The following is a 54217-nucleotide window of genomic DNA, read 5'->3' as shown; positions in this document are numbered from 1 at the left end:
GGCCGACCGAGCCGGGGTGGGTCAGCCACTCCTCGCTGGTGATCCGGCAGACGGTGCCGATCTCGCTGCCGCCGTAGCTCTCCACCAGCACCGGGCCGAACCAGTCGATCATCGCCCGCTTGACGTCGGCGGGGCAGGCGGAACCGGTGTGCGCGACGTTGCGCAGGCTGGTGACGTCGTAGCGGCGGCGCGCGTCGTCCGGCAGCGCCAGCAGCCGGGAGAAGTGGGTCGGCACCATCACCGACGACGTCACGCGGTACCGCTCGACCAGCTGCAGCACCCGCTCGGCGTCGAACCTCCCGAGCACCACGACCGGCTGCCCCGAGAGCAGGTGGCGCACCGACGTCAGCGGGCCGTTGTGCTGCAGCGGGCCGACGACGAGGTGCGGGCCGGCCGGGAAGCCGGACCGGCCGGCGAGCAGTGCGGCGTACTCGGCCGCGGCGGTGACCGTCGACGGCGCCCAGCGCACCGGTGTGCCGCGGGCCTTGCCGGTGGTGCCCGAGGTGTAGACCAGCGGCGGCCGCGCCGGGCGGTCCGTCGAGTCCGGCAGGGTGCGCGGGCCGGTCGCCCACGCCGTCCACGGCGTCGTGCCCGCCGGCGCCGCGTCGGTGCCGTGGACGACGACGGCGCGCACCCCGGCCTCCCGCGCGGCCTCGAGGGTGGCGGCCAGCCCGGCCGGGCCGGTGACGGCGGCGACCACGCCGGCATCGCGGAACTGGGCGGCCATCTCGGCCGCGGTGAGCTGCCGGGAGACCGCGACGGTGCCCACGCCGGCCAGGATGCCGGCCGCGTGGGCGACGAGGGTCGGGGCGGCGTTCTCGCCGATCACGGCCACCCGGTCGTCGGGCCCGGGCGCGACGGCGAGCAGCTCCCCGCCGACCGCGTCCACCTGCCGGGCGACCTCGGCCCAGGTCAGCTCGACCGCGTCGTCGGCGAGGGCGAGGCCGCCGGGGTCGTCCCCGGCGCGCGCCCCGATGCCTGCGAGCCGCTGCACGGGCCACCCCCTTCCGCGAGTGCGTTAAGGTTCGCCGCAACTGTAGTCAACGTCAAGAAACCTGGGCGGTCGCCATGGTCTCGACGCAGCACTCCTTCCGCTTCGCCGTCCAGGCCTACCGCCCCGAGTCCGGCGCCGCGTGGCGCGAGCTGGCCCGCCGGGTGGAGGGGCTGGGCTACTCGGCGCTGCACACCTCCGACCACTACCTCGGGCCGGGCCGCGTCTCCGACGAGACCGGGCACCGGCCGGTGACCCTGGCGCCGATCCCGGCGATGGCCGTCGCCGCCGAGGTGACCAGCACGCTGCGGATCGGCTGCCGGATGTTCTGCGTCGGCTACCACCACGCGTACGTGCTGGCCAAGGAGATCGCCACGCTCGCCGAGCTGTCCGAGGGCCGCACCGAGGTCGGGCTCGGCGCCGGGTGGCTGGAGGCCGAGTACGAGGCGATGGGCATCCCCTTCCCGCCGGCCGGTGAGCGCATCCGGCACCTGGCCGAGTTCGTGGCGCTGCTCAAGGACTTCACCGCCGGCCGGCCCGCCGACACCCGCGGCGAGCACGTGCGCGTGACCGGCATGGGGCCGCTGCCCCTGCTGCCCACGCCGCCGCCGATCACCATCGGCGGCGGGGCGCCGCGGGTGCTGCGGCTGGCCGGGGCGCAGGCCGACGTGGTCAGCATCAACTTCAACAACCGCTCCGGCGTCATCGGCGCCGACAGCGTGGCCACGTCCGGGCACGAGGAGACCGTGCAGAAGCTCGGCTGGGTCCGCGAGGGCGCCGGCGAGCGCTTCGCGCAGCTGGAGCTGGAGACCGCCGCGTACTTCCTGGCCGTCGAGGGCGGCGCCACCACCGAGGAGCAGCTGGCCGCCCAGACCGGCCTCTCGGGGGAGGAGCTGCGCCGGTTCCCGCACGCCCTGGTCGGCTCGGTCGAGGAGATCTGCGAGGAGCTCGAGCGCCGGCGCGAGGTCTACGGGTTCTCCTACGTCACCGTCGGCGACCGCTCGATCGACGCCTTCGCCCCCGTCGTGGAGCGCCTCACCGGGAAGTGAGCTCAGGGGAGCCGTTCACCAGAGGTCGCCGTCGCGCCAGTCGCAGGTCAGCTCGGCGGCGAGGTCGAGGTCGGCCCGGAGCGGCAGCACGTGCACCGCGCCGTCCTCGTCCGGCGTCCGCAGGGGACCGGACGGCGCGAGCACGGAGGCGGGACCCGACCACACCCTCCATCCGCGCGAGCGGTAGAGGGGCGCGCCGTCGTCGGTGGCGCTGAGCGCGCCGAAGTCGTAGGCGCCGCGGATGACCTGCTCCAGCGCGGCCATCACCGCCGCGCCGTGGCCGCGGCGCCGGGCACGGGCGGCGACCGCGACCGCCTCCACGTAGCCGACCCGCCACGACCGGCCGGCGTGCAGGAACCTGCGCTGGACCACCGAGCCGTGCCCGACGAGCTCCCCCCGCTCGTGCACCAGGGCGTGCATGCCGCCCAGGGCGTGGTCCCAGTCCTCGTCGGTGAAGCTTCCCTGCACCGAGCCCGCGCGGTCCTGCACGAAGGCGGCCTGGACCATCAGCCGGGCGGACTCCAGCACCGCGGGCTCGAGCTGCGCGGTGTGCGCGACGGTGAGGTGCGCCATCGCGCCATCCTGGCGGACGGTCCCCGCGGAGCGGTGCCCGCGCTCAGGCCTCCGCGGGGACCCGCGCGTCGATCGGGGTGGGACGGCTGCGGGCCCACTCGTGCGCCGGCGGCGAGGCGACCCAGTCGACCGCGTTGCCGATCAGCCGGCGGTACCCGGGCAGGCCGAACGTCGCCGCGCTGTCGCCGGGCTGGACGTAGACCACCGGGCTGACCGCCGCCGTCGTCGCCCAGGCGACCAGGTCGCTGGCCGGCGGGTGGCCGGTGCAGTCCGGTGCGGCGTCCTCGCCGACCAGCACGTGCTCGTACGTGCGGACGTACCGGGCCGGGTCGACGTCGGCGTCGTGCCGCAGGAGGGGGACGACGCGGTCGGTGAACACGGGGCAGCAGTACGGCTCGTCGGTGAGCGCGAAGTCCGCGAGGCCCGCGCAGACCGGGTGCTCGGGCGCGACCACCCGGGCGGTGTACCCGGTGATCCGGGTCCCGGACGACGGCCACTCCTCCCCGTGCAGGACCCCCGGTGCGTAGAAGAACCGCCCGCCCAGCGCGTCCGCCCACCCGTCCCACGCCGGCCAGCCGGCCAGCGCGTGGTGGGTGGCGACGACGCCGACGCCCCGCTCCAGCAGGCCGGTGACCGCGCGGGCGACCTCCGGCGCCGGCCCGCGCGGCTCCGGGGGCTCGCCGCGGCGCAGGTGCAGGCCGGGCAGGTCGTGCAGCAGGAGGGCGTCCCACGCGCCGGCGTGCTCGGGCGCCAGCCAGTCCTGCGCCGACGGCTGCACGGCGTGCGCCCACACCCAGCCGCGCTCGCCCGCGAGGGCGGCCACCATGCCCAGCAGCGCGTCGAGGTCCACCCGGTGGCCACCGGTCACCACCAGCACCCGCACCGCCATCGGCGCTCCTCGTCGGGGGGCTTCCACTTCGGCATGGTTACTGTAGCCTCTCACCAGTAACACGGGTGATCTGGCCCACACGGGCCGACCGGGAGGCGGGCACATGGACCAGGCCGGGGGTACGGCGACCGTGACCGGCGACGCGCCGTCCGTCGAGGGTTACGGCCCCGAGGAGCTGCTCGACCTGCACCGGCGGATGGTGCGCATCCGCGTCTTCGAGACCGAGGCCGGCCGGCTGATGGAGAACGGGCTGCTGCCCGGGTTCCTGCACCTCTACGTCGGCCAGGAGGCGGTCGCCGCCGGCGCCATGGCCACGCTCACCGACGCCGACCAGATCACCTCCACCCACCGCGGTCACGGGCACGCCGTGGCCAAGGGTGCGCAGTTCCGCCCCATGTTCGCCGAGCTGTTCGGGCGGGTGGACGGCTACTGCCACGGCCGCGGCGGCAGCATGCACATCAACGACCTGTCGATCGGCATGCTCGGCGCCAACGGCATCGTCGGCGCCGGCCTGCCGATCGCCGTCGGCGCGGCCTTCGCCGGCCGCTACCGCGACGACGGCACGATCGCGATGACGTTCTTCGGCGACGGGGCGAGCAACATCGGGGCGTTCCACGAGGCGGCGAACATGGCCGCCGTCCTCAAGCTGCCGGTGGTCTTCGTCTGCGAGAACAACGGCTACGCCGAGTTCACCGCCCAGGCGCGGCACATGCTGCTCACCGACGTCGCCGACCGCGCGGCCGCCTACGGCATGCCCAGCGAGGTCTGCGACGGCATGGACGCCGTCGCCGTCCGGCAGGCCTGCCAGCGCGCGGTCGACCGGGCCCGCGCCGGGGAGGGGCCGTCGCTGGTCGAGGCCAAGACCTACCGCTACTACGACCACCAGGGCGTCAAGGGCCTGCGCAAGCCGTACCGCACGCAGGAGGAGATCGACGCCTGGAAGAAGCGCGACGCCATCGAGCTGCTCGAGGCGCGCGCCGCCGCCGACGGCGTCGTCGACGCCGCGTCGTTCGCCCGCGTGTGGGAGGAGACCCGCGCGGACGCCGCCGACGCCATCGAGTTCGCCCAGGCCAGCCCGCAGCCCGACCCGGCGACGCTCACGAAGAACGTCTACACCGTCTGACCCGAGAGGACCCTGCATGGCCGTGCGCGAGCTGACCTACGTCAAGGCCTACAACGAGGCCCTGCACCAGGTCATGCGCGAGGACGACGACGTCTTCGTCGTCGGCGAGGACGTCGCCGGCTACGGCGGGGTCTTCCACATGTACGACGGCCTGCTCGCCGAGTTCGGCGAGCGGCGCATGATCGACACCCCCATCTCGGAGATGGCGATCGTCGGCCTGGGCGTGGGCGCCGCCTCGCGCGGCCTGCGCCCGGTCGTCGACATCATGTTCATGGACTTCCTCGCCGTCTGCCTCGACCAGGTGGTCAACCAGGCGGCGAAGATGAAGTTCATGTTCGGCGGCGAGGTCCGCGTGCCGATGGTGCTCACCGTCGCCGCCGGGGCCGGGCTCTCCGCCGGTGCGCAGCACAGCCAGAGCCTCGAGGCGTGGCTGGCGCACACGCCGGGGCTGAAGGTGGCGATGCCGTCGTCGGCCTACGACGCCAAGGGCCTGATGGTCACCGCGGTCCGCGACGACAACCCGGTGATCATGATGCTCAACAAGAAGCTGCTCGGCGCCAAGGGCGACGTGCCCGAGGAGCTCTACGGGCTGCCGTTCGGGCAGGCGCACGTGCTGCGCGAGGGCACCGACGTCACCGTGGTCGCGCTCGGCCGGATGGCGGTCGAGGCAGCGGCCGCCGCCGAGGCGCTGGCCGCCGAGGGCATCTCGGCCGAGGTGATCGACCCGCGCACGGTGCAGCCGCTGGACACCGCCACCATCACCGACTCGGTGCGCCGCACCAACCGCGTCGTCGTCGTCCACGAGGCGGTCACCTTCGGCGGGCTCGGCGCCGAGATCGCCGCGCAGGTCCAGGACGTCGCCTTCGACCACCTCGACGCCCCCGTGATGCGGGTCGGCGCCCCGTTCGCCCCCGTGCCCTTCAGCCCGGTGCTCGAGAACGTCTACGTGCCCGACCGCGGCAGCATCGCCGACGCCTGCCGGCGCATCCTGAAGCGGAGCTGAGCCGTGGCCCAGGAGGTGCTGCTGCCCAAGCTCGGGCTGACGATGGAGGAGGGCACCATCGTCGAGTGGGTGGCCAAGGCCGGCGACGTCGTCAAGAACGGCGACGTCCTCCTGCGGCTGGCCACCGACAAGGTCGACGCCGAGGTGGAGGCCGAGGGCGAGGGCCGGTTCCAGCCCGTCGTCGACGAGGGGACGACACTGCCGCCCGGCGCGCTGATCGCCTGGCTGCTGGAGGGCGACGAGCAGCCCCCGGCCGCGCCGTCGCCCGCCAAGGTCGCCGCCCAGGAGTCCCCGGCCGCGGGTGACGTCGGCGAGCTCCAGCTCACCGGTCCCGCGTCGGCCGCCGCCGTCCCCGCCGGGCGGCTGCTGGCCTCGCCCAACGCCAAGCGGGTCGCCGCCGAGCACGGCGTCGACCTGACCACGCTGCGCGGCACCGGCCCGGGCGGCCGGATCGTGTCCGAGGACGTCGAGGACGCGCTCGCCGCGGCCCGCGCCGCCGCGCCACCCCCGGTGCCACCCCCGGCCGCCCCGGCCGGCGGGGTCGTCTCCCCGCTGGTGCGGCGGCACGCCCAGGCCTCGGGCGTCGACCTCAGCCAGGTGCGCGGCTCCGGGCTGGGCGGCCGGATCCGCCGCGCCGACGTCACCGCCGCGGCCGCCGTCGCTCCGCCGCAGCCCGCGCCGGCCGCCGCCGGCCCGCGGGCCGGCACGGTCGTCCCGCTGACCGGCATGCGCGGGGCGATCGCCCGCAACATGCACGCCAGCCTGCAGGAGATGGCCCAGCTGACCCACGGCTACGAGGCCGAGGTCGGCGACCTGCTGGCGCTGCGCGAGCACCTCAAGCGGGAGTGGGCCGGCACCGGCCTCCGGGTGCCGACGATCAACGACTTCGTCGTCCGCGCCGCCGCGCACGCGCTGCTCGAGCACCCGGTGCTCAACGCGACGGTCAGGGACGACGGCATCCACCTGCTCGAGGAGGTGCACGTCGGTGTCGCCGTCGCCGTCCCCGACGGGCTGCTCGTGCCGGTCGTGCGCGACGCCGACAGGCGCGGGCTGGTCGACATCGCCGAGCAGACCCAGGCGCTGGCCACCGCCGCCCGCGAGGGCCGGCTCACCCTGCCGCAGCTGGAGGGGGCGACCTTCGTCGTCACCTCGCTCGGGTCCTACGGCGTCGACTTCTTCACGCCGGTGGTCAACCCCGGCAACACCGGGATCCTCGGCGTCGGCCGGGTGCGCGACGGCGTCCGGTGGGAGGGGGAGGTCCCGCACCGGACGTCGGTGCTGACGCTGAGCCTCTCCTTCGACCACCGGGCCGTCGACGGCGCGCCCGCCGCCGAGTTCCTGCGCACGGTCAGCGGCCTGCTGGCCCGGCCCCACCTGCTGCTCGCCGGCTGACCCTCCCGGAGGACCCGTGGCCCCCACCCCGGTCGACGCGACGCTGTTCGCCTCCCTCGACCCGCCGCGGCTGGCCGGCAGCCGGTGCCCCGACTGCGGCACGGTCACCTTCCCGGCGTCGACGTCCTGCCCGCGCTGCATGGGGCGGGCGATGGCGCCGCACGCGCTGCCCGACCGCGGCACGGTGTGGACCTGGACGGTGCAGGGGTTCGCGCCCAAGCCGCCCTACGTCCCGCCGGCCGGCGGGTTCCGCCCGTTCCCGGTCGGCTACGTCGACCTGGGCGAGGTGCTGGTCGAGGCGCACCTGACCGCCGACCCCGCGCGGCTGGCGATCGGCACGCCGGTGCGGCTGGTGCTGCAGCCGGCGTTCGAGGCCGACGGCGGCCCCGTCGTCACCTACGCCTTCGCACCCGTGGAGGAGGACGCATGAGGTCCGACGACGTCTTCGTGGTCGGCGGCGGCCTGCACCCCTTCGGCCGGCACGACGGGGTCAGCGGCCTGGACATGGCCGAGACCGCGCTGCGGGACGCCCTGGACGACGCCGGCGTGGGCTGGGCCGACGTCGACCTCGCCGTCGGCGGCAGCAACGTCTCGGGCAAGCCCGACTCGCTGGTCGCCCGTCTCGGGCTGACCGGGGTGCCGTTCACCACCGTGAAGAACGGCTGCGCCACCGGCGGGGTCGCGCTGGCCACCGCGGTGAGCGCGTTGCAGGCGCGGCGGGCCGACCTGGTGGCCGTGGTCGGCTTCGACAAGCACGAGCGGGGCGCGTTCGCCGCCGACCCGGCGGCCTACGGGCTCGGCAGCTGGTACGCGCAGACCGGGATGATGGTCACCACCCAGTACTTCGCGATGAAGACCCGGCGCTACCAGCACGAGCACGGGCTCTCCGACCTGGCGCTGGCGCGGATCGCCGCGCGGGCCTTCCGCAACGGCGCGGCCCACCCGCTGGCCTGGCGGCGGCACCCGTGGACCGAGGAGGAGGTGCTGGCCGCGGCGCCGGTCAACGACCCGCTGACCCAGTACATGTTCTGCCAGCCCAGCCAGGGCGCCGTGGCGCTGGTGCTGGCCCGCGGCGACCGGGCCGGCGACCTCTGCGACCGCCCGGTGCGGCTGGCCGCGGTCACCCAGCGCACCCGCCGGTTCGGCTCGTTCGAGGTGTTCTCGCCGTGGCTGGCGCCCGATCCGTGGCACAGCCCCAGCGTCGACGCCGCCGCGGCCGCCTTCGCCGAGGCCGGCATCTCCCCGGCGGAGGTGCAGGTGGCGCAGGTGCAGGACACCGACAGCGGCTCGGAGCTGATCCACCTGGCCGAGACCGGGCTGTGCAAGCACGGCGAGCAGGAGCAGCTGCTCGCCGACGGCGCCACCGACGTCGACGGCTCGCTGCCGGTCAACACCGACGGCGGCTGCCTGGCCAACGGCGAACCGGTCGGCGCCTCCGGACTGCGCCAGGTGCACGAGGTGGTGCGGCAGCTGCAGGGCCGCGCCGCCGGCGCCCAGGTGCCCGGCGGCCCGCGGGTCGGCTTCACCCACGTCTACGGCGCGCCCGGCCTGTCGGCCTGCGCCGTCCTGACCGTGGACGTCGCATGAGCGCCCCCGACCTCGACACCTGGCGGGCCGGCGTGCGCAGCTGGCTGTCGTCGACGCTGCCGCCGCGCGACCCCCACGCCGACGAGGGCCCGCCCGACCTCGCGGTGTTCCGCAACATCCCCGACGAGGAGGAGCGGCGGCTGCTCGACGCGGTCCGCGCCTACCGCCGCGCCCGCTACGACGCCGGCTACGGCGCGCTGACCCTGCCGGAGGAGCAGGGCGGCGCGGGGCTGCCCGCGTCGTTCGCGATGGTGATGGCGCAGGAGGAGGCGGCGTTCGCCGTGCCGCCGTCCACCGAGCTGATCAGCGTCACCACCGGCCTGGTGGGGCCCGCGGTGGCGATGTTCGGCACCCCGGAGCAGCGGCGCACCTACGCCGAGCCGTTCCTGCGCACCGACCTGCTGGCCTGCCAGCTGTTCAGCGAGCCGGGCGCCGGCTCGGACCTCGCCGCGCTCGGCTGCCGCGCCGTCCGCGACGGCGAGGAGTGGGTGGTCGACGGGCAGAAGGTGTGGACGTCGGGGGCCCGGCACGCCGACTACGGGCTGCTGCTCGCCCGCACCGACCCCGACGTGCCCAAGCACAAGGGGATCACCGCCTTCCTGCTGCCGATGGACACCCCCGGCGTCGAGATCCGGCCGATCCGGCAGATGAGCGGCGGCGCGTCGTTCAACGAGGTGTTCCTCTCCGCCGTCCGCGTCCCCGACGACCTGCGCATCGGCGGGGTGGGGGAGGGCTGGCGGGTGGCCACGGCGACGCTGTCGTTCGAGCGGACGGCGTCGGGCTCGGGCACCCGGCGCAAGGGCGGCACGTTCGCCGACGTCCTGGCGGTCGCCCGCTCCCGCGGCCGGACGGGCGACCCGGTCGTCCGGCAGGCGCTGGCCGACCTCTACGTGCGGACGGCGCTGCGGGCGGCGACCGCCGAGCGGGTGGCCCGCGCCGCGGCCGCCGGCGTCTCGCCCGGGCCGGGCGCGTCGATCGGCAAGCTGCTGGCCTCGGACCTGCTGGTGCGCACCGGGGAGACCGCCGCCGAGCTGCTCGGCCCGCGGATCACCGCCGACACCGGCGTCCCCGGGACCTACGCCTGGACCGAGCACGTGCTGGGCGCGCCCGGCTACCGGCTCGCCGGCGGCACCGACCAGATCCAGCGCAACATCATCGCCGAGCGGGTGCTCGGCCTGCCGCCCGAGCCGCGGGTGGACAAGGACGTCCCCTGGTCCGGCCTCGGCCGCAGCTGACGGGCTCGCCCGGGGTGGCGCGGCCACGTGCCCGCCGCGGCTGCGGGTGCTACCAGGCCAGCAGCTGGGCCAGGCGCTCGCGGTGGTGGGCCGCGCCGCCGAGCAGGACGGCGTCGGCGCGGGCCCGCCGGAAGTACAGGTGGGCGTCGTGCTCCCAGGTGAAGCCGATGCCCCCGTGCAGCTGCACCGTCTCGGCGGTGACCGCGCGGAAGGCGTCCGAGCACCACGCCTGCGCCACCGCCGCGGCCTCGGCCAGCGCCACGGGCGAACCCTCGGCGTCGAGCGCGCGGGTCACGGCCGAGCGGCAGGTCTCGACCAGCACCAGGAGATCGGCGCAGGCGTGCTTGACCGCCTGGAAGCTGCCGATCGGCCGGCCGAACTGGCGGCGCTCCTTGACGTAGCCGACGGTCGCCTCCAGGCAGGCCTCGGCGCCGCCGAGCTGCTCGGCGGCGAGCGCGACCGCGGCGACGTCCAGGGCCGCCGGGACGACGGCGCCGGCCGAGCCGCCGGTGGTCAGCCGGGTCGCCGGGGCGTCGGTGAATGTGACGACGGCGGAGGGCCGCGCCAGGTCGAGGCTGTCGAGCGCCACCGCGGCCACCCCCGGACCGGCCTCGACGGCGAACAGGTCGACGCCGTCGGCGGCGCGCGCGGCCACGACGTGCAGCTCGGCGCCCGCGGCCCCCGGCACCGCGGGCAGGACGCCGTCGACGGTGCCGGCGTCGGCGGTGAGCTCCACCGCGGCCGGGTCCCACACGCCGTCCGGGCCGGTCACGCCGAGGGCGGCCACCGCACCGGCGGCCACCCGCGCGAGGACGTCGTCCGCTCCCGCCGCGGCCAGCACCTGCCCGGCCAGCACCGTGGAGGTCAGGAACGGCACGGGCAGCAGCGCGCGGCCGAGCTCCTCGCAGACCGCGGCGACCTCGGCCAGGCCGCCGGCGCCGTCCACGCGCTCGGGCAGCCCGAGCCCGGCCAGGCCGATGTCCCGCCCGACGACGTCCCACAGCCCGGCGTCGAAGCCCGGTCCGCCGGGGTCGAGCCGGCGCACCGCCTCCGGCCCGCCTGCGTCGCGGCACACCTCCCGGACGGCGGCCCGCAGGTCCTGCAGGTCCGACTCGCGCTCGGCGTCCAGCACCGTCATGCGTCGTCCTTCCCGGCCGCGTGCGCCGCGGCGAGCCGGGCGATCGGCACGCGCTGCGGCGAGCAGGAGACGTAGTCCAGGCCGAGCGGGGCCAGCCGCAGGATCGAGACGGCGTCCCCGCCGTGCTCGCCGCAGATCCCGAGCTTGATGCCGGGCTTCACCGATCGGGCCTTCTCGACGGCGATGGCCACCAGCGCGCCCACGCCGTCCGGGTCGAACTCGGCGAACGGGCTGGCCGAGAGCAGGCCCTCGCCGATGTAGTGCGCCAGCAGCCGGCTCTCGACGTCGTCCCGGGAGAACCCGAAGGTCATCTGGGTGAGGTCGTTGGTGCCGAAGGAGAGGAAGTCGGCGTGGACGGCGAGCTGGTCGGCCATCAGCGCCGCCCGTGGCGTCTCCACCATGCTGCCGACCAGGTAGGGCACCCGGACGCCGGTCTGCCGCTCCACCCGGTCGGCGGCCCGGTGCACCTGGCCGATGGCCAGCTCCAGCTCCTGCGGGATCGACACCAGCGGCACCATCACCTCGAGCGACGGCGTGATCCCCTCGCCGGTGACGGCGACCCAGGCGGAGAACAGCGCCTCCGCCTGCGCGGTGTAGAGCTCCTCGTTGAGCAGCGCCAGCCGCACCCCGCGCAGCCCGAGCATCGGGTTGACCTCGCGCAGCTCCACCGCCCGGCGGGCGTGCGCGGGGTCGTCGTACTCCTCGTCGTGCGGCAGGAACTCGTGCAGCGGTGCGTCGAGCAGCCGCACCGTGACCGGGCGGTCGCCGACCGCCCGCAGCAGGGCCGTGAAGTCCTCGCGCTGGGCGTCGGTCAGGGCCCGCAGCGCCTGGCGGTGCGCGTCGTCGTCCTCGGCGAGCAGGAAGCTGCGGACGACGGGCAGCCGCTCGCCGAGGAACTGGTGCTCGGTGCGGCACAGCCCGATGCCCTCGGCGCCCAGCCGCATCGCCACCTCGGTCTCGCGGGCGGTGTCGGCGTTGGTGCGCACCCCCAGCTGCCGCTCGGTGTCGGCCCAGCCGAGCAGGCAGTCGAGCTCGGCCGGCGGCTCGGCGGGGCGGATGTCGATGGCGCCGAGGTAGACCGTGCCGCTGCGCCCGTCGACGGTGACCCGGTCGCCCTCCCGGACCGTGTGCCCGCGGGCGCTCACCGTGCCCTGCACCCGGTCGATGGACAGCTCGGTCACGCCGCAGACGGCCGGCTTGCCGGCGCCGCGGGCGACCACGGCCGCGTGCGAGGCCAGCCCGCCCGCGGTGGTCACCACCGCCGCCGACGCGACGAGGGCGGGCACGTCGCCGGGGGTCGTCTCGGTCGACACCAGGACGGCGGGCACCCCGCCGGCGGCCAGCTCCAGGGCCCGCTGCGCGCTGAGGGCGACCAGGCCCGACGCGGCCCCGGGGGAGGCGGCGAGGCCCTCGGCCAGCTGCTGCTCCGTCCCGGTCAGGCGCAGCTGGGCGTGCAGCAGCTCCTGCACCACCGGCGGGCGCACCGAGCGCACCGCGGCCGACCGCTCGATCGTGCCGGCGTTGGCGAGGTCGACGGCGAGCCGCAGTCCGGCGCGCGGGCTGGGGTGGTCGAGCGCGGCGGCGGACAGCAGCGCCAGCTTGCCGTCGCGCAGCTCGAAGGTGACCGAGGCGACCGCGCGGAAGTGGTGCTCGAGCGTGGCGAGGGTGTGCCGGAGCAGGTCGGTGCCCTCGGGCAGCGCCGACAGCGGCTCCCCGGCACCGGCGGCCACCTTGCGGCTCACCCCGCGGTGGAAGGTGCCGTGCGGCTGCAGCGCGCCGGTCTCGGGGTCGCGGCTGCTCGCGGTGCCGTGCCCCGACCGCTCCCACGGCCCGACGTGCAGCGCCTGCACGTGCAGCGCCAGCCCGAGCTGGTCGGGCAGCTTCTGCGCCCGCCGGGCCCGCCGGCCCCGGGGTGAGTCCCACCGCTTGAGCAGCGCCCGCGCGGCCAGGGCGAGCTGCTCGGCCGGGTCGTCGGGGAACGGCGCGGTGCCCTCCTTCTCGATCAGCTCGAGCAGGGCGAGGACGCCGGCGGTGCCCTCGGCGGAGGCGAGCGCGTCGTCGACGTCGTCCGGGTCGACGTCGAGGGCGTCGACGGCGATCAGCGTGAGCACGCCGGTCCAGACCTCGTGCAGCTGCTGCTCGCGGCCGATGAGGTCGGCGATCGCGTCGGCGTTGCCCCGGTTCACCCCCAGCGCCGGCACGTCCGGGGGGAGGCCGGTCGCCGGCACCGGGGTGCTCGGCACCAGGCGGAGCAGCAGCGGGCGGTCGGTGGACCCGACGACGCGGCCGGTGAGCTCCTCGACGAGGTCGACCGCCTCGCGGGCGACGGCGACGTCGGTGAGCTCCCGCGACCGGCTGACCGGCACGGTCACCCCGGTGACGGTGGGCAGGCCGAGCGCGACCAGCCGGTCCATCTGGTCGCCGTGGACGCCGAGCTCCTCGGGGCCGAGGCCCCGGACCCGGCCCTGCCCGTAGGGGACGAGGTTCGCGACGCGCACGGGCGGGGTCGGCATCAGACCTTCTGACCGCGGACGAGCTCCGCCTCCAGCCGCTCGTCCTCCGCGCGGCTGATGCCGAGGAGCAGCAGCAGCTCCTGGTGCAGGTGCATCCACACGGTGTGGTACGAGTGCGACAGCGGCGAGGTCAGCGCGCCGGGGTCGCCGTCGTCGAGCTTCTCGAGCGCCGCGGTCAGGTCCGCGCGGTAGTGGCCGAGCCGCGGCTGGACGTCGGACATCCGCCGCAGGATCCGCCCGATCGCGTCGTCGACGTCGTCGAGGCGGTCGCGGACGCTGGCGTCGTACGCCGCGTCGGCGTGGTCGTTGGCCGAGCCGTCGGGCTTGAGCTGCCAGGCCGAGCAGACCTCGCGCAGCTCGTGGTTGACCGGCAGGAACTTCTCGAACAGGGGCCGCAGCGCGCGCTCCTCGTCACCGCCGGCGGGGAGCCGCGTGGCCTGCTGCGCGGCGGTGATGCCGTCGGCGGTCGGCATGATGAGCGGCCCCTTGGCCATGGCCAGCCCCAGGTCCACGAGCTGCTGCTGGGCGGACGAGAGCGCCCCGCGGTGCATCCCCTGCACCACCAGCGCGACCAGCGCCTCGCGCGTCGTCTCGTCGAGGGAACGGGGGGCGGGGGCGTCGGTCATGCCTGCGGTTCCTGTCGTTCTCGGGGGAGCCGCCGCGCGTCGGTGGACAGCGGTCGTCCGGCGGCGTGTGACACACGACATAGTCACAGTTAGAGGAGACGAGGTCAAGAAACCACCGGCCCGCCCTTGCCCGGCGACGTGGCCGACTTTATGGTCACGCCACCAAGAAACATGCCGGACGCCGGAGGTTGCCGTGACCGTCGCTGGACTGCGTGCCGTGGAGGAGATCTCGGGCCGCTACGCGGAGGTCGTGGCGAGCCTGACGCCGGAGGAGTGGGCGCGACCGAGCCGCTGCGCCGGCTGGTCGGTGCAGGACCTCGTCGCGCACACCGGGTCGAACTTCAAGGTGCTGGCCGAGCCGCCCGACCCGGCGGCCCCGGCGCCGCAGGTGGAGACCGCGGAGGAGCTGCAGGAGCTGCTCGTCCAGCAGCGGCGGGGGTGGTCCGCTGAGCAGGTGGCCGCCGAGTTCCGCGACTTCGTCGGGCCCGCGCTCGGCGCCCTGAAGGCGGTGCAGGACGAGCCCGTGGCCTCGGCGCCGCTCACGCTGACCGACCTGGGCACCTACCCGATGCACGCGCTGGCCGACGCGTTCGCCTTCGACCTGTGGTGCCACTTCACCGTCGACCTGCTGGCGCCGGGCGGTCCGGTCGAGCGGCCGCGCCCCGAGCCCACCGACGACCTCCTCGGCCCGGGCATCGGGTGGATGCTCACCGGCCTGCCGCAGATGTGCCGGCCGGTCTCGCAGGTGCTCGACCGGCCGCTGGGGCTGCGGCTGACCGGACCCGGGGGAGGGGAGTGGACCCTCGTCCCGGGCGACCCGCTGACGGTCCAGGAGGGGCTGCGCGACCCGGTCGCGACGGCGACGTCGTCCGCCACCGACTTCGTGCTGTGGGGGACGACGCGGACCCCGTGGCGGGAGTCGGTGCAGCTCGAGGGCGACCGGGCCTACGCCGAGCGGGTGCTGGACCGGGTCGACGTCGTCTGACCGTCCGGCACCCGGTCGCGGACGTAGGAGCCCGGCGCGTCCTCGAGGGCCGGGTGGGCGGCCGAGCCGAGCTCGGCCGGCGCCGGGACCTCCTCGCCGGAGCGGGCCAGCACCCACTCCGCCCACGCCTCCCACCAGCTCCCGGTGTGCCGCTCGGCCGTGTCGAGCCAGGCGTGCGGGCTCGATCCGGGCGGTCCGCCGGTCCAGTAGCTGGCCTTGGGGTTGCCGGGCGGGTTGACCAGGCTCTGGATGTGGCCGGCGTTGCTGAGCACGAAGGTGCTCGGCCCGGAGAGCAGCTGCGTCGTCCGGTAGCAGCCGTCCCACGGGGTGAGGTGGTCGGTCACCGCGCCGGTGACGAACGTCGGCACGGTGATCCGGCTCAGGTGCACCGGCGTCCCGAGCACCTTGAGCGCGCCGGAGCGGACCAGCCCGTTGTCCTTGAAGATCTCGAGGAACTGCTCGTGCAGCCGGGCGGGCAGGTTCGTGCCGTCGGCGTTCCAGGCGAGGATGTCGAACGCCGGCGGGTCCTCGCCCAGCAGCCACTGGTTGACCAGGTAGTTGAAGACCAGGTCGTCGGGGCGCATCCAGGTGAAGACCGCGCCCATCTGGCGGGCGGTGATCACCCCGGCCCGCCGCGAGTTGCGCCGGGCGACGTCGAGCAGCCGGGGGGCGGAGAAGGCGCCGATCGGGGCGCGGCTGTGGAAGTCGTGCAGGGTGACGGCGTAGCCGGCGCTGTGCACGCGCTCGTCCCCGGCCGCGGCGAGGTGGTTGAGCGCCGTCGTCGCGAGGATGCCGCCGGCGCAGAAGCCGAGCGTGTTGACGTCGGGTGAGCCGGTCACCTCGCGGGCGACGTCGACCGCCTCGAGGACCTCGCCGGCGTAGGTGTCGAGGTCCCAGTCGGCCTGTTCCTTCGACGGGTTGCGCCAGCTGACCAGGAACACCTGCAGCCCGCGGCTGACCGCGTACTCGACGAAGCTGCGACCCGGGCGCAGGTCGAGGAAGTAGAAGCGGCCGATCGGCGGCGGCACGATCAGCAGCGGGCGCTGCCGGACGTCGGGCGTCGACGGGCTGTACTGGATCACCTCGGCGACCGGGCTGCGGTGCACCACGGCGCCCGGGGTGAGCGCCAGGTCGGTGCCGACGGTGAACGCGGAACGGTCCACCTGGGACGGCAGGCCGCCGTTGTGGCGCAGGTCGGTGAGCACGTTGCCCAAGCCGCGGCGCAGGCTGGCGCCGCCGGTGTCGAACGCGCGCTTGAGGGCGGCGGGGTTGCCCAGGAGCGTGTTGGTCGGGGCCATCGCGCTGGTCAGCGCGTTGACCACGAACCGGACCTGCTCCACCTCGCGCCAGTCGGCACCGCCCGTCTCGAACTCGTCGACCAGGCGGCCGAGCGACCCGGTGACGGCCAGGTACTCCTGGAGCAGCCGCCGGTACGCCGGGTTCGCCGTCCAGGCCGGGTCGGCGAAGCGCCGGTCCTTGGGCGCGGGCGCGAAGTCGTCGGTGCCGCGGAGGATGCGCACCGTGTCCCGGCCGAGGCGGACGGTCTCCCGGGCGAGCGGCCGGGGCTGGGCGAGGGCGGCGAGCAGGCCGCGGGCGAGGCCGCGCGGGGAGGGGAGGCCGACGGGTTCGGCCCCTTCCACGGAGGCCAGCGCCTCCGCCTCGCTCTGCGGGACCTGGTCCGACTGCCGCTGCTCGGTGGTCGTCATGCCGGCTCCCTCGCTGTGAGCTGCATCACTTCTGCCCCGACCCTAGGGGGTGCACGGCCGGGTGGCACGGGGAGAGGCCTGGTGTGCGGCACGGGGCCCGACCACCATGGGGCGATGCCCTTCGACGTCGACCGGCTGCTGCGCCTGTGGACCGTGCCGATCCCCGACGACGACGCCGCCGAGGCCGCGTTCCGCGAGCTCTACTTCGACCCGGTCTCCGTCAACGGCGAGCCCGTGGGGACGCTCGAGCTGCTGGCGCGGGCGCGAGGGCTGCAGGCGGCGCTGGAGTGGCCGACGATCCGGGTGCTGTCGGTGGTCGACGGGGGCCGGCAGGTGACCGTGGTGTTCCGGCTGCGGGGCCGGCAGGTGGGCACGCTGCAGACCTCGGTCGGGCCGGTGCCGCCCACCGGTGGCGTCGTGGAGCTGCGCACCATCGACGTCCTCACCGTCGACCGCGGCCGGATCCGGGAGGTCTGGACGGTCGCCAACGAGCTGGGCGCGCTCGCGGCCGTCGACGCCGTCTGGCTCCCCGGCGGGCACCAGTCGAACGGGGTGCCGGCCGACTACAAGCCGTGGGAGCACGCCGAGAGCGAGGGCCTGCACCACCACTGAGCCGGTCGGCGTCGACGCCCTCGTGCGCACCGGTGCGGTGTCCGGGGCGCGGGAAGCCGCACCCGTGCGTTCGAGTGCGCTACGAGCGCGTCAGCCGGTCGACCGGCGGCCCGGAGTGCCGGGCGGCGAAGACGGCCAGCTCCACCGCGCTCAGGTGGCAGCCGCCTGGGCAGTCGCACTCGACGGGCCGCCTCCCGAGCCAGCCGACGGCCGCCGGCCGCCGGCAGTTCGGGCAGTCCTCCCAGGTGACCCGCTCGCTCGGTTCCATCGCTTCAGCTCCCGATCCCGCGCGCCGAGCGCGGAGACGGGAGGGGACCCGGCCGTGCTTTTCCAACCAGGACCCCTCGGACCGGGCGTCCTTAGCCCGGGGGGCCCGTCGGAAACGCTGCGTCGGAGAACGGCTTGTTCCGGCTCGCCCGCGCACCGGATCCGCGGCCCGTCCGGAGGGTGAGAAACCTAGGCGCCGGCGAGCCGCTCCAGGCCGTCGAGGACCAGATCGAGGCCGAAGGCGAACTCCTCGGCGTAGTCGTAGCCGGGCTGCATGACGTGCTCGACGGTGAACTCGTGCAGGTGCGGGAACTCGTCGACCGGGAACCGGGCGAGCATCACCTGCGCCAGCTCGGCGGTCTGCTCCGGGGTGTCGAAGGGCAGCTGCCGCTCCTGCAGGCAGAAGCCGTAGACGTAGCTGTCGATCGCCGAGTAGGCGTGCCCGGCAAGGGCGACGGAGAAGCCGGCGCCGCGCAGCACGCCCAGGACGGCGTCGTGCGCGCGCAGCGTGGCCGCGCCCGGGCGGATCCGCGACTCCATGAGCCCGTTGGCCCACCGGTGCCGGGTCAGCGCCGCGCGGACGGAGAACGCCCGCTGCCGCACCGCCGTCCGCCAGTCGACGCCGGTGGGCAGCTCCACCTCGCCGAACACCACGTCGACCATGCCGTCGAGCAGGTCCTCCTTGTTGCGCACGTGGTGGTACAGCGACATCGCCTCCACCCCGAGCGCCTGTCCGAGCCTGCGCATGGACAGCGACTCCAGCCCGCTCTCGTCGGCGAGGGCGACGGCGGTGCGCAGCACGGCATCTCGGGTCAGGGGCACGTTGACAACCTTACGACGTAAGTATCAGACTTACGCCGTAAGTCACTCGACGACGGGAGAGCGCGATGACCGCCATGCTGGGCACGACGATGACCGCGGTGGTGCAGAGCCGGTACGGAGCGGACCCGGACGCGGTGCTGGGGCTCGGCGAGGTCGCCGTCCCGTCGCCCGGGGACGGCGAGGTGCTGGTGCGGGTGCACGCCTCGAGCGTCGACCGCGGCACCTGGCACGTGATGGCCGGCGAGCCCTACGCGATCCGGCTGGCCGGGTTCGGGGTGCGCCGGCCGAAGCACGCCAACCCCGGCCGGAACCTGGCCGGCACGGTCGTCGCCGTCGGGTCGGGGGTCTCGGGGTTCACGCCGGGTGACGAGGTCTGGGGCACCGGTACGGCGACCTTCGCCGAGTACGCGCTGGCCCGGCCGGGGCGGCTGGCCCGCAGGCCGGCGGGCCTCTCGTCCGCCGAGGCCGCCGCCGTCCCCGTGTCGGGCGCGACCGCGCTGCAGGCGGTGCGCGACCACGGCCGCGTGCAGGCGGGGGAGCGGGTCCTCGTCGTCGGTGCGTCGGGCGGGGTGGGCAGCTTCGCCGTCCAGATCGCCGCGGCCGCCGGTGCGGAGGTGACCGGGACGGCGCGGACGGCGAAGCTCGACCTGGTGCGCTCGCTCGGCGCGGCGCACGTCGTCGACCACACCCGCGAGGGGTTGGGCGAGGGCTACGACGTCGTCCTGGACACCGGTGGCAACCGCCCGCTGGCCGAGCTGCGCCGGCTGCTCACCCCGCGGGGCCGGCTGGTCGTCGTGGGCGGGGAGGACGCCGGCCGGTGGCTCGGCGTCCGCCGGCAGCTGCGGGCGACGGCGCTGAGCCCGTTCGTGGGCCAGCGGATGGGCACGTTCGTCGCCTCGGAGAACGCCGCCGACCTCGACGCCCTGCGCGAGCTGGTCGAGTCGGGCGCCGTCCGGCCCGCGATCGACCGCAGCTACCCGCTGGCGGAGACGGCGGCCGCGGTCCGCCGGCTGCTGGACGGGAAGGTCGCGGGCAAGGTCGTCGTCACGATCGGGTGAGCCCGCTGCCGTCCGCGACCGGCCTACCATGCGCGGCGTGCGTCCGTTCCTGCTGCTCGCGACGCGCGCCGAGGACGAGGCCGCGGATGACGAGTACGCCGCCTTCCTGCGGTTCTCCGGCCTGCCGCCCGAGCAGCTGCACCGGGTCCGCCTGGAGGCCGCGCCCCTGCCCGACCTCGACCTCGACGACTACGCCGGGATCATGCTGGGCGGCAGCCCGTTCAACACCACCGACCCGGCCGAGCGGAAGTCGGCGGTGCAGCGGCGGGTGGAGGCGGAGCTGCAGGGGCTGCTCGACGAGGTCGTCGCCCGCGACTTCCCGTTCCTCGGCGCCTGCTACGGCGTCGGGACGATCGGCGCGCACCAGGGCGGCGTGGTCGACCGCACGTACTCCGAGCCGCTGTCCTGCGTCTCGATCGAGCTGACCGCCGAGGGCCAGGCCGACCCGCTGCTCGCCGGGGTGCCGGAGCGCTTCGACGCCTTCGTCGGGCACAAGGAGGCGTGCTCGGTGCTGCCGCCGTCGGCGGTGCTGCTGGCCACGTCGGCCGCCTGCCCGGTGCAGCTGTTCCGGGTCGGCGCGAACGTGTACGCCACCCAGTTCCACCCCGAGCTCGACGCCCCCGGCATCTGCAGGCGGGCGCGGGTCTACCAGCACTACGGCTACTTCCCGCCCGACGAGCTCGAGCAGCTCGTCGACCGCCTCTCGCTCGGCGTGGTCACCGAGCCCGGCCGCCTGCTGAAGAACTTCGTCGCCCGCTACGCCTGACGAAGGCCGGGGAGGCGCCGAACCGTCAGCCGACCTCGAGCGGTGCGGCGACCTCGACCTCGAGGTGCAGGGTGTGGGTGAGTCGCTGGGACGGCGGGATCGCCGACCGGACCCACAGCGATCCGCTCGGCCGCCAGCTGGCGCTGCAGGAGGAGTGGCGGCTGGCACTGCGCCAGGAGCCGCAGCTGCCGGTCGAGCTGCTGCCCCAGCCGTGGCCGGCCGAGCGCGCCCAGGAGCTGCTCCACCGGCTGCACGCCCAGGTCGAGGTCCGGGCCCGCGCCGCGGCGGCCGAGGTCCTCGACACCATCCCGGCCACCGAGGGCGCGGAGAGCGGCGCGCCGACGGTCTAGCCGGCGGCCGGCGGTGAAGGTCCGGCTGCCGGGCCGGCGGAGCAGTGTGCGTTCATGGCGGGTTCCGCGCCCGGAAGCCGCCACGGACGCACATCGCCGACCGGGTGCGGGCGTGGTTCAGCCGAGGACGCGGAAGACCGGCTCGGCGATGCAGACCGGCTTGTCGCCGCCCTCGCGCTCGATCACGGCGGCGACGGTGAGCTGGTAGCCGCCCTTGATCTCCTCGACGTCGGTGAGGGTGGCGGTCAGCCGGACCTTCGAGCCGACCGGCACGGGCGCGGGGAAGCGCACCTTGTTGAGGCCGTAGTTCACGGCCATCGTCGTGTCGGTCACGGTGAGCACCTGCGACCACATCGGGATGAGCAGCGACAGGGTCAGGTAGCCGTGCGCGATCGGCCCGCCGAACGGGCTCTCGCGGTTGGCGCGCTCGACGTCGACGTGGATCCACTGGTGGTCGCTGGTGGCATCGGCGAAGAGGTTCACCGACTCCTGGGTCACCTCGAACCAGTCGCTGGTGCCGACCTCCCGCCCCTGGTACGAGGGCAGCTCGGCGAGGGTGGTCGTGGTCGTCGTCATGCGGGGGTCTCCTCCAGGTACTGCGAGCGCAGGTCGGGTTTGCGGATCTTGCCGGTGGCGGTCTTGGGCAGCTCGTCGGCGAACTCGACCAGCCGGGGCACCTTGAAGCCGGCCAGCCGCTCGCGCAGCGCCGCCCGGACCGCCTCGGGGTCGCGGTCGACGTCGGGACCGACGACGAGGACGGCGAGGCCGACCTCGCCCCACTTCTCGTCGGGGACGCCGATCACCGCCGCCTCGACGACGCCGGGCAGCTCGAGCAGCGCGGACTCGACCTCGGCCGGGTAGATGTTCTCCCCGCCCGAGATGATCATGTCCTTGTACCGGTCGCGGATGTAGAGGAAGCCCTCGTCGTCGAACGAGCCGGCGTCGCCGGTGCGGTACCAGCCGTCGACGAGCACCTCGGCGGTCCGCTCGGGGTCCTCCCAGTAGCCCGCCATGACGTTCGGGCCCTGCACGACCACCTCGCCGACCTCGTCGACGTCGACGTCCGTGCCGTCGGGCCGGACCACCCGGACGTCGGTGAAGAACACCGGCTTGCCGGCCGAGCCGACCTTGCGCACGGCGTCGGCCGAGTCGAGCACCGTGCAGCCCGGCGCGGCCTCGGTCATCCCGTACGCCTGCTGCATGGTCACCCCGCGGTCGAGCCAGGTGCGCAGCGTGGGCAGCGGGAGCGGGGCGCCGGCGGCGCCGATGGTGCGCAGCTGCGAGAGGTCGCGGGTGCGGAACTCCGGCAGCCGCGCCATCGCGTCGAGCATCGTGGGGACGGCGAAGAACGAGTTGACCCGCTGCTCCTCGATGACCCGCAGCGTCTCGGACGGGTCGAACCGGCGCACGACCACCGCGCAGCCGCCGCGCAGCAGCGTCGGGTTGACCGTGCCGTTGAGCCCGCCGATGTGGAACAGCGGCGCCAGCGCCAGGGTGCGCTCGGTCTGCGTGAAGTCGAAGCCGAGCAGCTGGTTCGTGGCGTTCCAGGTCATGTTGCCGTGGGTGAGCACCGCGCCCTTGGGCCGGCCGGTGGTGCCCGACGTGTACATGACCAGGCAGGGGTCGTCGAGCGAGACCTGCTCGTCGCGCGGCTCCGGGTCGGCCGCGGCGAGCAGCTCCTCGTAGTGCAGCGACGCCGTCCCGCCCTCGGCCGGCGGCTCGGCCGCGACCCAGGTGGGGACGACGTCGCGCAGCGCGTCGGCCAGCCGCCCGTGGTCGCGACCGTGGACGACGACCGACGCGCCGGAGTGCTCGAGCACGTAGCGGGCCTCGGGCGCGGTGAGCCGGGCGTTGACCGGCACCCAGATCGCGCCGAGCTGACCGCAGGCGTACAGCGTCTCCAGCGCCGACGGGTGGTTGCCGCCGGTCCACCCGACGCGGTCACCCCGGCGCACGCCCAGGCCGGCCAGCGCGCCGGCGGTGCGCCGGACCCGCTCGGCGAACCCGGCGTGCGACGTCGTCCGCCCCTCGAACCAGACGGCGTCCCGTTCCGGCGAGATCCGCAGCCGCCGCTCCGGCCAGGAGCCCAGTCCGGCGTTACGCACCGCGCAGTCCGAGGGCCCGGATGGCGTTCTCCTTCATGATCAGCGGCTTGACCTCGTCGCGGATCTCGAGCCCCTCGAAGTCCTTGATCCACCGCTCGGGCCGCAGCAGCGGGTAGTCGCTGCCGAACAGCACCTTGGTCCTGAGCATCGTGTTCGCGGCGCGGACCAGCTGCGGCGGGAAGTACTTCGGCGACCAGCCCGAGAGGTCGATGTAGACGTTGGCCTTGTGCTGGGCCACGGCGATCGCGCTGTCCTGCCACGGCACCGACGGGTGGGCCATGATGATCGTCAGGCCGGGGAAGTCGGCGGCGACGTCGTCCAGCAGCATCGGGTCGGAGTAGCGCAGCTTGATGCCGCGCCCGCCGGGCAGGCCCGAGCCGATGCCGGTCTGGCCCGTGTGGAACAGCGCCGGGACGCCCAGCGACTGCAGCTCCTCGTACAGCGGGTAGTGCCGCCGGTCGTTGGGCTCGAACGCCTGGATCGACGGGTGGAACTTGAACCCGCGGACGCCGTGCTCCTCGACCAGCCGCCGGGCCGCGCGCACGCCTGAGGCGCCGCGGGCCGGGTCGACGGACCCGAAGGGGATGAGCACGTCGGGGTGCTGCGCGGCGGCCTCGGCGATCTCCTCGTTGGACAGCGTCGGGTGCCCGATGGCCAGCTCGCTGTCGACGGTGAAGACCACCGCGGCCATGTTCTGCGCGCGGTAGTCCTCGGCGATCTGCGGCACGGTCGGGTGGTACGGGTCGCCCTTGAAGTACTTGGAGGCGGCGGCCAGCAGCTCGTCGTCCAGGGACAGATGGCCGTGCGCGTCCTGCTCGACGTGCACGTGCACGTCGATGGCGACGACCTTGTCGAGGTCGATCGTCACTGCGTCCATGGCTCGGCTCCGGACTCGCTCCGCTCCTCGGTCGCTGGCGCTCCCTGCGATGCTCACTCGCCCGTCGCCTTCGCGGACGGGGGCTCCGGCACCTGCTGGCCGACGGTCTGCTGCGAGGCGGCGAACCTCTCGGGCCAGACGCCGGCGATCGCGTCGGCCGACCAGCCGGTGCCGTCGGCGAGCTCGACGACGACCTCGGCCGGGTGGCTCCACAGCGCGAGCCGGTCGCCGCCGATGCCCACGGCCTGGCCGGTGACGTCCTTGGCCGCGTCGGAGGCGAGGAAGGCGACCAGGCCGGCGGCGTCCTCCGGCGTGCCGAACCCGAGCTGCTGGCGCGCGAACGGCGGCAGCGGCTCACCCGCCTGCAGCGCGTCGACGTAGGGCTTGAGGAAGGGCACGGTCTCGGTCATCGCGGTGGCGGCCACCGGCACGATCGCGTTGACGGTGATGCCGGCGCGGGCCAGCTCCATCGCCCAGGTGCGGACCATGCCGACGATGCCGGCCTTGGCGGCGGCGTAGTTGGTCTGGCCGAAGTTGCCGACCTGGCCGGTGGGGGAGCCGACGCAGATGACCCGGCCCCCCTCGCCCTGCTCGCGCATGCGGATGGCGGCGGCGCGGGTGCAGGTGAACGTGCCGCGCAGGTGGGTGGTGATGACCGCGTCGAACTGCTCGTCGGTCATCTTCCACAGCGTGGTGTCGCGCAGGATGCCGGCGTTGTTGACCAGGACGTCGAGCCGGCCGAATTCCGTCACGGCGCGGTCGACGAGGGCCTGCGCGGCCTCGCTGGTGCCGACCGGCACGACCTCGGCGACGGCGGTGCCGCCGGCGTCGGTGATCGACTTCACCGCCGCCTCGGCGACCAACTCGTCGACGTCGTTGACGACGACCGCGGCGCCGGAACGGGCGAGCTCGGTGGCGTAGGCGAGGCCGAGGCCCCGTCCGCTGCCGGTGACGATGGCGACCTTGCCGGTCAGGTCCACGGGCGCTCCTCGGGGAACCACAGGGGGATGCCCGCACCGGGCATCGTTGCCAGCTCGGACGCTAGGCCGATATCGTGGAGGTTGTCAACGATTGAGGAGTTCACCGATATGACGGCGCTGACCGACGACGTCGGCTTCCTGCTGACGCGGGCGAGCGGGCTCGCCGTCCGGGCCACCAACGCCGCGCTGGCCGACGTCGGCCTGCGGGTGCGCCAGTACTCCGTGCTGGTGCTGGCCGACGACGCGCCGGACGGGATCTCCCAGCGCGACCTCGCCGAGGTGCTCGGTCTCGACCCCAGCCAGGTGGTGGCGCTGGTCGACGAGCTGGCCGCCGCCGAGCTGGTCGAGCGCCGGCCGTCGCCGACCGACCGCCGGCAGCGGCTGGTCGCGGCCACGGCGCAGGGCGTGCGGCTGCGGCGCCGGGCGGAGCAGCGGGCGGCCGCCGGGCTGCAGGAGCAGCTGGGCGGCCTGTCGCCCGCCGAGCAGGAGACGCTGCGCGGCCTCCTGAAACGGGTCGTGAGCACGGACACCGGTGAGGACGCGCGCCGGGCGGGGTAGTCCCCTGGGCATGCAGCACGATCCACGACCGGGCGAGGACGACGTCGCCCGCGACGACGAGCAGGCGCTGTCGCGCGCCGAGGGCGGCGGGCCGAGCGACGAGCCGGACTCCGGCACGACCACGGGCACCGGCGAGTCCGGCACCTTCGTCGGTCGGGTCGCCGGTCAGGACGTCGGGTACGCGGGGGAGACGGGGGCCGAGCGTCGCGCGGCCGAGCAGTCGGGATGAAGGTCGGCCTCGTCCTCGGCGGGGGCGGCGTGGTCGGGCAGGCGTACCACTCCGGCGTCCTCGCCGTCCTGCAGCACGACTTCGGCTTCGACGCCCGGCGGGCGGACCTGATCGTCGGCACCTCGGCCGGCTCGATCACCGGCACCCTGCTGCGCCTCGGCGTCTCCCCGGAGGACCTCGCCGCCTGGACGGTCAAGGCGCCGCTGTCCAAGGACGGCGACGTCCTCGAGCAGCTGGCCGGCACCGAGCCCCCCGAGCTGGCGCCGTTCCGGCCGCTCGACGTGATCCGGCGGCCGGCCCGGCTGCCCGGCTGGGAGATGGTCCACCGGGCGGTGACCCGGCCGTGGCGCTTCCGCCCGATGGCCGCGGGGCTGGCCCTCCTGGCCCCCGGGCGGCACGACATCGCCGAGCAGCTGGCCGCGCTGCGGGAGCTCGAGGACGGCGGGTGGCCCGACTCGCTGTGGATCACCGCGGTGCGCCGGCGCGACGGCCGGCGCGTGGTCTTCGGCCGGCCGGGCTCGCCCCCGGCGCCGCTGCACCTGGCCGTGGCCGCCTCGTGCGCCGTCCCCGGCTACTTCGCGCCGGTCACCGTCGCCGGGCACGCCTACGTCGACGGGGGAGTGCACTCGCCGACCAACGCGGCGCTGCTGCGGCACTGCGGGCTCGACCTGGTGATCGTGGTGTCGCCGATGAGCGGGCCGCCGGGGCTGCGCCCGGACTTCTACGCGGCCACGCGGCGGTACTCGGCCCGCCTGCTGCGGCGCGAGGTGCACGCGCTGGAGAAGGCCGGTGTGCAGACGGTCGTGTTCACCCCCGGTCAGCCGGAGCAGGCGGCCATGGGCGACGACATGATGTCCCGCGCGCGGCTGCACGAGGTGCTGCAGCAGTCCTTCTTCGCCGCCGGCGCCCGGGCGGCCGCCGAGGACGCCCACGAGCTGCTGCGCCGCGCCGCCGGCTGATCAGGACGACCCGCGCGGTGTGGTCGCCACCCGCGCGGCAGACCGCGGGGGGCGCGACCACGCGGCGCCGGTGAGCGGCCGCCGCGCGCCTCAGTCGGGGCGGCGGCGGCCGATCTTGGAGCCGAGCCAGGTCAGCGGGTCGAACCTGCGGTCCACCACGCGCTCCTTGAGCGGGATGATCCCGTTGTCGGTGAGGTGGATGCCCTCGGGGCACACCTCGGTGCAGCACTTGGTGATGTTGCAGTAGCCGAGCCCGTGCACCTCCTGGGCGGCGTCGCGGCGGTCCTCGGTGTCCAGCGGGTGCATGTCCAGCTCGGCCAGCCGGATGAGGAAGCGCGGGCCGGAGAAGGCCTTCTTGTTCTCCTCGTGGTCGCGGATGACGTGGCAGGTGTTCTGGCAGAGCCAGCACTCGATGCACTTGCGGAACTCCTGCGAGCGCTCGACGTCGACCTGCGCCATCCGGTGGTTGCCGTCGGCGTCGCGCGGCTGCGGGGAGAACGCCGGCACCTGGGCGGCCTTGGCGTAGTTGTAGGAGACGTCGGTGACCAGGTCGCGGATCACGGGGAACGTGCGCAGCGGCGTGACGGTGATCGTCTCGTCCTCGGCGAAGGTGCTCATCCGGGTCAGGCACATCAGCCGCGGCCGGCCGTTGACCTCGGCGCTGCACGAGCCGCACTTGCCGGCCTTGCAGTTCCACCGGACGGCGAGGTCACCGGCCTGGGTGGCCTGCAGGCGGTGGATGATGTCGAGGACGACCTCGCCCTCGTTGACCTGCACCGTGTAGTCGCGCAGCTCGCCGCCGCCGGCGTCCCCCCGCCACACCCGGAAGCGGGCGTCGTAGCTCATGGCTGCTCCTCGAAGATCTCGCTCAGGTCGGACGGCATCCGGGGGAGCGGCTGCCGGGTCACGACGACCCCGCCGCCGGGCGGGCGGGTGCAGACGAGGTTGGTCTTCGCCCACTCGGCGTCGGCGGCCGGGAAGTCGTCGCGGGTGTGCCCGCCGCGGCTCTCCTGCCGCTCCAGCGCCGCCTTGGCGATGCACTCGCTGACCACGAGCATGTGCGGCAGGTCCAGCGCGAGGTGCCAGCCGGGGTTGTACTGCCGGTGCCCCTCGACCGACAGCCGGGCGATGCGCTCCTCGAGCGAGCGGATCCGCTCGAGCGCCTCCTTCATCTCCGGCTCGGTGCGGATGATGCCCACCAGGTCGTGCATCGTCTGCTGCAGGTCGTGCTGGACGGCGTACGGGTTCTCGCCGCCCTCCCGCTCGAACGGCGCCAGCGCGGCCCGGGCGGCGTCGGCCAGCGCCTCGTCCGGGATGGCCCGCGCCTGCCGCGACCGCGCCTGCTCGGCCGCCGCCACCCCGGCCCGCCGGCCGAACACCAGCAGGTCCGACAGCGAGTTGCCGCCCAGCCGGTTAGAGCCGTGCATCCCGCCGGCCACCTCACCGGCCGCGAACAGCCCCGGCACCCGCGACTGCGCGGTGTCCGGGTCGACCTCCACCCCGCCCATCACGTAGTGGCAGGTGGGCCCGACCTCCATCGGCTCCTTGGTGATGTCGACGTCGGCCAGCTCCTTGAACTGGTGGTACATCGACGGCAGCCGCTTGCGGACGTAGTCGGCCGACCGGCGGGAGGCGATGTCGAGGAACACCCCGCCGTGCGGCGAGCCGCGGCCGGCCTTGACCTCGCTGTTGATCGCCCGGGCGACCTCGTCACGCGGCAGCAGCTCGGGGGGCCGCCGGTTGTTCTTCTTGTCGGTGTACCAGCGGTCGGCCTCCTCCTCGGTCTCCGCCGTCTCCTTGCGGAAGAAGTCCGGGATGTAGTCGAACATGAACCGGTTGCCGGCCGAGTTGCGCAGCACGCCGCCGTCGCCCCGGACGCTCTCGGTGACCAGGATCCCGCGCACCGACGGCGGCCAGACCATGCCGGTCGGGTGGAACTGGACGAACTCCATGTTGACCAGCCCGGCGCCGGCCCGCAGCGCCAGCGAGTGGCCGTCGCCCGTGTACTCCCACGAGTTCGAGGTGACCTTGTAGGCCTTGCCGATGCCGCCGGTCGCCAGCACCACCGACGGCGCCTGCCAGGCGACGAACCGGCCGGACTCGCGCCAGTACCCGAACGCGCCGGTGATCCCGTCGGTGTCCTGCAGCAGCCACGTGACGGTGCACTCCATGAACACGTCGATGCCGAGCGCCACCGTGCGCTGCTGCAGGGTGCGGATCAGCTCGAGACCGGTGCGGTCACCGACGTGCGCCAGACGGGCGTAGCGGTGCCCGCCGAAGTCGCGCTGGCTGATCAGCCCGTCGTCGGTGCGGTCGAACAGCGCGCCCCAGTCCTCGAGCTCGCGGACCCGGTCGGGCGCCTCCTGCGCGTGCAGCTGGGCCATCCGCCAGTGGTTGAGCATCTTGCCGCCGCGCATGGTGTCGCGGAAGTGCACCCGCCAGTTGTCCTCGGGGTAGAGGTTGCCCATGGCCGCGGCGATGCCGCCCTCGGCCATGACCGTGTGCGCCTTGCCCAGCAGCGACTTGCAGACCACCGCCGTCCGGGCGCCGGCCTCGTGCGCCGCGATCGCCGCGCGCAGCCCGGCGCCGCCGGCGCCGACCACGACGACGTCGTAGGCGTGCTCCTCGAGCTCCATCAGAAGAACCTCACGTCCGAGATCACGTCGGCGGCCAGCAGGAAGACGTAGAGGTCGGCGAGCGCGACGCTGAACATCGACACCCAGGCGTACTGCATGTGCCGGGCGTTGAGCTTCGACACGAACCCCCAGAACCGGTACCGCACCGGGTGCCGGGAGAAGTGGTTGAGCCGCCCGCCGACGATGTGCCGGCAGGAGTGGCAGGACAGCGAGTACAGGAACAGCAGGACCGCGTTGACCAGCAGCACCAGCGTGCCGAGGCCCATGTGCCCCCACTCGCCGGTCTCGTCGCGGAAGGCGAGGACCGCGTCGTAGAACAGGATCACGTTGATGACCAGCGCCGCGTAGAGGAAGTAGCGGTGCACGTTCTGGAAGACCAGCGGGAACCGCGTCTCGCCCGTGTACTTCCCGTGCGGCTCGGCCACCGCGCACGCCGGCGGGGAGAGCCAGAACGCCCGGTAGTACGCCTTGCGGTAGTAGTAGCAGGTCAGCCGGATGCCCAGCGGGAAGATCAGGATGTAGATCGCCGGTGAGATCCACGTCGGCCCGGTGAAGAACTCCGGGAACGTGTCGCCCTCGCACCGGGTCGACAGGCACGGCGAGTAGAACGGCGAGATGTAGGGCTCGGCGAAGTAGTACGCGTTCTGGAACGCCCGGAACGTCGCGTACACGACGAAGGCGAGCAGGACGGCGACGGTGATCGCCGGCTGCACCCACCAGCGGTCGGTGCGCAGCGTGCGCGCCGTGATCGCGGCGCGGGCGGTGGCCGCCGACCAGATGGGGCGCCGGGCGGTGCCGCGGCGGGGCACGCGCAGCGGCGCCTGGGCGGGCGGGGCGCCGTTCCGGCGGCGCCGGCCGAGCAGCCCGGCGAGCCCCGCGACCGACGCGGCCGCCAGCCACGGACCCAGCCGGCGGCGCCGGCCGTCCTCGGTGTCCGGTCTCGTCCCCCGGGGCGCGGTGGTGGTCATGGCGCGAGGCGGTCGTCGCCGACCGCGGGCCGATCGGGATCCGCGTCCTGCTCCAGCGCCATCGCTGCCCCCCGGTGTGAGGCCGACCACAGTGCGACGAGGCGCAGTCGATCACGAACGGCCCGTTCTGGAAAGAGGGGCGCGCGATCGGGGGATCAGCGGGCGCGGGGCAGCTCCCGCGCGGCACCGACCAGCGACGACGGAGCGACGTCGGCGGGGTCGGCGCACCGCACGTCGGCGACGACGGCGGTGACGTTGTCCTCGGTGCCGGCGGCCAGCGCGGCGTCGAGCAGCCGCCGCACGGCGACGGCCGGGGTGGCCGAGTCGGCGAGCAGCGCGCGCAGCTCTTCGGGCGGGACGGTGCCGGAGAGGCCGTCGGAGCACAGCAGGAGCCGGTCGCCGGGCTCGGCCGGCAGGGCGCTGACCACGACCGAGGCGGGCTCGCCCGGGCGGCCGTGCAGCGCGGCGAGGACGACGTGGCGCAGCGGGTGCCGCCGGGCCTGCTCCTCGGTGATCGTGCCGGCGTCGAGCAGGCTCTGGACCAGGGTCTGGTCGACGGTGAGCCGCAGCAGCTCGCCCCGGCGCAGCAGGTGCGCCCGCCCGTCGCCGACGTGCGCGACGACGAGCCGGCCCTGCGGCGTCAGGGCCGCGGCGGTGAGCGTGGTCGCCATGCCGGTCAGCGACGGCTGCCGGGCGACGGCGGCCGCGAGGTCGTCGTTGGCGGCGTCGACCGCGCCCACCAGGTCGGGGGCGGCGGGACCGGCGAGCTCGGCCACGCGGCGCAGCCGGTCGACGACCAGGGCCGCGGCTGTGGCGCCGCCGACCGAGCCGCCGACGCCGTCGGCCACCGCGACCAGCCGCGGACCGGCCAGGCCGGCGTCCTGGTTGTCCGGGCGCGGGCCGGCGGTCGAGCCGGCCGCCGTGTCCAGGGCGAGCCCGGCCACCGCGGAGAGCAGCAGCGGCTGGGTCCCGGACACGCCTCCAGTGTGGCGCGGATTCCTCTGCGCTTCCCGGACGTCGGTCGCGGGCCCGCCGGGCAGATCGGACGGTGGCCGCCGGGGCCGGTGTGGTGCCGGGGCCGCCGGCGTCGCGGCGACCGTCGCGGTCGGCGTCGGCCGACAGCGCTGAAGAGGCGCCGAAGCCGCCTCAGAGGCCGTGCTCGGCGAGCACGGCGGCGAGGGGGAGCGCCTCGCCGCGGGCGCTGGCCGCGGCGAACTCGTCCGGGTGCAGCCGCGGCCGCACCAGCCGGTCGCGCAGCAGGACGTGGTGGAAGAAGCCGGCGGTGTCGGAGAACAGCGCACCGCCGGCGGCCGCCACGAGCTCCGCCGCGGTGGTCCAGTCGTCGCGGCAGGCGGCGGCGTAGCCGAGGGCCAGGACGACGTCGGGGTCGGCCTGCCGGCCCTCCCGCTCGGCCCGCTGCCGGGCCTGCTGCAGCGGGGCCAGGTAGGGCTCGCCCGCGGCGATCCGCGACAGCGCCTCGGAGTAGGTGGTCAGCCAGTTCTCGTCCAGGCCGCTGACCCGCAGGTGCGCGTGCTGCGCGTCGATCAGCCGGCGCAGCCGGGCGGCGTCCCGGTCGACGAGCGCCACCAGCCAGGCGGCCCAGATGGCCAGGTAGGTGTCGTAGTCGGCGCCGCCGGCCGCGAGCAGCTGCGCGGCCTCGCCGGCCAGCCCGTCGGTGTCGCCGAGCAGCAGCCGGACGACGACCCGGTAGGCGTCGTCGAGCCGCACGAGGCCCGGCTCGTCCGCCGCGACGGCCTGCGCGCGGGCCTCGGCCAGCCGCGCCAGCGCCACCTGCGGCCGGACGGCCTGGGTGATCGCCGCGTAGTGCGCCGCGACCGCCGCGCCCCCGGGGTCGCCGGCCGCCTCGACGACCTCCGCCGCCGCGCCGGCGGCCGCGGCCAGGCGCCGGGGGTCGCCGGCGCCGACGCCCACGTCGGCCTGCAGCACGAGGGCCCACAGCCGGTCGGCCGGCGCCAGGTCGCGGCCGAGGAGCTGGTCGACCCAGCGGCGGCCCTCCGCGTAGGAGACGGCGTTGCGCCACAGCGTGGCCAGCCCCAGGGCGACGTCGACCGCCGCGGGGGTGTCACCGGCGGCCAGGCTCGCCGCGAAGGCCAGCCGCACCGTCTCGAGGTCGTCGCGGCTGCGGGCCGCCGTCGCCGCCGACAGCCAGCGCCGGGGCCGCGGCAGCTCGCGCGCCCGGTCCACGACGAAGGCGCGCAGCCGCTCGGTCACCTCCGGCCGCAGGCCGGCCTCGTCCAGCCGCTGCGCGGCGAACAGCCGCAGCGTCTCCAGCAGCCGGTAGCGGCGGGTGGCGGGGTCGTGGACGACGAGGCTCTTGGCCACCAGGTCGCCGAGCAGCCGCGTCGCCGTGGCGGCGTGGACGTCGCCGGCGACCGCGGGGACGGCGGCGAGCGGGAAGTCGGCGGGGAACACGCCGAGCCGGGCGAACAGGTCCTGCGCCTCCGGCGCGAGCAGCTGGTGGCTCCACTCCACGGTGGCCGCCAGCGCCGAGTGGCGCTCGCCGGCGCGCGGGCGGGCCCCGGCGAGCAGGGTGAGCCGGTCGTCGAGTCGCTCGAGCAGCTCGTCGATGCCCAGCGCGGTCAGCTGGGCGGCGGCCAGCTCGATGGCCAGCGGCAGGCCGTCCAGGCGCCGGCACAGCTCGGCGACGCGCGGGTCGGCGACGTCGGCGCTGCCCGGGCCGGCCGCGGCCGCGGCCCGCTCGGCGAACAGCTTGGCGGCCTCGCTGCCGAGCGGGCCCAGCCGGTGCACGACCTCGCCGTCGACCCGCAGCGCCTCCCGGCTGGTGGCGAGCACCCGCACGCGGGGCCCGGCGTCGAGGACGGCGTCGACCAGCTCGGCGCTCTCGTCGACCAGGTGCTCGCAGTTGTCCAGGAGCAGCAGCGCCGGCCGGCCGCCGAGCAGCGCCGCGAGCCGCGCCGGCTCGACCGCGCCCGCGCCCTGGACGCCGGCCGCCTCGGCCACCGCCCGCACCAGCCCCGCCCCGTCGCGCACCGGAGCCAGCTCGGCGAGCACGACGTCGGTGTCGGCGGCCACCCGGCGGGCCACCGCCAGCGCGAGCGTGGACTTCCCGGCGCCGCCCGGCCCGGTCAGCGTCACGAGGCGCGACGAGCGCAGCCGCGCCCCGACCGCGGCCAGGTCGCCGTCCCGCCCGATGAGCCGGGTCCGGGCGGGCGGGAGGCGCAGCCGGGTGGCCCGCTCGGGCGGCGCCGCCTCGACGGCGCGGCGCAGCGCGGCCGCCGCCGGCCCCGGCTCGGCGCCCAGCTCCGCGCGGAAGACCGCGGCCATCCGGTCGAGCGCCCGCAGCGCGTCTGACCGCCGTCCCTCGCGGAGGAGGCCGCGGGCCAGCGCCAGGTGCGCCTCCTCGTCCAGCGGGTCGGCCTCGACCAGCTCGGCGAACCGGCCGGCCGTCCGCAGCAGGTCCAGCCGGCGCTGCCGCAAGCGCTCGCGGGGTTCCTCGGTCCACGGCTCGTAGAGGTCGTCGGGGAGGAGGTCACCGGCATACCGGTCGGGGTCGCCGGCACGGTCGAACTCCTCGGCGTCGACGGTGACCTGCGCGTCGGGGAAGAGCGCGACCGTCCCCGCGGACAGCACGATGCCGTCCTTGCTGCCCAGCGCCGCGCGGGCGTAGTGGGCCGCGGTGTGCAGGCGGGGGGCGGCCTCGTCGAGCAGCAGGTCGGGCCACAGCGCGTCGACCACGCGGTCGCGCAGCAGGCGGTGGCCGGGCTGCAGCGCGAGCAGCTTCACCAGCGCCGACGCCGAGCGCCGGGACCAGGCCTGCTCGGGCACCGGCCGGCCGTCGACCTCGACGCCGAACCCGCCCAGCAGCCGGACCTGCACGCGCATCGTGGGCCTCCGGGGTTGCGACCGGCGGAGTCTAGGGCGGTCCGGGCCGGAGCGGGAACGGAACGGGGTGTCGGGCACCGCGGATCCGGGAAGACCAGAGGGCGGTCGACGGAGCAGACGTCCACCCGAGCGTGCACGGGGCCCGGAACGACGGACGGACAGCGATGGCCGGGAGCACTGCACCGCAGGGGTCGTCGACGGTAGGCCTCTACGGCAGCCGGGTGGGGGAGCGGCTGCCCCGCGCCGCGTTCACCGAGTTCCTGGGGACCGCGGTGCTGGTCTTCGTCGGCACCAGCGTGGCGGTCGCGAACGCGGTGACCGGGCAGGCGGTCTACGACCTGCTCGCGGTGGTGCTCGCGTTCGGCGTCGTCCTGGTCGCGCTCGTGGCAGCGCTCGGGCACGTCTCCGGGTGCCACCTCAACCCGGCGGTCACCCTCGGGCTGGCCGTGACCGGGCGCTTCCCGTGGTCCGCCGCGGGGGCGTACGTCGCCGCCCAGCTGGCCGGTGGTCTGGCCGGAGCCGCGCTGACCTGGGCGGTCGGTGGGAGCCGGGCCCGCGACGAGGGCCGGCTCGGCGCCACGGTGCCGGCCGACGACGTCTCCGCGGTGCGGGCGTTCCTCGTCGAGACCCTCGTGACGTTCGTGCTCGTGCTCGTCGTGGTCTCGGTCGCCACCGACGAGCGCGCCCAGGGTGCGGCCGCACCTGTCGCCGTCGGGCTGGCACTGGCGGCCGGCATCTTCGTCGCCGGCCCACTGACCGGCGGTGCCGTGAACCCCGCCCGCGCGTTCGGGCCGGACGTCCTCGCCGGCGAGTTCGCCCCCCTCTGGATCTACCTCCTCGCGCCGACCCTCGGCGGCGTGCTGGCCGCGGTCGTCTACGACCGGGTGCTGGCACCCACCGAACCGCCGGGAGCGACGTAGCGGGGCCTCCCACGGCCGTCGGTCCCCCTGGCCGGGTGCCATGATGGCCGTGCCCCGTCCCCCGCACCTCCCGACGGTGGCCGACACCGGCGAGAAGGGACGAGGCCCTGAGCGGAGTGCTCTCCGACCTGCCCGCGACCAGGGTGCGCGCGGCGATGCTGGCCACCTACGCGGCGTTCATCGGCAGCGGGTTCGCCTTCGCCAACTGGGCGGCGCGCATCCCGCAGGTCCGCGACTCGCTCGAGCTCAGCTCCGCCGAGCTGGGCCTGGTGCTGCTCGCCATCGCGGCCGGGTCGGTGGTGGCCCTGCCGGTCGCCGGGCCGCTGGTCACCCGTTTCGGGTCGGGCCGCACGGTGGCGGCGATGGCGGTGCTGATGTCCGCCGCCCTGGCGCTGGCCGCCGTCGGGCACCTCGCCGGGGTGGTGCCGCTCGTCGCCGGCCTGTTCCTCTTCGGCCTGGGCAACGGCGCCTGGGACGTCGCGATGAACGTGCAGGGCGCGCGGGTGGAGACGGAGCTGGGGCGGTCGATCATGTCCCGCTTCCACGCCGGCTGGAGCCTCGGCACGGTCGCCGGCGCGCTGGTCGGCGCGGGCGCGGTGCTGCTCGACGTCCCGGTGGCCGTGCACCTGGTCGTCGTCGCCGTGCTGGTCGGCGTCGCCGTCCCGCTGGCCGCCCGACGCTTCCTGCCCGACACCGGTCACGCGGAGCACGAGGAGCGACCGGCGGGCGGGGCCCGCGCCGCCCTGGCCGCCTGGCGCGAGGGCCGCACCCTGCTGATCGGGCTGTGCGTGCTGGCCTTCGCCTTCGCCGAGGGCGCCGCCAACGACTGGATCAGCGTCGCGCTCATCGACGGCTACGACGCGCACGCGGCCACGGGCGCGCTCGGCTTCGCCGTCTTCCTCTCGGCCATGACCCTCGCGCGCTGGTTCGGCCCCGCGCTGCTCGACCGCTACGGCCGGGTGCCCGTGGTCCGGGCGATCGCGGCGGTGGCGACGGTCGGTCTGCTGCTCTTCGTCTTCGCGCCGGGCGTGCCGCTGGCGCTCGTCGGCGCCCTGCTGTGGGGGATCGGCACGTCGCTGGGCTTCCCGGTGGGCATGAGCGCCGCGGCCGACGACCCGGTGCGCGCGGCGGCCCGGGTCAGCGTCGTCGCCTCGATCGGCTACTGCGCCTTCCTCGGCGGCCCGCCGCTGATCGGCTTCCTCGGCGAGGGCGGAACGGTGCTCCGGGCGCTCACCGTCGTCGCCGTCCTGCTGGGGCTGTCGGCGCTGGTCGCCTCGGCGCTGCGGCCGCTGCCGGCGGCCGACCGCCCGCCAGAGGCCCCCGATCACGCGGACCAGGGGCCTCCCGGACGTCAGAAGTAGTGTCTCCGGCCGCCGACCGCCCGGCCGGTGGACCCCAGCAGGAGCAGGACCAGCCCCACGACGACCACGATGATGCCGATCGTCCAGAGGATCGAGATCTTCAGGAGCAGTCCGAGCAACAGCAGGATGAGACCGAGGATGATCACGTTCCGCCCTCCCTAGTGAGCGCATGCGTCGACCCGTGGGCGGAGCCGGGATGTCCCGTGATCACCTCCGCCATGCACGGTGTCACCCGTCCGGGTGTCGAGGGCCGGTGCCGGACTCCGCCGCGTGGCCGGGGGCAGCAGCGGTGAGTCGGTGCTCACCCGCGCCGTGCGGATCCCGACGCGGCGGCACCAGCACAACACCCTGCGGGCCTGGGACAGCATCCCGGTCCGGGTGCGGCCCGCCTGACGCGGGGCCCCACGGCGCGGAAACCGCGGTCGTGGGACTCCGGATCACTCGTCGGGGAAGAGCGCGGCCAGGCCGAGGCGGGTGGGCCGGCGGAACGGCTGCCACGCATCGGCCGGCTGGGCCAGCCGGTCGGCGACGACCCACAGCACGGCCGGGTCCAGCCCCATCCCGAGGTGGCCGGCGCGGACGGCGACGTTCTCGCTGAGCGGCCCGGTCTGCTGCAGGCAGGCCCGCCAGTCGACGACGCCGTCCCAGCGCGAGTAGACCGACGTGCTCGGCACCGGCAGCGGCCGGCGCAGCCCCCCGCCCGACCTGCCGGCCAGGGCGAACGGCGAACCGAGGGTGACGACCTGGCGCACCTGCTCCGGCGCGCGCAGCGCCAGCCGGCGGGCGTAGATGCCGCCGAGGCTCTGCCCGACGATGCTCACCGGTGACCCGTGCTCGGCGTGCAGGCGGGCCAGCAGCCGGGGCAGCTCGTCGACGACCTCCTGCGTGGGTCCGCGGTTGCGCCCGAGCGCCCAGCCGACGACCGGGTGGCCGAGCCCGCGCAGCCAGCGGCGCAGCGCGCCGGTGGACAGGTCCGACGCCCCGAGCCCGGGCAGCACGAGCACCGGGTGCGCGTCGCCGCGCGGCGCGACCGCGAGCAGGGGCAGGGACGCGGCCAGCGCGCCGGCGCTGGCCGCCGCCCGCACCGGTTCGGTGGCGGCCAGCAGGCCGCGTCGCCGTCCGGCCGCGGTCACTCGGCCATCGGCGGGAGCAGCCGCGGCTGGAACACCTCGTCGATCGGCCGCGGCCCCACGTACTGCCGGCAGGTGCACGGCACCCAGGTGTGCCCGGCCCACCGGCCGCGCTTGTCGTAGCTGTCGCGGCGCAGCTCGGCGTAGCAGGTCGAGGTCTCGGTGTCGTGCTGGCTGAGCGGGTGGCCGCAGCCGCACACCGGCGTCATCGGCTTGGGCGGAGGAGCGGGCCGCCGGCCGAGCCGGCCGACGACGAACCCCACCGCCAGCAGGGCGCCGCCCACCACCAGGCTGATCGGATCCACCGTCACTCCTCCCGTCGCGTGCCCTCCCGACGGTAGCGCGCGGCGCGCGTGGTCAGCCGGTCGTCTTGCCCCGCCCGCTCACGGCATCGCGCAGGTGGTCGAGGAGACTGGCGACCGGCCCGGCCACGGTGCGCACGACGCCCTCGTTCGGCGTCAGCGGGTGCGCGCGGGTGGGCGCCATCTTCTTGACCGCCTCCACCTTCCCGGCCATCTGCACCAGCTCCGCCTGGCTGAAGGTGGAGCGCAGCTCGGCGAACATCCGGCTCTCCTCGTGCTCGACGTGGTGCCGGATCTCGCGGATCAGCGTCTGCACCTCGGCGTCGAACTGCGGGTCGTCGGGGTCCATCCGCTCCAGCCGCTTCATCGTCTCCTCGGCCTCGGCGTGCTCGTGCTTGGAGTGCTCGGCCTCCTCCTCGTCGACCTGCTTCTCCACGGCCGGGTAGACCTGCGTCTCCTCGGCGACGGAGTGCTTGACCAGGCCGATCGTGACCTCGTCGACGAGCTCGCGCTTGCGCCGGAGGTCGTCCTCCCCGGTCCGGCCCACCAGCCCTTCGAGCTGGGTGAAGATGCGGTCGAACTCGCGGTGGTCGGCGGTGAGCAGGTCGACCACGTCGCGCTGCGTCGTGTCTGTCATGGCGGTTCCCTCGGGGGCCGGGGCGGTGCGGCGGTCTCGCGCGAGGGCTGCATTCCCTCGGTCGGGACCGGTCACACCACCGCCGGGTCGATCGTGCAGCCGGTAGGACCGCGAGAACCCGACATCGTCGACGGGCAGCACCTCGGCCGCCGCGAATCCCGCGGCGCGCGTAGCTCCGCACGATGCCGGGCCGGATCACGGTGCCGGTGGCAGCCGAGGGCGTGTGCGAGCGGGCATCGGCTCCCCGGCGGACTCACCCATGACGACCACCGCACCGTCGTCGTAGCCCTCATCCTCGGCCGCTGGGTAGGCGCGGGCCAAGGCGATCGAGGACCACCCCTTACCGCACCCGACGTCGGCGATCCGGGCACCGGGGCGGTCGAGCAGCCGGTGCACCTCCGGCACGCCGGCCAGAGCGCCGGGCCAGAGCCCGCTCGAACCAGGGACGGTTCACGTCGGCCTGGCCGGTGCGGGCGTCCGCCCCGAACTGCGCCCAGCCCAGGCCGCCGCCGTCCCGGTAGGCCGCGCCGAGCTCGGGCAGGCGGGGGGTCCGCGGCGAGGACGAAGCCGCTCGCCGCCTGCATCTCCAGCCACTCCCGCGCGTAGCGCTCGTCCGTCCTGGTGCCGACCGCGAGGTCCGCAGGGGACAGCGGTCCGGCGCCGGTCAGCGCCCGGTACCAGCCGACCCGCTCGCCCAGGTGCACGGCCCGCCTCTCGAAGGCCCCCAGCGCGGCGGAAACACCCGGTCGGCCACCTCGTCGACGGTGGCGGCGGGTTCCTGCCGAGTGGTCATCACCCCTCCTCAGCGCCGGCCGGCGGGCACGCCGAGGACTGAGACGACGAAGTCGGCGACGGTGTCGTGGACCTGCGCGCGGTCGGACTCGTTGAGCACGTCGTGCAGATCGCCCGGGAAGGCGGCCACCCGCGCGTCCGGCAGCTGGGCGGCGCTGGCCCGGGCGTCGGTGATCGGGATGACGGGGTCGGCCTCGCCGTGCACGAAGAGGACCGGGATGTCCGGCCGCCCGGCCTCGAGGCCGGCCAGCGACTCCGGCCAGGCGGCGGCGATGGCCTGCAGGGTCTCCCGCCGGAACCCGCCGTGGTAGGTGAGCGGGTCGTGCAGCAGGGCGTGCACGTAGGCGGGGTGGGTGCTGAACATCTGCCCCGGGTCGGTGGGCGCGGGTTCGGCGGAGTCGTCGGCCTCGAGCGCCTCCCACAGCCACGGCTGCGGGCGCAGCGGCGCGCCCGAGGCGACCAGGGCCCGGGCGATGCCGGGGGAGCGCAGCGTCAGCAGGTAGGCGGCCAGCGCTCCGGCGGAGTGCCCGGCGAGCAGGAGCGGTCGGCCGGCGTGCACCTCCTGGGCCAGCCGGACCAGGTGACGCGCGTCGTCCACCCAGCCGCTCAGCGAGGGGACGACGCCGCGCTCGCCGTCGCTGCGCCCGTGGCCGGCGGCGTCCATCGCGTGCACGGCGAACCCGTCGGCGGTGAGCCGGCGGGCGAAGACGTCGTACAGCCCGATGTGCTCCCCGTAGCCGTGCAGGAAGACCAGGACGCCGGAGACGTCGCCGTCGGGGAGCCAGGCGGAGTGGTGGATGCGGCCGAAGGAGCCGGGAAAGGAGGGCACGGTCGGTTTCCTCTGCGTCCGGTGGAGACGCCGGGCGGTCGCCCGGCGCTGCCGAACGCTGGGGGAGGGCGGTGTCGCGGCGGTGTCGGCGCGGTGTCGCCGGCGGCACCACGCACCCGGGCGACCGTGCCAGACTGCCGCGGTCGTCCCGCAGAGGGGGGCCGCCGGCATGTTCCGCGTCCTAGGCCCGCTCGAGGTCGAGGTCGGCTCCGAGCGGCTGGTCATCCAGGGTGCCCGGGGGCGTGGGCTGTTGGTCGCCCTCCTGCTGCAGCGCGACGCCGTGGTGCCCTCCGGCCGCCTGGTCGAGCTGTTGTGGGACGAGCCGCCGGAGGACCCGGCCAACGCCTTGGCGCAGGTGGTGCGGCGGCTGCGCGCGCAGCTCGGCGCGGCTGCCGACCGGCTGCGGACACGGCCACCGGGCTACGTCCTGCGCGCCGCTCCGGAGGAGCTGGACGCCGAACGCTTCGAGCGGGCTCTCCGCGAGGCGCGCGCCCTGCGGCAGGTGGACCCGTTCACCGCGCTGCATCTGCTGGACGAGGCGCTGGACCTGTGGCGCGGACCGGCCTTCGGCGAGTTCGCCGACACCTTCGCGCGGGCGCCCGCCGCCCGGCTGGAGGAGCTGCGCCTGGTCGCGCGGGAGGAGCGGGCGCTGCTGCTCCTGGACGTGGGCTCGGTCGCCGAGGCGGTCGCAGCCGCCGGTGAGCTGGTGGCCGTGCACCCGTTCCGGCCAGGTGCGGTGGAGGGGCTCGTGCGGGCGCTCGCCGCCGACGGCCGCGCGGCCGAGGCGCTCGAGGCGTACCGCCGCCACCGGGAGTCGCTCGCCGACGAGCTCGGGATCGACCCGGCACCTGTCCTGCAGGAGCTGCAGGGCCAGGTCCTGCGCGGCGCCCTCCCGACCCCGCGCCGTCCCGTCCGGGGACCGCAGGCCGCGCGGGTACGGCCGATCCCCCGGTTGCCCTGGCGACCGGGCCCGCTGCTCGGGCGTGAGGAGGACCTGCGGTTGCTGCTGGGGTGTCTCCGGGGCCGCCGGCTCCTGTCGCTCGTCGGCCCGGGTGGGGTGGGCAAGACCCGGCTGGCCCTGGAGGCGTCGCACGCGCTGGCCGACGGGGGTGGCCGTGTCTGGTGGGCCGATCTGTCCGCCACAGCCGGCGGGCGGCTGGTCGACGTGGTCGCGGAGGCGCTCGGTGCCGACCTGCCCATCGGTGCCGACCGCCTCACCGCGCTGGAGGCCGCCGCGGTGGAGCTGCGCGGGCTGCTGGTGCTGGACAACGCGGAGACCGTCCTGGCGCCGTTGGCCGAGCTGGCCGAGCGGCTGCTCGCCGCGGCCCCCGCGCTCACCCTGCTGGCCACGAGTCGTGAACGGCTGGACGCGGCGGGGGAGCACGTGCACGTCCTCGCTCCGCTGCCGGTCCCCGCCGGTGCCGGCCGGGACAACCCCGCCGTCCGTCTGTTCCTGGACCGCGCCCCCGGACTGGAGGTCGATCACGTCTCCGATGCCGAGGTGGACCTGGTCGCGGCCACCTGCCGTCGGCTCGACGGCCTCCCGCTGGCCATCGAGCTGGGTGCGGCGCGCGCGCCGTCGTTCGGCTTGGCGGAGTTCGCCTCCCGGCTGGACCGGGGGCTGGACCTGCTCGCCGGGGGACGGCGGACCTCCCCGTCGCGGCACCGGTCGCTGCGCGCCGTCATCGACTGGTCCTACCGCTTGCTGGCCGAGGAGGAGGCGCGCCTGTTCCGGCGCCTGGCGGTGTTCCCCGCCGCCTTCACCCCGGACCGGGCGGAGGCGGTGTGCGGGGACGAGGTCCTGCCCGCCGCGGCGGTGGCCCCGGTGCTGGCCCGGCTCTGCGAGCAGTCGCTCGTCCAGTTCGGGGACGGCCGGTTCTGGTTGCTGCAGACGCTGCGCGACTTCGCGCGGGACCAGTGGGCGGCCGACGAAGGGCACTCCCTGCGCGCCCGGCACGCCGCCGACACCGCCGGGCGGGCGGCGACCTGGCGCCGGCTGCTCTGGACGGCCCGGGAGCCCGCGGCGGTCGCGGCACTCGCTGCGCTGACCGATGACCTCCATGCCGCCTGGGCGTTCGCGCGGGAGCACGACCGCCCGCTCGCCGTCCGGCTGGCCGCCGACCTCCACGACCACGCGTACTGGCGGCAGCGGCTGGACCTGCTCGCCTGGGGGCTGGTCGTGGCCGAGTGGGACGACGACCTCCCGCGCACCGGCGACGCGCTCGCCGCCGCGGCGTCGGCCGCGTGGGCGGCCGGCCGGCTGGACCAGGCGGAGACGCTGGCCCGGCGCGGGGTGGCCGCGGCCGGCGCACCGGACGCGCCGGCGGCCGCCGCCGCGGTGGAGAAGCTGGCCGATCTGGCGATGTTCACGGGACGCACCGCGGAGTCCGTGACGCTGTACCGCCGCGCCGGAGAACTGTGGCGCCGCGCCGGGGAGCCGCTGATCCGCCTGATGTGCGAGATCGCGGTGTGCCAGGTGCTCGCCTACGGCGGCCGGGACGACGAGGCGCTGGCCCGGCTGGCGGAACTGCGGGCGACCACCCGGGCGAGCGAGGTCCCCACGGTGCTGGGGTGGTGGCACTACGTGCGCGGGGAGGCGCTCGCGGCCGCCGACCCCGCCGGGGCGCTCGCCGAGTACGGCGCCGCGATCACGCACGCCGGGGCCGCGGACAACCGGCTGGTCGTCATGATCGCCCGCAGCGCCGCGGTCACCACGCTGGCCGGTGCCCGGTCGCCGTCCGCGGCGTTCGAGGAGTTCGGCCGGGTGCTCGACTCCTGGGACGACCTCGGGAACGAGGCGTTGCAGTGGTGGGTGCTGCTGCACCTGGCCGTGCGGCTCGTCGACGCCGGCCGGGACCGCGACGCGGCGCTGATCGCCGGGGCGGTGCTCGCCCACCAGGATCACCACCCCGTGGTCGTCCGGGACCGGAGCCGGCTCGACGGCGCCGTGGACGCGCTGCTGGAGCGGGGCGGGAACCGGGAGGTGGACGCGCTGCTCGCCCAGGGCGCCCGGCTGTCGATCTCGGCGGCTCTCGCGGTCGGCCGCGCGGCGATCGAGGCGGTGGTGCGGGACCCGGTCGGGGATCCAGCGGGACGGTCCGACGTCGTCCGAAATCGCCCGCTCGGGGCGGTTGACCACCCCTGACGCAGGTTACTCCACGAGCGTGGAGACCTACGCCGTCGGCTTCGCCCGACCCGACCGCTGGTCCCGGGAGAGACCGGCGGAGGAAGCCCGTCCCTGGCACGCCGTGGAGGCCCACCGGCCGCCGGCCGAGCTGGACGGGGAGGTGGAGCTCGCCGTCTGCGGGGCCATCGTGCAGGTGTGGGGCTCGCAGAAGTGGGAGCGGGTGGGGGCCGGGCGCACCGCCTGCCCCGAGTGCGCCCGGGTCACCGCGGCCAGCCGGCCGCTGACCCGCACCGGCTGACCGGCGCGGGCGCGGCGGTCAGCGGCGGTCGGGACGCCGGCCGCTGATCGCCGACAGGCCGGTGATCTCCCGGCCGACGATGAGGGCCTGCACCGAGTCGGTGCCCTCGAACGTGAACACCGCCTCCATGTCGGCGTGGTGCCGGGCGACGTGGTGGTCGAGCAGGATCCCGTCGCCACCGAGGATGTCGCGGGCGTCGGCGACGATCGCCCGCGCCTTGGCGGCGTGGTTCATCTTCGCCAGCGACGCCATCGCCGCGGTCATCCGGCCCTCGTCGGCGAGCTTCGACAGCCGCCAGCACATGAGCTGCATCGCGGTGATCTCGGCCAGCATCCGGGCCAGTTTGTCCTGCACCAGCTGGTAGCCGGCGATCGGCTGCCCGAACTGCTCCCGCTGCAGCGCGTGCGCCAGCGCCAGCTCGTAGGACGCCGTCGCCAGGCCGAGCGCCCGCCAGGCCACGGTGTACCGGGTGCGGTCGAGCACCTGCGAGACGTCCTTGAAGCTGCGGCAGCCGGCCAGCCTGTTCTCCGCCGGCACCCGGACGCCGTCCAGCGCGATCTCCGCCTGCCAGACCGCGCGCAGCGCCGTCTTCCCGGTCATCACCCGCGCCGAGAAGCCCGGGGTCCCCTTCTCGACGACGTAGCCGCCGACGGCGCCCTCCTCGTCGCGGGCCCAGATCAGCACGAGGTCGGCGATCGAGCCGTTGCCGATCCACTTCTTGTGCCCGTCGAGGACGTAGGCGTCGCCGTCGCGGCGGGCGGAGGTCTCCAGCGCGACGGCGTCGGAGCCGTGCCGCGGCTCGGTGAGGCCGAAGGCGCCGATCTTCTCCAGCCGCGCCATCTCGGGCAGCCAGCGCTGCCGCTGCTCCTCGTCGCCGAGCAGGGCGATCGACTGCATCGCCAGGAAGCTGTGCACGCCGTTGAACGTGCCGACGCTGCCGTCGGCCCGGGCCAGCTCGGCGGCCACCAGCCCGGCGGAGACGGCGCTCATGCCGGGGCAGCCGTAGCCCTCGATGGTGCCGCCCGCGATCCCCAGCTCGGCGATCCCGGGCACCAGCTCGAACGGGAAGTCGGCGCGCTCCCAGTAGTCGTTGATCCGCGGCAGCACCTCCGTGTCGCAGAAGGCGCGCACCCGGTCGCGGATCTCGATCTCGTCGGGCGCGAGCAGGTCCTCGAAGGCGTAGAAGTCGGGGCTCGGCGCGGTCACGACGTCGGACGCTATTGCGTCCGACCGGATCGCGCGCGACGTCAGGCGCCGCGGTAGGTGCCCACCGTCCAGAGGTTGCCGTCGGCGTCGCGGACGCCGAACTGGTGCGAGCCGTAGCCGGTGTCGTGCAGCGCCTCGAGCACCTCCACGCCGGGCAGCGCGCGGACCCGCTCCCACGCGGCGTCGACGGTGGCCGGCTCGGCGGCCACCACGTAGACGCCCTGGGGGCCGAGGGCGCCCCAGTCGCCGGGCTTGCCACGGCTGCCGAACATCACGCCGCCGCCGTCGGGCCAGCGGGCCTCGGCGTGCTCGACGGTGCCGTCGGCCCCGCGGTGGCAGGCGGTGACGGTGAAGCCGAGCCCGTCGGTGAGGAAGGCGGTGCCGGCGTCGACGTCGGCGAAGCCGACGCTGGGCCAGACGGTGGGCGCGGGGGCGGTGGACAGCTCGGGGGAGGAGGTCATGCCGGGGAGGCTGCCTGCTCCGCCCGGTCGTCGTCTTGCAGGAATGGGAGCTCCTCGCGCAGCCAGGTGCCGATGCTGCAGCCGGCCAGCGACCGCCACTCCCGCTGCAGGTGCGGCTGGTCGGCGTAACCGCAGCGCACCGCGATCTCGGCGAGCGACGGGCGGCCGGGCCCCAGCAGCAGACGGCGGGCGGCCTCAAACCGGGCGATCCGCGCCGCCTGCTTCGGACCGATGCCGGTGGCCAGCCGGAACTGCTCGGAGAGGTGCCGCCGGCTCCATCCGACGGCCGCGGCCACCTCCTCGACCCGCCGGCGTCCGTCGCCGGTGACGGTCAGCCGCCAGGCCTCGCCGACCTCCGGCGGCACCGCTCCCGGCGACCCGGCCAGCCGGGCGAGCAGGGCGGCGTCGAGCCGCGCCAACCGCTCGGCCCACGTGCCCGCCTCGGCCAGCTGCTCGACCAGCCGGTCGGCGGCCCGGCCGAGGACGGCGGCCAGGTCGACGACGCGCTCGCCGAGCTCGGCTGCGGGCAGGCCGAACAGCGCCCGGGCGGCGACGGGGGTGAGCCCGTACTGCAGGCCGTCCTGCGGGCGGGTGGCGTCGATCAGCGCCGGGCGGGTGTGCAGGCCGCCGAGCACCGCGTGCGCGGCGACGTCCTCGCCGAGCCCGGCCACCCGCAGCGGCGCGGCCAGCTCGACGACGAGGGTGAGGTGCCGGGAGGGCAGCCCGCGGTGGACGCCGGACGGGTTCGCGGCGACGCGGTAGCCGTGCGCCACGGCGACGAACGGCCGCAGCGGGCCCGGCACCCGGTGCGCCACGAACTCCACGCCGGCAGATCCTGCCCGCTCAGCCCGCGTCGAGCAGCCCCCGGACGTACGCGGCCTGGCCGACGTGCTGCAGGTCGTCGGAGAGCACGCTCACCAGCCGGACGCCGAGGGTGACCGGCGGGTCCCAGCGGCGGTCGACGACGCGGTCGAGGTCGTCGTCGTCCAGGCCTCGCAGGAACTCCGCGGTCCGGGCGGAGACGGCGTCGGCGTACTCGAGCAGGAGGCCGGGGGAGTCGACCCGGACGGCGGCGACGTCGTCGGGGCCGAATCCGTAGCCGGTGGCGGAGTCGTCGAGGGGCAGGCCGAACCGGCCGGCGAAGCCCTCCGCCGTCCACACCTGCTCCCGGCCGGCGACCTCGGCGACGTGGTCGTCCTGGACGCGCAGCAGGTGCCAGGCCAGCCAGGCGATGGTGTTGGCCTCCGGACCGACGCGCGCGGTGAGCTGCTCGGCGGTCAGCCCGTCGAGCGCGCGGCGCAGGGTCTCGCCGATCTGTCCGTAGGCGTGCAGCAGCAGGTCACGGCTCCGCATGGCTCACCCTAGGCCGAGCACGCGCACGACCAGCCAGACCACCCCGGCGAGGGCGGCCAGCGTGAGCACCAGGGCGGTCACCACGGGGACGACCACCCACCGGCGCTTGAACCGCCGACGGCGCCGGGGTGCGGCGGGCGGCCGGCCGCTGAGCGGGGCGCTGCCCGGCCGCCGCCGCGCGGTCAGCGCGTCGCGTGCCATCGAGCCCAGCACCGCCCGCGAGGCGAGGGCCAGCTCGCGCAGGTCGGCCGGGTCGAAGCGGTGCACCGAGCCCTCGGCGCGGACCGGCGGCGGTGGAGGGGCGGGCGCGGGGACCGGCGCCGGGGGCTCCGCCCCGGCCAGCACGGCCTGCAGCCCCTGGCGCGCCTGCGCGGCGGTGCTGCGCTGCGCGGGGTCCTTGGTCAGCAGCCCCCGCAGCACCGGCTCGAGGGGGCCGGCGCGGACCGTCGGGGCCGGGTGCTCGGAGACGACGGACATCGCCGTCGCCATGGCCTCGCCCCGGGCGAACGGCGGCCGGCCCTCGACCGCCGCGTAGAGGGTGGCCCCGAGCGACCACAGGTCCACCCCCGGGTGCGGCTCGTCGCCGTGGATGCGCTCGGGCGCCATGTAGGACGGCGAGCCGATCAGCGCGCCGTTCGTGGTGAGGCTGTCGTCGCCGGTGGTCGTCGCGATGCCGAAGTCGGTGAGCCGGGCGTGCCCGTCGCGCTCGACCAGCACGTTCCCCGGCTTGACGTCGCGGTGCACGATCCCGGCGGCGTGCGCGGCCTCCAGTGCGGCGAGGAGGTCGAGGCCGATCCGGGCCGTGGCGTGCGGGGACAGCGGCCCGGCGTGCTCGAGGACGGCCTGCAGGCTGTCGGCCTCGACCCGCTCCATGACCAGCCAGGGCTTGCCGTCCTCCTCGACGACGTCGTAGACGGTCGTGACGCACGGGTGGTCCAGGCGGGCGGCGGCCCGTGCCTCGCGCAGCGTGCGCTCGCGCAGCACGCGGCGCTCCTCCTCGGTCAGCCCGACCGAGAAGGTGAGCTCCTTGATCGCGACCTCGCGGTGCAGCATGCGGTCGGTCGCCCGCCAGACCACGCCCATGCCGCCGCGGCCGAGGACGTCGGTGAGCACGTAGCGACCGGCCAGCAGCCGCTCGCCCGGCACCGCCCCCGTGTCCGGCCGAGGAGCGCTCATGCGCGGACCGTACGCCCGCGACCGGCCTACTGCTGGTCCGTCGTCCCCTCCTCGGGGCTGCTCTGCGCCTCCATCTCGGCGGCCTGCTCCGGCGTCTCCATCTCCAGGGCGATGTCGCGGGGCTCGGGCAGGCTCGGGTCGGCGGTGCCGGTGTCCGGCTCGGGTGTCGTCATGCCCGCAACCTGCCCGGATGCGCCCCGACCTACACTCCCGCGGATGCCGATCACCCGGCTCCTCGTGGCCAACCGGGGCGAGGTCGCCGTCCGGGTACTGCGGACGGCGACCGCCCTCGGGCTGCGCACCGTCGCGGTCGCGCCGGCCGACGACGCCGGCTCGCTGCACGTGCGCCGGGCCGACGACGCCGTCCGCCTGCCCGGCTCGGGCCCGGCCGCGTACCTCGACGCCGCGGCGGTCGTCGGGGCCGCGGTCTCCGCCGGCGCGGACGCCGTCCACCCCGGGTACGGCTTCCTCGCCGAGAGCCCCGAGCTGGCCCGGCGCTGCGCGGACGCCGGGCTGGTGTTCGTCGGCCCCGACCCCGCCGTGCTGGAGCTGTTCGGCGACAAGGTGCGCGCGCGGGCACGCGCGGCGCAGCTCGGCATCCCGGTGCTGGCCGCCACCGGCGCGACCGACGCCGACGGCGCCCGGGCGTTCCTCCGCGGGGTCGGCGGGCCGGTGATGGTCAAGGCGCTGGCCGGCGGGGGTGGCCGGGGGCAGCAGCCGGTGGCCGCCGAGGACGAGCTGGCCGCGGCGCTGGAGCGCTGCCGGTCCGAGGCCCAGGCAGCGTTCGGCGTCGGCGACGTCTACGTCGAGCGGCTGCTGACCGGCGCCCGGCACGTGGAGGTGCAGCTCGCGGGCGACGGCACCGCGGTCGCCGCGCTCGGCGACCGCGACTGCAGCCTCCAGCGCCGCCGGCAGAAGCTGGTGGAGATCGCACCCGCCCCGGCGCTCGACGACCGGCTGCGGACCGCGCTGGCCGGTGCCGCGGTGGCTCTGGGGAGCGACGTCGGCCTCCGCGGCCTGGCCACCGTCGAGTTCCTCGTGTGCGCGGACGAGTTCGTCTTCCTCGAGGTGAACCCGCGGCTGCAGGTCGAGCACACCGTCACCGAGGAGGTGACCGGCCTCGACCTGGTCGAGGTGGCGCTGCGGCTGGCCGAGGGCGCCGCGCTCGCCGACCTCGCGCTGGACGTGCCGGTCGTGCCCCGCGGCGCGGCCGTGCAGGCCCGGGTGAACGCCGAGACGCTGCGGCCCGACGGCGCCGTGCTGCCCTCCGCCGGTCACCTCGAGCGGTTCGGACCGCCCACCGGGCGCGGGGTCCGGGTCGACACCGCCGCCGTCCCCGGCGCCGAGGTCGACCCGCGCTTCGACCCGCTGCTCGCGAAGGTGGTGGTGCGCGAGCGGGACCTGCCGCGCGCCCTCGCCGGGACGGCGCGTGCGCTGGCCGAGTGCGACGTCGCCGGCCCGGCGACCAACCTCGGCCTGCTCGCCGCCCTCGTCGCCCGTCCCGAGGTGGCCGAGGGCCGGACGACGACGACGTTCGTCGACGAGCACCTCGCCGAGCTGGTGCCGCCGGTGGAGGAGACGCGTCCGGTCGCCGGCGCGGACGGCGGGGTGGCCGTCGCGGCGCCGCTGCAGGGCGTCGTCGTGGCGGTCGAGGCGGGGGAGGGCCGGGCCGTGGCCGCCGGCGCGACCCTGCTGGTGCTCGAGGCGATGAAGATGGAGCACGTCGTCCCGGCGCCGGTCGCCGGCGACGTCGTCGCGGTGCGGGTGGCGGTCGGCGACGTCGTCCCGGCCGGCGCGGTGCTCGCCGTCCTCGCGCCGTCGGACGACGCCGGTGACCCCGCCGCCGCGCGGGCGGAGGTCGATCTCGACGCCATCCGCCCGGAGCTGGCCGAGGTGCTCGAGCGGCAGCGCGGCACCCGCGACGAAGCGCGGCCGGACGCGGTGGCCGCCCGGCGGGCGGCCGGCCGGCGGACCGCGCGGGAGACGGTCGCCGCGCTCTGCGACGGCGGCCCCTTCATCGAGTACGGCGCCCTCGGCATCGCCGCGCAGCGCCGGCGGCGCACCCTGGAGGAGCTGGTCGCCCGCACGCCCGCCGACGGCATGGTGACCGGCATCGGCGAGGTCGACGGCGTGCCGACCGCCGTGCTCGCCTACGACTACACGGTGCTGGCCGGCACCCAGGGCCTGGTCAACCACCGCAAGGCCGACCGGCTGCTCGAGCTGGCCGATCAGCGGCGGCTGCCGGTCGTGCTGGTGGCCGAGGGCGGCGGCGGGCGCCCCGGTGACACCGACTCGGCCGGGATCTCGCTGCTCGACGTCCCCACGTTCACGACGATGGCCCGGCTGGCCGGCCGGGTGCCCACCGTCGCCGTCGTCTCCGGCTACTGCTTCGCGGGCAACGCCGCGCTGGTCGGCGTCTGCGACGTCGTGATCGCGACCGAGGGCAGCAGCATCGGCATGGGCGGCCCGGCGATGATCGAGGCCGGCGGGCTGGGCGTCGTCGACCCGGACGACGTCGGCCCCACGGCGGTGCAGGCGGCCAACGGCGTGATCGACCTCGTCGTGCCCGACGACGACGCCGCGGTCGTCGCGGCCCGCCGGGTGCTCGGCTGCCTGACCGGGCAGACCGGGGCGGGCGGGTGCGCCGACCAGCGGCTGCTGCGGCACCTGCTGCCCGCCGACCGGGTGCGCAGCTACGACGTCCGCCCGGTGCTCGAGACCCTCGCCGACACCGGCAGCCTGCTGGAGCTCCGGCCCCGGTTCGGCCGCGGCATCGTGACCGCGCTCGGCCGGCTCGACGGCCGGCCGGTCGGCCTGCTGGCCAACGACCCGCGGCACCTGGGCGGGGCGATCGACGCCGAGTCCGCCGACAAGGCCGCGGCGTTCCTCCGGCTGTGCGAGGCGCACCGGCTGCCGGTGGTCTCGCTGGTCGACACCCCCGGGTTCATGGTGGGGCCGGAGTCGGAGCGGACCGGCACGGTGCGCCGCTTCGGCGGCCTGTACGTCGCCGGTGCCGCGCTGACCGTGCCGCTGGTGGCGGTGGTGCTGCGCAAGGCGTACGGGCTGGGCGCCATGGCGATGACCGGCGGCGACCTGCGCGCCCCGTTCCTCACCGTCGCCTGGCCCACCGGCGAGTTCGGGCCGATGAGCCTGGAGGGCGCGGTCCGGCTGGGCTACCGGCGCGAGCTCGCCGCGCTGCCCGACGACGCCGCCCGCGAGGCCCGCTTCGCCGAGCTGGTCGCCGAGTCCTACCAGCAGGGCCGGGCGCTCACCGTCGCGTCGGTGTTCGAGATCGACGACGTCATCGACCCGGCCGACACCCGGGCGGTGGTCGGCGAGGCGCTCCGGGCGGCTACCGCGGCGCGGGGCTGAGCCGCTCGACCCCCGGGCCGGACAGCCGGTCGACGGCCACCGCGGCACGGCCGGTGAGCAGCAGGAGCAGCGCCTCGACCGGGCCCTCGACCAGGGCACCCTCGCCGGCCGACCACTCGGTGTCGGTGGCGACCAGCCGCAGCCCGGCCAGCCGCCGCCGGGCGTCGAAGACGATGGTGAACGGCCACGTCATCGACCAGATGCGGGTGGCCGCCGTCGCCGCCGCCTCGATCGGCGCCGGGCGCGGGCGACCCAGCGGGACGGCGATGTCCTGACCGTGCACCAGCACGTCGATCAACGGCTCGTAGGGCGTGAGGCCGGGCACCCGCCGGCGCGAGCCGACCATCGCGCGGATCGCGGCGACCAGCTCGCCGGTCGAGGTCGCGGCGGCCCGCCGGACGGCGGCGTCGTGCGTCGTCCGGTGGAAGTCGCCCCGCCCCCGCAGGGCCGGACCGATGAGCTCGACCGGCCGGGCCACGGAGAAGGTGACGTGCGCGGCGACGTCGCGCACCCGCCAGCCCCGGCACAGCGACGGGTGCGCCCACTCGTCGGGGGAGAGGTCGGCCAGCAGGTCGGCGAGGCTGCCGCGCTGCTCGTCGATGACGGCCCAGACGGCGTCCCGGTCGAGGCTCATGGGAACCCCCAGGTAGTACGATGACCTGACCAAATTAGGACGAGCCTCTGACCATCGTCAAGGGGGTGCCGGGTGGCCGACGACGAGCTGAACCTGGGCCTGCTGCTGTTCATCCCGTACCGCGCGCTGGAGAAGCGCGTGTTCGAGCGGCTGGCCGAGGCGGGGTTCGACGACGTCACGCCGGCCCAGGCGCGGGTGATGGCGCGGATCGGCCCCGGCGGCACGCGGCTGACCGAGCTGGCCGAGGCTGCGTCGGTGACCAAGCAGACGGCCGGCTTCCTCGTCGACCAGCTCGAGCGGGCCGGCTACGTGCGGCGGACGCCCGACCCGACCGACGCCCGGGCCCGGCTGGTCCGCATCGCCGAGCGCGGAGCCACCGCGCAACCGGTCGCCGATGGCGTCGTCGCCGAGGTCGAGGCCGAGTGGCGGGCGCACCTGGGGGAGCGGCGCTGGCGGCAGCTGCGCGGGGCGCTCACCGCGCTCCGGGAGGTCACCGACCCCTACCGTCGACCACCGCCCCTTGGTTCCTCTACGGTAACCGTTACCCATGAGCGACCAATTGGCGGCAGACGACGCGTTCGACGCCCTCGGTGACCCGATGCGGCGCCGCATCCTCGAGTGCCTGCGGGACGGCGAGCTGCCGGTGGGCGAGCTGGCCGGCCGGCTGCCGGTCGGGCGGCCCGCCGTCAGCAAGCACCTGCGGGTGCTCGAGGGCGCCGGGCTGGTCGAGCACCGCTCTCGCGGCACGCGCAACCTCTACGCCCTCGCGCCCGGCGGCCTCGCCGACGTGCAGCGCTGGCTCACGAGCGTGTGGGACGACGCGCTGGGCGCGTTCGCCGGCTTCGTCGACGCCGAGGAAGGGAGAGCCCCGTGAGGCCGATCGTCCGCCAGGTCTCCGTCGCGGCACCACCGGAGCGCGCCTTCGCCCTCTTCACCCAGCGGATCGGGGAGTGGTGGCCGATGGCCGGGCACAGCGTCTTCGGGGAGCGCGCGACGGTGGCCTTCGAGGGGAGGGGGCTGGTCGAGCGCGACGGCGACCGGGTGAGCGTGTGGGCCGAGGCGACGCTGTGGGAGCCGCCGAACTCGCTGGAGCTCGACTGGCACCCCGGCCGCACGCCGGAGGAGGCCACCACCGTCCGCGTCACCTTCGAGGCCGACGGTGAGCGCACCCTCGTCACGCTGGAGCACTCGGGCTGGGAGCGCCGGGCCGACGCCGCCGACGTCCGGGAGTCCTACGCGCAGGGCTGGCCCGTCGTCCTCGGCCGGTTCGCCGCGATGGAGGCTCCCGTCGGCTGACCGGTGCGCCACCATGGGTGCGTGCTGGTCCTGGGGCGCGGCGAGATCGCCGAGCTGCTGGACGTCGACGCGCTGGTCGACGCCCTCGCCGGTGCGATGGCCGAGCTCAGCGCGGGCCGCGCGTCGGTGCCCGAGCGGGTCGGCGCCGAGGTCGCCGAGCAGGACGGGCGGCTCCTGTCGATGCCCGGGTACGTGCCGTCGCAGCGGGCGCTGGTCACCAAGCTCGTGTCGCTGTTCCCGCGCAACGCCGGCACCGCGCTCCCGACCCACCAGGCGGTGGTCGTCGTCTTCGACGCCGAGACCGGCGCGCCGTCCGCCCTGCTCGACGGCACCGAGATCACCGCCGTCCGGACGGCGGCCTGCTCCGCGCTGGCCACCCGGCTGCTCGCCCGGGAGGAGGCGGCGGTGCTGGCCGTGCTCGGCACCGGCGTGCAGGCCCGCGCGCACGCGCGGGCGCTGGTCCGGGTGCGGCCGCTGCGGGAGATCCGGGTCGCCGGGCACGACCCGGCCGGGCCGCGGCGGTGGCCGCCGACCTGGCCGCGGAGCTCGGTCTCGAGGTGCGCGCCGTGAGGGGACCCGCCGAGGCGTGCGCCGGCGCCGACGTCGTCTGCGCGACGACCCACCCGGGCGCCGACCCCGTCGTCCGGCGCGAGCTGCTCGACCCGGGCGCGCACGTCGTCTCGGTCGGCTGGGACCGGGCCGGCCGGGAGGTCGACGACGCGACCGTGCGCGACGCCCTCGTGGTCGTCGAGTCGCGGACCGCCGCGGCCGGCAGCCCGGACCTGTCCGCGGCGACGGTGGGGGAGCTCCCGGAGCTCGGCGAGCTGGTCGCCGGCACCCGGCCGGGGCGCACGAGCGGCGAGCAGCTCACCCTCTACAAGTCGGTGGGCGTCGCGGTGCAGGACGCCACGGCCGCGACCCTGGTGCTGGCAGCCGCACGGGAACGCGGCGTCGGCCGGGAGGTCGAGCTCTGAAGGGACCCTCCTGCAGGGTCGAGCACCTGCGGCGAGGCCGACTCCAGCCCGCGGTCAGGCGGCCGGCGTGGTCGCCGGCGCCTCGGCCGGCGTGCAGGCGGGGGCCGCCGGGTCGGTCGGGACGAGGGTCGGCTCCGTGGCCGGCGGGACCTCCGCGGCGCACGGGTCGGTCGGGCAGACCTCGGCGGCGGGGTCGGCCGGCGGCACCGGGCAGGCCGGCTCGACCGGGGTCTCCGACGGCGTGGTGGGCACCGGGGGCGCCGTGGTGGGCAGCGGGGGCGTCGTGGTGGGCAGCGGGGGCGCCGTGGTGGGCAGCGGGGGCGTCGTGGTCCCCGGGGCGGTGCCGGGGGTGGTGGTGCCCGGGGTGGTGGTGCCCGGGGTGGTGGTGCCCGGGGTGGTGGTGCCCGGGGTGGTGGTGCCCGGGGTGGTGGTGCCCGGGGTGGTGGTGCCCGGGGTGGTGGTGCCCGGGGTGGTGGTGCCCGGGGTGG

Annotated in this window: 56 protein-coding genes and 1 pseudogene (1 of these 57 cut by a window edge); 26 read left to right on the top strand and 31 right to left on the bottom strand. The window is 75.8% G+C overall.

The features are described 5' to 3' along the window. Positions 1–994, bottom strand: the 5' portion of a protein-coding gene (locus ACI797_RS04980; protein ID WP_456857401.1) for an AMP-binding protein. 551 nt of this gene lie to the left of the window's left edge; the window shows 994 of its 1545 coding nt (coding positions 1–994); the start codon lies at positions 992–994; its stop codon lies off the left edge, out of view. A 74-nt stretch (positions 995–1068) separates the two neighbouring features. Here ACI797_RS04980 and ACI797_RS04975 point away from each other — a divergent pair, with 74 nt between their 5' ends. Continuing rightward, entirely contained in the window at positions 1069–2040 is a 972-nt protein-coding gene (locus ACI797_RS04975) for a TIGR03621 family F420-dependent LLM class oxidoreductase (protein ID WP_456857400.1), read from the top strand. 15 nt (positions 2041–2055) lie between these two features. Here ACI797_RS04975 and ACI797_RS04970 read toward each other — a convergent pair whose 3' ends face one another. Next, the gene (locus ACI797_RS04970; protein ID WP_456857399.1) at positions 2056–2613 is read right to left on the bottom strand and encodes a GNAT family N-acetyltransferase; all 558 of its coding nucleotides are present in this window, start codon (positions 2611–2613) and stop codon (positions 2056–2058) included. Between the two features lie 43 nt (positions 2614–2656). Further along, positions 2657–3502, bottom strand: coding sequence for a ThuA domain-containing protein (locus ACI797_RS04965; protein ID WP_456857398.1), 846 nt, complete (start codon positions 3500–3502; stop codon positions 2657–2659). 103 nt (positions 3503–3605) lie between these two features. Here ACI797_RS04965 and ACI797_RS04960 point away from each other — a divergent pair, with 103 nt between their 5' ends. Genes ACI797_RS04960 through ACI797_RS04935 form a run of 6 tightly spaced genes read left to right on the top strand, consistent with a single transcriptional unit; the run spans position 3606 to position 9842 of the window. Next, the gene (locus ACI797_RS04960) at positions 3606–4625 is read left to right on the top strand and encodes a thiamine pyrophosphate-dependent dehydrogenase E1 component subunit alpha (RefSeq protein WP_456857396.1); all 1020 of its coding nucleotides are present in this window, start codon (positions 3606–3608) and stop codon (positions 4623–4625) included. Between the two features lie 16 nt (positions 4626–4641). After that, positions 4642–5628, top strand: coding sequence for an alpha-ketoacid dehydrogenase subunit beta (locus ACI797_RS04955; protein ID WP_456541328.1), 987 nt, complete (start codon positions 4642–4644; stop codon positions 5626–5628). A gap of 3 nt (positions 5629–5631) precedes the next feature. Next, positions 5632–7020 carry a dihydrolipoamide acetyltransferase family protein gene (locus tag ACI797_RS04950; protein ID WP_456857395.1) on the top strand — a complete coding sequence of 463 codons (1389 nt, stop codon included), beginning with the start codon at positions 5632–5634 and terminating at the stop codon, positions 7018–7020. Between the two features lie 16 nt (positions 7021–7036). Then, positions 7037–7450, top strand: coding sequence for a Zn-ribbon domain-containing OB-fold protein (locus ACI797_RS04945; protein ID WP_456857392.1), 414 nt, complete (start codon positions 7037–7039; stop codon positions 7448–7450). Further along, complete coding sequence (locus tag ACI797_RS04940; protein ID WP_456857391.1) at positions 7447–8607, top strand: thiolase family protein; 1161 nt, start codon at positions 7447–7449, stop codon at positions 8605–8607. The genes ACI797_RS04945 and ACI797_RS04940 overlap by 4 nt, the downstream gene beginning before the upstream one ends. Then, positions 8604–9842 carry an acyl-CoA dehydrogenase family protein gene (locus ACI797_RS04935; RefSeq protein WP_456857388.1) on the top strand — a complete coding sequence of 413 codons (1239 nt, stop codon included), beginning with the start codon at positions 8604–8606 and terminating at the stop codon, positions 9840–9842. The genes ACI797_RS04940 and ACI797_RS04935 overlap by 4 nt, the downstream gene beginning before the upstream one ends. A 49-nt stretch (positions 9843–9891) precedes the next feature. Here the strand turns inward: ACI797_RS04935 and ACI797_RS04930 are convergent, their stop codons facing one another. The 3 genes from ACI797_RS04930 to ACI797_RS04920 are packed head-to-tail and all read right to left on the bottom strand — an operon-like array spanning position 9892 to position 14119. Continuing rightward, positions 9892–10980 (bottom strand): acyl-CoA dehydrogenase family protein, encoded by a 1089-nt coding sequence (locus ACI797_RS04930; protein WP_456857387.1) that lies wholly within the window; start codon positions 10978–10980, stop codon positions 9892–9894. Further along, on the bottom strand, positions 10977–13493 hold the full coding sequence (locus ACI797_RS04925) for a putative PEP-binding protein (protein WP_456857385.1): 2517 nt from the start codon (positions 13491–13493) through the stop codon (positions 10977–10979). The genes ACI797_RS04930 and ACI797_RS04925 overlap by 4 nt, the downstream gene beginning before the upstream one ends. Then, positions 13493–14119, bottom strand: coding sequence for a hypothetical protein (locus ACI797_RS04920; RefSeq protein WP_456857384.1), 627 nt, complete (start codon positions 14117–14119; stop codon positions 13493–13495). Before ACI797_RS04920 ends, ACI797_RS04925 begins: the two co-directional genes overlap by 1 nt. Positions 14120–14312: 193 nt before the next feature. On the opposite strand from ACI797_RS04920, the gene ACI797_RS04915 reads away from it, so the two are divergent. Next, entirely contained in the window at positions 14313–15104 is a 792-nt protein-coding gene (locus ACI797_RS04915) for a maleylpyruvate isomerase family mycothiol-dependent enzyme (RefSeq protein ID WP_456857383.1), read from the top strand. Here ACI797_RS04915 and ACI797_RS04910 read toward each other — a convergent pair. Next, positions 15065–16810 (bottom strand): PHA/PHB synthase family protein, encoded by a 1746-nt coding sequence (locus ACI797_RS04910; RefSeq protein WP_456857382.1) that lies wholly within the window; start codon positions 16808–16810, stop codon positions 15065–15067. The two genes, ACI797_RS04915 and ACI797_RS04910, sit on opposite strands and share 40 nt — an antisense overlap. Before the next feature lie 114 nt (positions 16811–16924). Here ACI797_RS04910 and ACI797_RS04905 point away from each other — a divergent pair, with 114 nt between their 5' ends. Further along, positions 16925–17422, top strand: a complete 498-nt coding sequence (locus ACI797_RS04905) for an ester cyclase (RefSeq protein WP_456857381.1) — start codon at positions 16925–16927, stop codon at positions 17420–17422. A gap of 79 nt (positions 17423–17501) precedes the next feature. On the opposite strand, the gene ACI797_RS04900 is transcribed toward ACI797_RS04905, so the two are convergent. Next, the gene (locus ACI797_RS04900) at positions 17502–17690 is read right to left on the bottom strand and encodes a hypothetical protein (RefSeq protein ID WP_456857380.1); all 189 of its coding nucleotides are present in this window, start codon (positions 17688–17690) and stop codon (positions 17502–17504) included. Positions 17691–17878: 188 nt separating this feature from the next. Continuing rightward, entirely contained in the window at positions 17879–18511 is a 633-nt protein-coding gene (locus tag ACI797_RS04895) for a TetR/AcrR family transcriptional regulator (RefSeq protein ID WP_456857379.1), read from the bottom strand. Between the two features lie 65 nt (positions 18512–18576). On the opposite strand from ACI797_RS04895, the gene ACI797_RS04890 reads away from it, so the two are divergent. From ACI797_RS04890 to ACI797_RS04880, 3 genes are all read left to right on the top strand, one after another. Next, complete coding sequence (locus ACI797_RS04890; RefSeq protein WP_456857378.1) at positions 18577–19569, top strand: NAD(P)-dependent alcohol dehydrogenase; 993 nt, start codon at positions 18577–18579, stop codon at positions 19567–19569. A 37-nt stretch (positions 19570–19606) separates the two neighbouring features. After that, a complete protein-coding gene (locus tag ACI797_RS04885) occupies positions 19607–20335 on the top strand; it encodes a glutamine amidotransferase (protein ID WP_456857377.1) in 729 nt (242 codons plus the stop codon). A 77-nt stretch (positions 20336–20412) separates the two neighbouring features. Next, entirely contained in the window at positions 20413–20685 is a 273-nt protein-coding gene (locus tag ACI797_RS04880) for a PaaX family transcriptional regulator C-terminal domain-containing protein (RefSeq protein ID WP_456857376.1), read from the top strand. Between the two features lie 117 nt (positions 20686–20802). Here ACI797_RS04880 and ACI797_RS04875 read toward each other — a convergent pair whose 3' ends face one another. The 4 genes from ACI797_RS04875 to ACI797_RS04860 are packed head-to-tail and all read right to left on the bottom strand — an operon-like array spanning position 20803 to position 24647. After that, the gene (locus ACI797_RS04875) at positions 20803–21261 is read right to left on the bottom strand and encodes a MaoC family dehydratase (RefSeq protein ID WP_456857375.1); all 459 of its coding nucleotides are present in this window, start codon (positions 21259–21261) and stop codon (positions 20803–20805) included. Then, positions 21258–22790, bottom strand: a complete 1533-nt coding sequence (locus ACI797_RS04870; protein ID WP_456857374.1) for an acyl-CoA synthetase — start codon at positions 22788–22790, stop codon at positions 21258–21260. Before ACI797_RS04870 ends, ACI797_RS04875 begins: the two co-directional genes overlap by 4 nt. Beyond that, positions 22783–23667, bottom strand: a complete 885-nt coding sequence (locus ACI797_RS04865; protein WP_456857373.1) for an amidohydrolase family protein — start codon at positions 23665–23667, stop codon at positions 22783–22785. The genes ACI797_RS04870 and ACI797_RS04865 overlap by 8 nt, the downstream gene beginning before the upstream one ends. A 53-nt stretch (positions 23668–23720) precedes the next feature. Continuing rightward, a complete protein-coding gene (locus ACI797_RS04860; protein ID WP_456857372.1) occupies positions 23721–24647 on the bottom strand; it encodes an SDR family NAD(P)-dependent oxidoreductase in 927 nt (308 codons plus the stop codon). 108 nt (positions 24648–24755) lie between these two features. Here ACI797_RS04860 and ACI797_RS04855 point away from each other — a divergent pair, with 108 nt between their 5' ends. The 3 genes from ACI797_RS04855 to ACI797_RS04845 are packed head-to-tail and all read left to right on the top strand — an operon-like array spanning position 24756 to position 26393. Next, a complete protein-coding gene (locus ACI797_RS04855) occupies positions 24756–25205 on the top strand; it encodes a MarR family winged helix-turn-helix transcriptional regulator (protein ID WP_456857371.1) in 450 nt (149 codons plus the stop codon). A 10-nt stretch (positions 25206–25215) separates the two neighbouring features. Further along, positions 25216–25434, top strand: a complete 219-nt coding sequence (locus ACI797_RS04850; RefSeq protein WP_456857370.1) for a hypothetical protein — start codon at positions 25216–25218, stop codon at positions 25432–25434. Continuing rightward, positions 25431–26393, top strand: a complete 963-nt coding sequence (locus ACI797_RS04845; protein ID WP_456857369.1) for a patatin-like phospholipase family protein — start codon at positions 25431–25433, stop codon at positions 26391–26393. Before ACI797_RS04850 ends, ACI797_RS04845 begins: the two co-directional genes overlap by 4 nt. A 90-nt stretch (positions 26394–26483) precedes the next feature. Here ACI797_RS04845 and ACI797_RS04840 read toward each other — a convergent pair whose 3' ends face one another. From ACI797_RS04840 to ACI797_RS04820, 5 genes are all read right to left on the bottom strand, one after another. Next, entirely contained in the window at positions 26484–27239 is a 756-nt protein-coding gene (locus ACI797_RS04840; protein WP_456542721.1) for a succinate dehydrogenase/fumarate reductase iron-sulfur subunit, read from the bottom strand. Beyond that, positions 27236–29029 (bottom strand): fumarate reductase/succinate dehydrogenase flavoprotein subunit, encoded by a 1794-nt coding sequence (locus ACI797_RS04835; protein WP_456857368.1) that lies wholly within the window; start codon positions 29027–29029, stop codon positions 27236–27238. Before ACI797_RS04835 ends, ACI797_RS04840 begins: the two co-directional genes overlap by 4 nt. Next, positions 29029–29997, bottom strand: a complete 969-nt coding sequence (locus ACI797_RS04830; RefSeq protein ID WP_456857367.1) for a hypothetical protein — start codon at positions 29995–29997, stop codon at positions 29029–29031. The genes ACI797_RS04835 and ACI797_RS04830 overlap by 1 nt, the downstream gene beginning before the upstream one ends. 155 nt (positions 29998–30152) lie before the next feature. Beyond that, on the bottom strand, positions 30153–30974 hold the full coding sequence (locus tag ACI797_RS04825) for a PP2C family protein-serine/threonine phosphatase (RefSeq protein WP_456857366.1): 822 nt from the start codon (positions 30972–30974) through the stop codon (positions 30153–30155). Positions 30975–31143: 169 nt separating this feature from the next. Further along, a complete protein-coding gene (locus ACI797_RS04820; RefSeq protein WP_456857365.1) occupies positions 31144–33861 on the bottom strand; it encodes an ATP-binding protein in 2718 nt (905 codons plus the stop codon). A gap of 164 nt (positions 33862–34025) precedes the next feature. On the opposite strand from ACI797_RS04820, the gene ACI797_RS04815 reads away from it, so the two are divergent. Together ACI797_RS04815 and ACI797_RS04810 are read left to right on the top strand one after the other, a co-directional pair. Then, entirely contained in the window at positions 34026–34781 is a 756-nt protein-coding gene (locus ACI797_RS04815) for an MIP/aquaporin family protein (RefSeq protein WP_456857364.1), read from the top strand. A gap of 116 nt (positions 34782–34897) precedes the next feature. Beyond that, on the top strand, positions 34898–36142 hold the full coding sequence (locus ACI797_RS04810; RefSeq protein WP_456857363.1) for an MFS transporter: 1245 nt from the start codon (positions 34898–34900) through the stop codon (positions 36140–36142). Here ACI797_RS04810 and ACI797_RS04805 read toward each other — a convergent pair. Next, positions 36133–36288 (bottom strand): DUF6131 family protein, encoded by a 156-nt coding sequence (locus ACI797_RS04805; RefSeq protein ID WP_456542713.1) that lies wholly within the window; start codon positions 36286–36288, stop codon positions 36133–36135. The two genes, ACI797_RS04810 and ACI797_RS04805, sit on opposite strands and share 10 nt — an antisense overlap. A 124-nt stretch (positions 36289–36412) precedes the next feature. On the opposite strand from ACI797_RS04805, the gene ACI797_RS04800 reads away from it, so the two are divergent. Further along, positions 36413–36535: a hypothetical protein gene (locus ACI797_RS04800; protein ID WP_456857362.1), complete on the top strand. Its 123-nt coding sequence runs from the start codon at positions 36413–36415 to the stop codon at positions 36533–36535. A gap of 44 nt (positions 36536–36579) precedes the next feature. Here the strand turns inward: ACI797_RS04800 and ACI797_RS04795 are convergent, their stop codons facing one another. The 4 genes from ACI797_RS04795 to ACI797_RS04780 all read right to left on the bottom strand — a co-directional run bounded on the left by ACI797_RS04795 (position 36580) and on the right by ACI797_RS04780 (position 39832). After that, positions 36580–37275 carry an esterase/lipase family protein gene (locus ACI797_RS04795; protein WP_456857361.1) on the bottom strand — a complete coding sequence of 232 codons (696 nt, stop codon included), beginning with the start codon at positions 37273–37275 and terminating at the stop codon, positions 36580–36582. After that, on the bottom strand, positions 37272–37577 hold the full coding sequence (locus ACI797_RS04790) for a hypothetical protein (protein WP_456542711.1): 306 nt from the start codon (positions 37575–37577) through the stop codon (positions 37272–37274). Before ACI797_RS04790 ends, ACI797_RS04795 begins: the two co-directional genes overlap by 4 nt. A gap of 52 nt (positions 37578–37629) precedes the next feature. Further along, the gene (locus tag ACI797_RS04785) at positions 37630–38211 is read right to left on the bottom strand and encodes a hemerythrin domain-containing protein (protein ID WP_456857360.1); all 582 of its coding nucleotides are present in this window, start codon (positions 38209–38211) and stop codon (positions 37630–37632) included. An 802-nt stretch (positions 38212–39013) separates the two neighbouring features. After that, the gene (locus ACI797_RS04780) at positions 39014–39832 is read right to left on the bottom strand and encodes an alpha/beta fold hydrolase (RefSeq protein WP_456857358.1); all 819 of its coding nucleotides are present in this window, start codon (positions 39830–39832) and stop codon (positions 39014–39016) included. A gap of 169 nt (positions 39833–40001) precedes the next feature. Here ACI797_RS04780 and ACI797_RS04775 point away from each other — a divergent pair, with 169 nt between their 5' ends. Beyond that, a complete protein-coding gene (locus ACI797_RS04775; RefSeq protein WP_456857357.1) occupies positions 40002–42977 on the top strand; it encodes a BTAD domain-containing putative transcriptional regulator in 2976 nt (991 codons plus the stop codon). Between the two features lie 19 nt (positions 42978–42996). Then, positions 42997–43257, top strand: a complete 261-nt coding sequence (locus tag ACI797_RS04770; RefSeq protein WP_456542709.1) for a hypothetical protein — start codon at positions 42997–42999, stop codon at positions 43255–43257. Positions 43258–43275: 18 nt separating this feature from the next. Here ACI797_RS04770 and ACI797_RS04765 read toward each other — a convergent pair whose 3' ends face one another. The 6 genes from ACI797_RS04765 to ACI797_RS04740 are packed head-to-tail and all read right to left on the bottom strand — an operon-like array spanning position 43276 to position 47626. Beyond that, positions 43276–44463 (bottom strand): acyl-CoA dehydrogenase family protein, encoded by a 1188-nt coding sequence (locus ACI797_RS04765; protein ID WP_456857356.1) that lies wholly within the window; start codon positions 44461–44463, stop codon positions 43276–43278. A gap of 41 nt (positions 44464–44504) precedes the next feature. Then, on the bottom strand, positions 44505–44924 hold the full coding sequence (locus ACI797_RS04760; protein ID WP_456857355.1) for a VOC family protein: 420 nt from the start codon (positions 44922–44924) through the stop codon (positions 44505–44507). Continuing rightward, a complete protein-coding gene (locus ACI797_RS04755; RefSeq protein ID WP_456857354.1) occupies positions 44921–45748 on the bottom strand; it encodes a helix-turn-helix domain-containing protein in 828 nt (275 codons plus the stop codon). Before ACI797_RS04755 ends, ACI797_RS04760 begins: the two co-directional genes overlap by 4 nt. Positions 45749–45767: 19 nt before the next feature. Further along, positions 45768–46277, bottom strand: a complete 510-nt coding sequence (locus tag ACI797_RS04750) for a mycothiol transferase (RefSeq protein ID WP_456857353.1) — start codon at positions 46275–46277, stop codon at positions 45768–45770. Between the two features lie 3 nt (positions 46278–46280). Then, entirely contained in the window at positions 46281–47453 is a 1173-nt protein-coding gene (locus ACI797_RS04745; protein WP_456542872.1) for a serine/threonine-protein kinase, read from the bottom strand. A 26-nt stretch (positions 47454–47479) separates the two neighbouring features. After that, positions 47480–47626, bottom strand: a complete 147-nt coding sequence (locus ACI797_RS04740) for a hypothetical protein (RefSeq protein ID WP_456542871.1) — start codon at positions 47624–47626, stop codon at positions 47480–47482. 43 nt (positions 47627–47669) lie between these two features. Between ACI797_RS04740 and ACI797_RS04735 the strand changes: the two genes are divergently transcribed. Further along, positions 47670–50825: a carboxyl transferase domain-containing protein gene (locus tag ACI797_RS04735; RefSeq protein WP_456857352.1), complete on the top strand. Its 3156-nt coding sequence runs from the start codon at positions 47670–47672 to the stop codon at positions 50823–50825. Here ACI797_RS04735 and ACI797_RS04730 read toward each other — a convergent pair. Beyond that, complete coding sequence (locus tag ACI797_RS04730) at positions 50806–51459, bottom strand: maleylpyruvate isomerase family mycothiol-dependent enzyme (RefSeq protein ID WP_456857351.1); 654 nt, start codon at positions 51457–51459, stop codon at positions 50806–50808. The two genes, ACI797_RS04735 and ACI797_RS04730, sit on opposite strands and share 20 nt — an antisense overlap. Positions 51460–51531: 72 nt before the next feature. Here ACI797_RS04730 and ACI797_RS04725 point away from each other — a divergent pair, with 72 nt between their 5' ends. Genes ACI797_RS04725 through ACI797_RS04705 form a run of 5 tightly spaced genes read left to right on the top strand, consistent with a single transcriptional unit; the run spans position 51532 to position 53729 of the window. After that, positions 51532–52053: a MarR family winged helix-turn-helix transcriptional regulator gene (locus ACI797_RS04725; RefSeq protein ID WP_456857349.1), complete on the top strand. Its 522-nt coding sequence runs from the start codon at positions 51532–51534 to the stop codon at positions 52051–52053. Positions 52054–52057: 4 nt separating this feature from the next. Then, positions 52058–52333, top strand: coding sequence for an ArsR/SmtB family transcription factor (locus ACI797_RS04720; protein WP_456857348.1), 276 nt, complete (start codon positions 52058–52060; stop codon positions 52331–52333). Beyond that, on the top strand, positions 52330–52755 hold the full coding sequence (locus tag ACI797_RS04715) for an SRPBCC domain-containing protein (RefSeq protein WP_456857347.1): 426 nt from the start codon (positions 52330–52332) through the stop codon (positions 52753–52755). The genes ACI797_RS04720 and ACI797_RS04715 overlap by 4 nt, the downstream gene beginning before the upstream one ends. Positions 52756–52776: 21 nt before the next feature. Further along, a complete protein-coding gene (locus tag ACI797_RS04710; protein ID WP_456857346.1) occupies positions 52777–53325 on the top strand; it encodes an ornithine cyclodeaminase family protein in 549 nt (182 codons plus the stop codon). After that, a complete protein-coding gene (locus ACI797_RS04705) occupies positions 53322–53729 on the top strand; it encodes a hypothetical protein (RefSeq protein ID WP_456857345.1) in 408 nt (135 codons plus the stop codon). Before ACI797_RS04710 ends, ACI797_RS04705 begins: the two co-directional genes overlap by 4 nt. A 54-nt stretch (positions 53730–53783) precedes the next feature. Here the strand turns inward: ACI797_RS04705 and ACI797_RS04700 are convergent. Continuing rightward, positions 53784–54217, bottom strand: a pseudogene (locus tag ACI797_RS04700) (hypothetical protein); the annotation flags it as partial.

The organism is Geodermatophilus sp. SYSU D00691 (assembly GCF_054050275.1).
The sequence above is the reverse complement of the archived record's forward strand: the minus strand, read 5'-3'. Positions and strand labels throughout refer to the sequence as shown.

Excerpts from the sequence above, each read along its gene's own strand:
- ACI797_RS04970 (WP_456857399.1), bottom strand. The coding sequence starts at position 2,613 with ATGGCGCACCTCACCGTCGCGCACACCGCGCAGCTCGAGCCCGCGGTG.
- ACI797_RS04760 (WP_456857355.1), bottom strand. The coding sequence starts at position 44,924 with ATGACCTCCTCCCCCGAGCTGTCCACCGCCCCCGCGCCCACCGTCTGG.
- ACI797_RS04775 (WP_456857357.1), top strand. The coding sequence starts at position 40,002 with ATGTTCCGCGTCCTAGGCCCGCTCGAGGTCGAGGTCGGCTCCGAGCGG.
- ACI797_RS04965 (WP_456857398.1), bottom strand. The coding sequence starts at position 3,502 with ATGGCGGTGCGGGTGCTGGTGGTGACCGGTGGCCACCGGGTGGACCTC.
- ACI797_RS04875 (WP_456857375.1), bottom strand. The coding sequence starts at position 21,261 with ATGACGACGACCACGACCACCCTCGCCGAGCTGCCCTCGTACCAGGGG.
- ACI797_RS04850 (WP_456857370.1), top strand. The coding sequence starts at position 25,216 with ATGCAGCACGATCCACGACCGGGCGAGGACGACGTCGCCCGCGACGAC.
- ACI797_RS04835 (WP_456857368.1), bottom strand. The coding sequence starts at position 29,029 with ATGGAGCTCGAGGAGCACGCCTACGACGTCGTCGTGGTCGGCGCCGGC.
- ACI797_RS04955 (WP_456541328.1), top strand. The coding sequence starts at position 4,642 with ATGGCCGTGCGCGAGCTGACCTACGTCAAGGCCTACAACGAGGCCCTG.
- ACI797_RS04720 (WP_456857348.1), top strand. The coding sequence starts at position 52,058 with ATGCGGCGCCGCATCCTCGAGTGCCTGCGGGACGGCGAGCTGCCGGTG.
- ACI797_RS04750 (WP_456857353.1), bottom strand. The coding sequence starts at position 46,277 with ATGCGGAGCCGTGACCTGCTGCTGCACGCCTACGGACAGATCGGCGAG.
- ACI797_RS04840 (WP_456542721.1), bottom strand. The coding sequence starts at position 27,239 with ATGAGCTACGACGCCCGCTTCCGGGTGTGGCGGGGGGACGCCGGCGGC.
- ACI797_RS04975 (WP_456857400.1), top strand. The coding sequence starts at position 1,069 with ATGGTCTCGACGCAGCACTCCTTCCGCTTCGCCGTCCAGGCCTACCGC.
- ACI797_RS04930 (WP_456857387.1), bottom strand. The coding sequence starts at position 10,980 with ATGACGGTGCTGGACGCCGAGCGCGAGTCGGACCTGCAGGACCTGCGG.
- ACI797_RS04815 (WP_456857364.1), top strand. The coding sequence starts at position 34,026 with ATGGCCGGGAGCACTGCACCGCAGGGGTCGTCGACGGTAGGCCTCTAC.
- ACI797_RS04830 (WP_456857367.1), bottom strand. The coding sequence starts at position 29,997 with ATGACCACCACCGCGCCCCGGGGGACGAGACCGGACACCGAGGACGGC.
- ACI797_RS04925 (WP_456857385.1), bottom strand. The coding sequence starts at position 13,493 with ATGCCGACCCCGCCCGTGCGCGTCGCGAACCTCGTCCCCTACGGGCAG.
- ACI797_RS04960 (WP_456857396.1), top strand. The coding sequence starts at position 3,606 with ATGGACCAGGCCGGGGGTACGGCGACCGTGACCGGCGACGCGCCGTCC.
- ACI797_RS04900 (WP_456857380.1), bottom strand. The coding sequence starts at position 17,690 with ATGGAACCGAGCGAGCGGGTCACCTGGGAGGACTGCCCGAACTGCCGG.
- ACI797_RS04745 (WP_456542872.1), bottom strand. The coding sequence starts at position 47,453 with ATGAGCGCTCCTCGGCCGGACACGGGGGCGGTGCCGGGCGAGCGGCTG.
- ACI797_RS04730 (WP_456857351.1), bottom strand. The coding sequence starts at position 51,459 with ATGAGCCTCGACCGGGACGCCGTCTGGGCCGTCATCGACGAGCAGCGC.
- ACI797_RS04820 (WP_456857365.1), bottom strand. The coding sequence starts at position 33,861 with ATGCGCGTGCAGGTCCGGCTGCTGGGCGGGTTCGGCGTCGAGGTCGAC.
- ACI797_RS04940 (WP_456857391.1), top strand. The coding sequence starts at position 7,447 with ATGAGGTCCGACGACGTCTTCGTGGTCGGCGGCGGCCTGCACCCCTTC.
- ACI797_RS04845 (WP_456857369.1), top strand. The coding sequence starts at position 25,431 with ATGAAGGTCGGCCTCGTCCTCGGCGGGGGCGGCGTGGTCGGGCAGGCG.
- ACI797_RS04865 (WP_456857373.1), bottom strand. The coding sequence starts at position 23,667 with ATGGACGCAGTGACGATCGACCTCGACAAGGTCGTCGCCATCGACGTG.
- ACI797_RS04920 (WP_456857384.1), bottom strand. The coding sequence starts at position 14,119 with ATGACCGACGCCCCCGCCCCCCGTTCCCTCGACGAGACGACGCGCGAG.
- ACI797_RS04935 (WP_456857388.1), top strand. The coding sequence starts at position 8,604 with ATGAGCGCCCCCGACCTCGACACCTGGCGGGCCGGCGTGCGCAGCTGG.
- ACI797_RS04785 (WP_456857360.1), bottom strand. The coding sequence starts at position 38,211 with ATGACAGACACGACGCAGCGCGACGTGGTCGACCTGCTCACCGCCGAC.
- ACI797_RS04740 (WP_456542871.1), bottom strand. The coding sequence starts at position 47,626 with ATGACGACACCCGAGCCGGACACCGGCACCGCCGACCCGAGCCTGCCC.
- ACI797_RS04890 (WP_456857378.1), top strand. The coding sequence starts at position 18,577 with ATGACCGCCATGCTGGGCACGACGATGACCGCGGTGGTGCAGAGCCGG.
- ACI797_RS04855 (WP_456857371.1), top strand. The coding sequence starts at position 24,756 with ATGACGGCGCTGACCGACGACGTCGGCTTCCTGCTGACGCGGGCGAGC.
- ACI797_RS04735 (WP_456857352.1), top strand. The coding sequence starts at position 47,670 with ATGCCGATCACCCGGCTCCTCGTGGCCAACCGGGGCGAGGTCGCCGTC.
- ACI797_RS04905 (WP_456857381.1), top strand. The coding sequence starts at position 16,925 with ATGCCCTTCGACGTCGACCGGCTGCTGCGCCTGTGGACCGTGCCGATC.
- ACI797_RS04910 (WP_456857382.1), bottom strand. The coding sequence starts at position 16,810 with ATGACGACCACCGAGCAGCGGCAGTCGGACCAGGTCCCGCAGAGCGAG.